This window comes from Arthrobacter sp. P1_B11 (assembly GCF_056406715.1).
In genome coordinates, this window is sequence record NZ_JBFTZQ010000021.1 from 1 (window position 1) to 56,910 (window position 56,910).

Annotated in this window: 50 protein-coding genes, 1 tRNA gene and 2 pseudogenes (1 of these 53 only partly in view); 30 read left to right on the forward strand and 23 right to left on the reverse strand. The window is 65.1% G+C overall.

Going from position 1 to position 56,910, the window contains the following annotated elements; translation table 11 throughout:
- The coding region (locus AC1D14_RS15740) for an aldehyde dehydrogenase family protein (protein WP_476968739.1) at positions 1-512 on the reverse strand (512 nt) is incomplete at its 3' end.
- Positions 513-829: 317 nt separating this feature from the next.
- Between AC1D14_RS15740 and AC1D14_RS15745 the strand changes: the two genes are divergently transcribed.
- Positions 830-2,305: an APC family permease gene (locus AC1D14_RS15745; protein WP_230119228.1), complete on the forward strand. Its 1,476-nt coding sequence runs from the start codon at positions 830-832 to the stop codon at positions 2,303-2,305.
- Here AC1D14_RS15745 and AC1D14_RS15750 read toward each other — a convergent pair.
- Positions 2,282-2,953 carry an AmiS/UreI family transporter gene (locus AC1D14_RS15750; protein WP_230119229.1) on the reverse strand — a complete coding sequence of 224 codons (672 nt, stop codon included), beginning with the start codon at positions 2,951-2,953 and terminating at the stop codon, positions 2,282-2,284. The genes AC1D14_RS15745 and AC1D14_RS15750 overlap by 24 nt on opposite strands.
- 192 nt (positions 2,954-3,145) lie before the next feature.
- Between AC1D14_RS15750 and gdhA the strand changes: the two genes are divergently transcribed.
- Positions 3,146-4,483 carry an NADP-specific glutamate dehydrogenase gene (gdhA, locus tag AC1D14_RS15755; RefSeq protein ID WP_476968740.1) on the forward strand — a complete coding sequence of 446 codons (1,338 nt, stop codon included), beginning with the start codon at positions 3,146-3,148 and terminating at the stop codon, positions 4,481-4,483.
- 70 nt (positions 4,484-4,553) lie between these two features.
- On the opposite strand, the gene AC1D14_RS15760 is transcribed toward gdhA, so the two are convergent.
- Together AC1D14_RS15760 and AC1D14_RS15765 are read right to left on the reverse strand one after the other, a co-directional pair.
- Positions 4,554-5,513, reverse strand: a complete 960-nt coding sequence (locus AC1D14_RS15760; protein ID WP_230119231.1) for an AraC-like ligand-binding domain-containing protein — start codon at positions 5,511-5,513, stop codon at positions 4,554-4,556.
- Between the two features lie 127 nt (positions 5,514-5,640).
- Entirely contained in the window at positions 5,641-6,237 is a 597-nt protein-coding gene (locus tag AC1D14_RS15765) for a TetR/AcrR family transcriptional regulator (RefSeq protein WP_230119232.1), read from the reverse strand.
- 122 nt (positions 6,238-6,359) lie between these two features.
- On the opposite strand from AC1D14_RS15765, the gene AC1D14_RS15770 reads away from it, so the two are divergent.
- The gene (locus AC1D14_RS15770; RefSeq protein WP_476968741.1) at positions 6,360-8,276 is read left to right on the forward strand and encodes a primary-amine oxidase; all 1,917 of its coding nucleotides are present in this window, start codon (positions 6,360-6,362) and stop codon (positions 8,274-8,276) included.
- A 10-nt stretch (positions 8,277-8,286) separates the two neighbouring features.
- Positions 8,287-8,754 carry a hypothetical protein gene (locus tag AC1D14_RS15775; protein WP_230119234.1) on the forward strand — a complete coding sequence of 156 codons (468 nt, stop codon included), beginning with the start codon at positions 8,287-8,289 and terminating at the stop codon, positions 8,752-8,754.
- Here AC1D14_RS15775 and AC1D14_RS15780 read toward each other — a convergent pair.
- Positions 8,751-9,302, reverse strand: coding sequence for a flavin reductase family protein (locus tag AC1D14_RS15780; RefSeq protein ID WP_476968742.1), 552 nt, complete (start codon positions 9,300-9,302; stop codon positions 8,751-8,753). The two genes, AC1D14_RS15775 and AC1D14_RS15780, sit on opposite strands and share 4 nt — an antisense overlap.
- Before the next feature lie 113 nt (positions 9,303-9,415).
- Between AC1D14_RS15780 and AC1D14_RS15785 the strand changes: the two genes are divergently transcribed.
- The 5 genes from AC1D14_RS15785 (at position 9,416) to pstB (ending at position 14,091) form a co-directional block, all read left to right on the forward strand.
- Entirely contained in the window at positions 9,416-9,655 is a 240-nt protein-coding gene (locus AC1D14_RS15785; protein ID WP_476968743.1) for a hypothetical protein, read from the forward strand.
- A 306-nt stretch (positions 9,656-9,961) separates the two neighbouring features.
- Complete coding sequence (gene pstS / locus AC1D14_RS15790; RefSeq protein ID WP_230119237.1) at positions 9,962-11,080, forward strand: phosphate ABC transporter substrate-binding protein PstS; 1,119 nt, start codon at positions 9,962-9,964, stop codon at positions 11,078-11,080.
- A 121-nt stretch (positions 11,081-11,201) separates the two neighbouring features.
- Complete coding sequence (gene pstC, locus AC1D14_RS15795) at positions 11,202-12,134, forward strand: phosphate ABC transporter permease subunit PstC (RefSeq protein ID WP_476968744.1); 933 nt, start codon at positions 11,202-11,204, stop codon at positions 12,132-12,134.
- Positions 12,135-13,244 carry a phosphate ABC transporter permease PstA gene (gene pstA, locus AC1D14_RS15800; protein WP_476968745.1) on the forward strand — a complete coding sequence of 370 codons (1,110 nt, stop codon included), beginning with the start codon at positions 12,135-12,137 and terminating at the stop codon, positions 13,242-13,244. It begins immediately after the preceding gene.
- 67 nt (positions 13,245-13,311) lie between these two features.
- A complete protein-coding gene (gene pstB, locus AC1D14_RS15805) occupies positions 13,312-14,091 on the forward strand; it encodes a phosphate ABC transporter ATP-binding protein PstB (RefSeq protein ID WP_476968746.1) in 780 nt (259 codons plus the stop codon).
- Between the two features lie 109 nt (positions 14,092-14,200).
- On the opposite strand, the gene AC1D14_RS15810 is transcribed toward pstB, so the two are convergent.
- The 3 genes from AC1D14_RS15810 to AC1D14_RS15820 form a co-directional block, all read right to left on the reverse strand.
- Positions 14,201-15,217, reverse strand: a complete 1,017-nt coding sequence (locus tag AC1D14_RS15810; RefSeq protein WP_476968747.1) for an inorganic phosphate transporter — start codon at positions 15,215-15,217, stop codon at positions 14,201-14,203.
- A gap of 1 nt (position 15,218) precedes the next feature.
- Positions 15,219-15,836 carry a DUF47 domain-containing protein gene (locus tag AC1D14_RS15815; RefSeq protein ID WP_476968748.1) on the reverse strand — a complete coding sequence of 206 codons (618 nt, stop codon included), beginning with the start codon at positions 15,834-15,836 and terminating at the stop codon, positions 15,219-15,221.
- Positions 15,837-16,091: 255 nt separating this feature from the next.
- Entirely contained in the window at positions 16,092-16,751 is a 660-nt protein-coding gene (locus AC1D14_RS15820) for a hypothetical protein (protein WP_230119242.1), read from the reverse strand.
- 222 nt (positions 16,752-16,973) lie between these two features.
- On the opposite strand from AC1D14_RS15820, the gene AC1D14_RS15825 reads away from it, so the two are divergent.
- From AC1D14_RS15825 to AC1D14_RS15835, 3 genes are all read left to right on the forward strand, one after another.
- Positions 16,974-17,046, forward strand: a tRNA-Lys gene (locus AC1D14_RS15825).
- A gap of 142 nt (positions 17,047-17,188) precedes the next feature.
- Entirely contained in the window at positions 17,189-18,199 is a 1,011-nt protein-coding gene (locus AC1D14_RS15830; protein ID WP_230119243.1) for a LacI family DNA-binding transcriptional regulator, read from the forward strand.
- Between the two features lie 127 nt (positions 18,200-18,326).
- Positions 18,327-19,349 (forward strand): LacI family DNA-binding transcriptional regulator, encoded by a 1,023-nt coding sequence (locus AC1D14_RS15835; RefSeq protein ID WP_476968749.1) that lies wholly within the window; start codon positions 18,327-18,329, stop codon positions 19,347-19,349.
- A 212-nt stretch (positions 19,350-19,561) separates the two neighbouring features.
- Here AC1D14_RS15835 and AC1D14_RS15840 read toward each other — a convergent pair whose 3' ends face one another.
- The 5 genes from AC1D14_RS15840 to AC1D14_RS15860 all read right to left on the reverse strand — a co-directional run bounded on the left by AC1D14_RS15840 (position 19,562) and on the right by AC1D14_RS15860 (position 25,856).
- Positions 19,562-21,019: a family 43 glycosylhydrolase gene (locus AC1D14_RS15840; protein WP_476968750.1), complete on the reverse strand. Its 1,458-nt coding sequence runs from the start codon at positions 21,017-21,019 to the stop codon at positions 19,562-19,564.
- 170 nt (positions 21,020-21,189) lie between these two features.
- The gene (yjfF, locus tag AC1D14_RS15845; RefSeq protein WP_476968751.1) at positions 21,190-22,203 is read right to left on the reverse strand and encodes a galactofuranose ABC transporter, permease protein YjfF; all 1,014 of its coding nucleotides are present in this window, start codon (positions 22,201-22,203) and stop codon (positions 21,190-21,192) included.
- Positions 22,203-23,252 carry an ABC transporter permease gene (locus AC1D14_RS15850; protein ID WP_230119247.1) on the reverse strand — a complete coding sequence of 350 codons (1,050 nt, stop codon included), beginning with the start codon at positions 23,250-23,252 and terminating at the stop codon, positions 22,203-22,205. Before AC1D14_RS15850 ends, yjfF begins: the two co-directional genes overlap by 1 nt.
- Before the next feature lie 8 nt (positions 23,253-23,260).
- On the reverse strand, positions 23,261-24,787 hold the full coding sequence (locus tag AC1D14_RS15855) for a sugar ABC transporter ATP-binding protein (RefSeq protein ID WP_230119248.1): 1,527 nt from the start codon (positions 24,785-24,787) through the stop codon (positions 23,261-23,263).
- A 94-nt stretch (positions 24,788-24,881) separates the two neighbouring features.
- The gene (locus AC1D14_RS15860; protein WP_230119249.1) at positions 24,882-25,856 is read right to left on the reverse strand and encodes an ABC transporter substrate-binding protein; all 975 of its coding nucleotides are present in this window, start codon (positions 25,854-25,856) and stop codon (positions 24,882-24,884) included.
- A 438-nt stretch (positions 25,857-26,294) separates the two neighbouring features.
- On the opposite strand from AC1D14_RS15860, the gene AC1D14_RS15865 reads away from it, so the two are divergent.
- The 6 genes from AC1D14_RS15865 (at position 26,295) to araA (ending at position 36,073) form a co-directional block, all read left to right on the forward strand.
- Positions 26,295-28,835 (forward strand): alpha-L-arabinofuranosidase C-terminal domain-containing protein, encoded by a 2,541-nt coding sequence (locus tag AC1D14_RS15865; RefSeq protein WP_476968752.1) that lies wholly within the window; start codon positions 26,295-26,297, stop codon positions 28,833-28,835.
- Between the two features lie 127 nt (positions 28,836-28,962).
- Positions 28,963-29,427: a glycoside hydrolase family 127 protein gene (locus tag AC1D14_RS15870; protein ID WP_230119251.1), complete on the forward strand. Its 465-nt coding sequence runs from the start codon at positions 28,963-28,965 to the stop codon at positions 29,425-29,427.
- 141 nt (positions 29,428-29,568) lie between these two features.
- Positions 29,569-31,809 carry an immunoglobulin-like domain-containing protein gene (locus AC1D14_RS15875; RefSeq protein WP_230119252.1) on the forward strand — a complete coding sequence of 747 codons (2,241 nt, stop codon included), beginning with the start codon at positions 29,569-29,571 and terminating at the stop codon, positions 31,807-31,809.
- A 225-nt stretch (positions 31,810-32,034) separates the two neighbouring features.
- On the forward strand, positions 32,035-33,798 hold the full coding sequence (gene araB, locus AC1D14_RS15880; protein WP_230119253.1) for a ribulokinase: 1,764 nt from the start codon (positions 32,035-32,037) through the stop codon (positions 33,796-33,798).
- Complete coding sequence (locus AC1D14_RS15885; RefSeq protein ID WP_230119254.1) at positions 33,795-34,505, forward strand: L-ribulose-5-phosphate 4-epimerase; 711 nt, start codon at positions 33,795-33,797, stop codon at positions 34,503-34,505. Before araB ends, AC1D14_RS15885 begins: the two co-directional genes overlap by 4 nt.
- Positions 34,506-34,552: 47 nt before the next feature.
- Complete coding sequence (gene araA / locus AC1D14_RS15890; RefSeq protein WP_230119255.1) at positions 34,553-36,073, forward strand: L-arabinose isomerase; 1,521 nt, start codon at positions 34,553-34,555, stop codon at positions 36,071-36,073.
- Between the two features lie 31 nt (positions 36,074-36,104).
- On the opposite strand, the gene AC1D14_RS15895 is transcribed toward araA, so the two are convergent.
- Entirely contained in the window at positions 36,105-37,313 is a 1,209-nt protein-coding gene (locus tag AC1D14_RS15895; RefSeq protein ID WP_230119256.1) for a S1C family serine protease, read from the reverse strand.
- Between the two features lie 176 nt (positions 37,314-37,489).
- On the opposite strand from AC1D14_RS15895, the pseudogene AC1D14_RS15900 reads away from it, so the two are divergent.
- Positions 37,490-37,939 (forward strand): annotated as a pseudogene (locus AC1D14_RS15900) (alpha-L-arabinofuranosidase C-terminal domain-containing protein); the annotation flags it as partial.
- A 1-nt stretch (position 37,940) separates the two neighbouring features.
- Here the strand turns inward: AC1D14_RS15900 and AC1D14_RS15905 are convergent.
- Positions 37,941-39,293, reverse strand: coding sequence for a glutamyl-tRNA reductase (locus AC1D14_RS15905; protein ID WP_230119257.1), 1,353 nt, complete (start codon positions 39,291-39,293; stop codon positions 37,941-37,943).
- A gap of 204 nt (positions 39,294-39,497) precedes the next feature.
- Between AC1D14_RS15905 and AC1D14_RS15910 the strand changes: the two genes are divergently transcribed.
- The 10 genes from AC1D14_RS15910 to AC1D14_RS15955 all read left to right on the forward strand — a co-directional run bounded on the left by AC1D14_RS15910 (position 39,498) and on the right by AC1D14_RS15955 (position 47,849).
- The gene (locus AC1D14_RS15910) at positions 39,498-40,502 is read left to right on the forward strand and encodes a LacI family DNA-binding transcriptional regulator (RefSeq protein ID WP_230119258.1); all 1,005 of its coding nucleotides are present in this window, start codon (positions 39,498-39,500) and stop codon (positions 40,500-40,502) included.
- Between the two features lie 258 nt (positions 40,503-40,760).
- Positions 40,761-41,063, forward strand: coding sequence for an urease subunit gamma (locus AC1D14_RS15915; protein ID WP_230119259.1), 303 nt, complete (start codon positions 40,761-40,763; stop codon positions 41,061-41,063).
- 8 nt (positions 41,064-41,071) lie between these two features.
- Positions 41,072-41,410: an urease subunit beta gene (locus tag AC1D14_RS15920; RefSeq protein WP_230119260.1), complete on the forward strand. Its 339-nt coding sequence runs from the start codon at positions 41,072-41,074 to the stop codon at positions 41,408-41,410.
- The gene (ureC, locus tag AC1D14_RS15925; RefSeq protein WP_230119261.1) at positions 41,407-43,137 is read left to right on the forward strand and encodes an urease subunit alpha; all 1,731 of its coding nucleotides are present in this window, start codon (positions 41,407-41,409) and stop codon (positions 43,135-43,137) included. The genes AC1D14_RS15920 and ureC overlap by 4 nt, the downstream gene beginning before the upstream one ends.
- 67 nt (positions 43,138-43,204) lie before the next feature.
- Positions 43,205-43,687, forward strand: a complete 483-nt coding sequence (ureE, locus tag AC1D14_RS15930) for an urease accessory protein UreE (RefSeq protein ID WP_230119262.1) — start codon at positions 43,205-43,207, stop codon at positions 43,685-43,687.
- A 178-nt stretch (positions 43,688-43,865) separates the two neighbouring features.
- On the forward strand, positions 43,866-44,537 hold the full coding sequence (locus AC1D14_RS15935; protein WP_230119280.1) for an urease accessory protein UreF: 672 nt from the start codon (positions 43,866-43,868) through the stop codon (positions 44,535-44,537).
- A gap of 12 nt (positions 44,538-44,549) precedes the next feature.
- A complete protein-coding gene (ureG, locus tag AC1D14_RS15940) occupies positions 44,550-45,167 on the forward strand; it encodes an urease accessory protein UreG (RefSeq protein ID WP_230119263.1) in 618 nt (205 codons plus the stop codon).
- The gene (locus tag AC1D14_RS15945) at positions 45,164-46,081 is read left to right on the forward strand and encodes an urease accessory protein UreD (protein ID WP_230119264.1); all 918 of its coding nucleotides are present in this window, start codon (positions 45,164-45,166) and stop codon (positions 46,079-46,081) included. The genes ureG and AC1D14_RS15945 overlap by 4 nt, the downstream gene beginning before the upstream one ends.
- Positions 46,081-47,208: a HoxN/HupN/NixA family nickel/cobalt transporter gene (locus AC1D14_RS15950; protein ID WP_230119265.1), complete on the forward strand. Its 1,128-nt coding sequence runs from the start codon at positions 46,081-46,083 to the stop codon at positions 47,206-47,208. Before AC1D14_RS15945 ends, AC1D14_RS15950 begins: the two co-directional genes overlap by 1 nt.
- A 56-nt stretch (positions 47,209-47,264) precedes the next feature.
- Positions 47,265-47,849 (forward strand): HhH-GPD-type base excision DNA repair protein, encoded by a 585-nt coding sequence (locus AC1D14_RS15955; RefSeq protein WP_230119266.1) that lies wholly within the window; start codon positions 47,265-47,267, stop codon positions 47,847-47,849.
- A gap of 33 nt (positions 47,850-47,882) precedes the next feature.
- Here AC1D14_RS15955 and AC1D14_RS15960 read toward each other — a convergent pair whose 3' ends face one another.
- The 8 genes and pseudogenes from AC1D14_RS15960 to AC1D14_RS15995 all read right to left on the reverse strand — a co-directional run bounded on the left by AC1D14_RS15960 (position 47,883) and on the right by AC1D14_RS15995 (position 55,942).
- On the reverse strand, positions 47,883-48,491 hold the full coding sequence (locus tag AC1D14_RS15960; protein ID WP_230119267.1) for a TetR/AcrR family transcriptional regulator: 609 nt from the start codon (positions 48,489-48,491) through the stop codon (positions 47,883-47,885).
- Between the two features lie 105 nt (positions 48,492-48,596).
- The gene (locus AC1D14_RS15965; protein WP_230119268.1) at positions 48,597-50,795 is read right to left on the reverse strand and encodes an alpha-galactosidase; all 2,199 of its coding nucleotides are present in this window, start codon (positions 50,793-50,795) and stop codon (positions 48,597-48,599) included.
- A 149-nt stretch (positions 50,796-50,944) separates the two neighbouring features.
- Positions 50,945-51,117, reverse strand: a pseudogene (locus tag AC1D14_RS15970) (sugar ABC transporter substrate-binding protein); the annotation flags it as partial.
- Between the two features lie 53 nt (positions 51,118-51,170).
- The gene (gene mgrA / locus AC1D14_RS15975; protein WP_230119269.1) at positions 51,171-52,232 is read right to left on the reverse strand and encodes an L-glyceraldehyde 3-phosphate reductase; all 1,062 of its coding nucleotides are present in this window, start codon (positions 52,230-52,232) and stop codon (positions 51,171-51,173) included.
- Between the two features lie 142 nt (positions 52,233-52,374).
- Positions 52,375-52,596, reverse strand: a complete 222-nt coding sequence (locus tag AC1D14_RS15980) for a hypothetical protein (protein ID WP_230119270.1) — start codon at positions 52,594-52,596, stop codon at positions 52,375-52,377.
- Positions 52,597-52,672: 76 nt separating this feature from the next.
- Entirely contained in the window at positions 52,673-54,010 is a 1,338-nt protein-coding gene (locus AC1D14_RS15985) for an ABC transporter substrate-binding protein (protein ID WP_230119271.1), read from the reverse strand.
- Positions 54,011-54,082: 72 nt separating this feature from the next.
- On the reverse strand, positions 54,083-54,985 hold the full coding sequence (locus AC1D14_RS15990) for a carbohydrate ABC transporter permease (RefSeq protein ID WP_230119272.1): 903 nt from the start codon (positions 54,983-54,985) through the stop codon (positions 54,083-54,085).
- A gap of 12 nt (positions 54,986-54,997) precedes the next feature.
- The gene (locus tag AC1D14_RS15995) at positions 54,998-55,942 is read right to left on the reverse strand and encodes a carbohydrate ABC transporter permease (RefSeq protein WP_230119273.1); all 945 of its coding nucleotides are present in this window, start codon (positions 55,940-55,942) and stop codon (positions 54,998-55,000) included.
- 153 nt (positions 55,943-56,095) lie between these two features.
- On the opposite strand from AC1D14_RS15995, the gene AC1D14_RS16000 reads away from it, so the two are divergent.
- A protein-coding gene (locus tag AC1D14_RS16000) for a Gfo/Idh/MocA family protein (RefSeq protein ID WP_230119274.1) crosses the window boundary here: on the forward strand, positions 56,096-56,910 show its 5' portion. 418 nt of this gene lie beyond the right edge of the window; the window shows 815 of its 1,233 coding nt (coding positions 1-815); its start codon is at positions 56,096-56,098; its stop codon lies beyond the right edge, outside the window.

Here is a 56,910-nt window from a genome sequence, read left to right on the forward strand (position 1 = left end):
GGTTTGACCACCACGGCGTTGCCCATCCGCAGGGCGGGGGCGATCTGCCAGATGGTGATCATCATGGGCCAGTTCCACGGGCCGATCGCGCCGACGACGCCGATGGGCCGGTAGTGCAGTTCGGCGCGGGTTTCGCCGTCGTCCACGACGGTTTCCGCCTCCAGCGGCGTTCCGGCGGCGGCGCGCAGCCAGGCGGCGCAGGCGCCGACTTCGAAGCGGGCGTTGGGGCCGTTCAGCGGCTTGCCCTGCTCGCGGGAGAGCAGGCGGGCGAGTTCCTCGGCGGAGCGTTCGACGGCGTCGGCAGCCTTCAGGAGCGCGGAGCTCCGGGCGTCGTGGCCCAGCGCCGCCCACGCCGGCTGGGCGGCCGATGCGGCGGCAATAGCCTGCTCCAGATCCTGGACGCTGTGGACCGGCGCCTCACCGACTGCTTCTCCGGTGGCGGGGTCAAGGATGGTCCGGGTTTCGCCGGACTCCGGGGTGATCGAGGCCAGCAGGGCATCGTAGGTTTCCATGGGGTACTCCACTTCGAGTAGGTCAGGGACCGCAGGCCGGTGTGGCCTGTCAGCGCTGCTTCAAGCGTGCTCCGCCGCACGCCGCGGGTCTTGTCTATCCGCGAAGGGCTGTTGTGCGGGAGCGAACGGAACGGGATCATATGGGTGTGATTGCGCTCAGGAACAAGAACTGATCGCTGCAAGACAAGCCGCAGCCGGAGGCGACTGCCATGCTGGATTTCACGGTGCAGCCCTTGCCAGGCCCCGGCACCCATCCCAAGTTTTGCAGCACATTCCCCAGCACAATCCCAGCACTCATGACCGTTAAGAAGGATCCAATGAGTATTTCGAATCCCGAATCCCGGACCGCGGAACCCGGTTCCCGCCAGGAACACTCCACCGCCCTGCGCGCAGGCAGCATCGGAGTCCTGGGCATTCTGTTCTTTGTCCTGTCCGCGCAGGCCCCGCTGACCGGAATCGTCGGAGCAGCACCCCTGGCTGCAGCGCTCGGCAACGGTGCCGGCGCCCCCGGCGCGTACCTCGTCGTCGGCATTGTCATTGTGATCTTCGCCGTCGGTTTTGTGGCCATGAGCCGGAAGGTGCAGACCAACGGCGCCTTTTACGCCTACGTCACGGCAGCGTTCGGTCGCAAGGTCGGTGCGGGGGCGGCGTGGCTTGCACTGCTGGCCTACAGCACGGTGCAGGCGGCAATGTACGGGCTGTACGGTGCCGCGTTCTCCGGCCTGCTGGCATCGGCCGGGGTGACGCTTCCATGGTGGCTGCTCGCACTGGTCACCATGGCCGGCGTCCAGGTCCTGGGATCGAAGAACATCGAGCTGGGTGCCCGCGTGCTTGCGGTCCTGGTGGGCCTGGAAGTGGCCATCCTGTTGATGTTCGGATTCTCTGTCCTATTCCACGGCGGCGGCCCCGAGGGGCTGAACATCGGCGCCTCGTTCGCACCGGAAGCCATCGCCAGCGGGGCTCCGGGAGTCGCCATTATGTTCGCGGTGGCGTCCATGTTCGGCTTCGAATCCACGGCCATCTACTCCGCCGAGGCGAAGGACCCGCACCGGACCGTTGCCCGGGCCACTTATCTCTCTGTAGGCATCATCGCCGTCTTCTTCTCCTTCATCACCTGGATGCTGGTCAGTTTCTACGGCCCGTCACGCGTCGCCGATGCCGCAGGCGCCGCATTGGAGTCCGGCGACGCCACATCGTTCGTGATCGGCCCGATCGTGGAGATGTTCGGGCCATGGGCCGGGGTGACCGCCGGAGTCCTGCTGGTGACATCCCTGTTGGCCGGCATCATTGCGTTCCACAACGGCATCAACCGGTACCTTCACTCGCTGGCGCTCCGCGGCTCGATGCCCGCCGTCGTGGCCCGGACCAATAGGCACCGCGCCCCGGCCACCGCGGCCTGGATTCAGACCGCGGTTGCCGCCCTGCTCGTCGCGCCGTTTGCGCTGCTGGGAATGGACCCCGTCCTGACCCTTTTCTCGTGGTTCAGCGGCCTTGCCGTGGCAGCGCTGCTGGTGCTGTACATGCTGTGCTCACTCGCCGTCGTCGCCTATTTCCGCCGCGAACGGGTGACCGGACAGCACTGGCAGACACTGCTCGCCCCCGGGATCGCGTCCCTCCTCCTGGCCTGGGTGCTCTACCTGGTGGTCAGCAACTTCACGTCCCTCATCGGCGGAAGCGCCGAAACAGCCGTGGGGCTGCTGGTGGCCGTTCCCGTGATTTTCCTGGCCGGAGTGCTGGTGGAAGTCCGAGTGGAGAAGCGGGTCCGGATCCTAGAGCCTCAGCCCGCCGGGTAACGGGGGAGCGGGGGCGGCCGCGGCGTCGGCGCGCGCGGCGTCCCGGTGCCGCCCGCGCCACCCGACGCAGCCGGCCAGCAGCAAAAGCGCCACGATGAAGGCCGCCGCCCCCATCACCGCCTCGGGGTCGGTGGGCCAGTGCCCTGTGATGCCCATGAACGCCGGAACCGTGGCTGACGCCTGGCTGGTGAGGACGAGGGACCACCCAATGAGGGGCGTGAGGCGTTCGAACCCCAGCGCCAGTTGAAGGAAGCACAGCATCCACAGGTAGGTCCAGCAGAGCCAGAGAACGGCCAGAAGAGGATCCTCCCCGGACCAGGCCGCGGAGAGCAGGAGGCCGCATGCGCCCACCATCCCGCAGAACCAGCCGAGGCCTTTGGAGCCGAGCCCCAGCAGGAAATCCAGCCCCACATAGACGTACGTCAGGCCGAAGAGGAACATTCCGGCCGCGCCGAGCAGCAGGGGTGTTCCGCCGGCGTCACCACCGCGGCCGCCGGTAATCCCCAGGTACGTGATGCCCAGGATCAGCTGGATGCTGCCGATGACCAGGCTGAACACGGCGGCGTCCCTGCGGGGGAGCAGCTTCAGCGCTGCGAGCCCGTTGATCAGGAGCGCGGCCCCGGAGAGAAGCAGGCAAATATGGGCCATCAGAAGTCCCCCGCCGGGCCGCAACCCGAGGCCATTGTTTTCGTTTCATGGAAATTAGATGTCACAATACGGAGGCTAGTCGAAGACCGATTGGCCATGCGCGGCCCGCGCAGTCACAATTGGATATGTTGAAGTTTCAATAAAAGCGTATGCCGGAGACTTCCCGCGCCCGGTTCGACGTAAGGAATCACCATGGATGCACGGCTCGAGGCCATCAGGGATACCGTCCTGGCCAGAAACCCGGGCGAAGCCGAGTTCCACCAGGCGGTGACCGAGGTGTTTGAAAGCCTGGGCCCCGTCCATGACCGGCACCCCGAGTTCCTCGAAGCCGCCATCCTGGAACGGCTCTGCGAGCCCGAGCGGCAGATCATCTTCCGCGTGCCGTGGACCGACGATGCCGGCCGCGTACAGATAAACCGCGGTTTCCGCGTGGAGTTCAACTCCGCGCTTGGCCCCTACAAGGGCGGTCTGCGCTTCCACCCGTCCGTCTATCTCGGCATCGTGAAGTTCCTCGGCTTCGAGCAGATCTTCAAGAACGCCCTCACCGGCATGCCCATCGGCGGCGGCAAGGGCGGCTCCGATTTCGATCCCCGCGGCCGCAGTGATGCCGAAGTGATGCGGTTCTGCCAGTCGTTCATGACCGAGCTGTACCGCCACATCGGCGAGTACACCGACGTGCCGGCGGGCGACATCGGCGTCGGCGGCCGCGAAATCGGTTATCTCTTCGGTCAGTACAAGCGGATCACCAACCGCTATGAATCAGGCGTCCTGACGGGCAAGGGCATCTCCTGGGGAGGCTCGCTGGTCAGGCCCGAAGCCACCGGTTTCGGCACGGTGATCTTCACCGACGAGATGCTCAAGACCCGGGGAACGTCCTTCGACGGGCAGCGCGTGGTGGTATCCGGCTCCGGCAACGTGGCGATCAACGCGATCGCGAAAGCGCAGGCACTGGGCGCCGCAGTGGTGGCCTGCTCGGATTCCTCCGGCTACATCGTGGATGAGGCGGGAATAGACGTCGGCCTGCTCCGACAGGTCAAGGAAGTGGAACGCGGACGCCTCAAGGACTACGTGCTGCGCCGTTCCGGCGTTTCCTACGTGGAGGCCGGCTCGGTGTGGGACGTCGACGCCACAGTCGCACTGCCGTGCGCCACGCAGAACGAGCTCGACGGCGATGCTGCCGCGAGGCTGGTCCGCAACGGGCTGCTCGCCGTCGGTGAGGGTGCCAACATGCCCTCAACCCGTGAAGCCGTGGCGGTGTTCCAGGATGCTGGCGTGCTGTTCGGCCCCGGCAAGGCCGCCAACGCGGGCGGCGTGGCCACGTCGGCGTTGGAGATGCAGCAGAACGCGAGCCGTGACTCGTGGTCCTTCGACCATACGGAACAGCGCCTCACGGACATCATGGTGGGCATTCACCACCGCTGCGCCGCGACTGCGGACGAGTACGGACAACCCGGCAATTACGTGCTGGGCGCGAACATTGCAGGCTTCGTCAAAGTGGCTGATGCCATGCTGGCCCAGGGGCTGATCTAGGGCCTGGGCAGGGTCCCGTATGCGGTACTCGACCGCTGAACCCCGTCCGCCGGGCCGGGAGTTCGGTGGGTCAGGCGCCGCGCCGCCAGTCGCTGGGGGATTCGCCGAAGGCGTCCCGGAAGGTGCGGCTAAAATGCGCTGCGTCCAGGAATCCCCAGCGCGCTGCCACTGCGCCCACTGAGGTTCCGGAATGTAGCGGGTCCCTGAGGTCGCGGCGAACCCGTTCAAGCCGCCGGCTCCGGATCCAGCTGGCAACTGTTGTGCCCGACTCGTGGAAGACGTTGTGCAGGTGGCGCGTCGAAATGAAATGGGCCGCCGCAATGCTGGCCGGTGACAGCTGCGGATCCGCGAGGTTCGTGTCGATGTATTCGCGGACCGATGTCGCCAGCACCATCTGGGGCTTCATGCTGTCCGCGGCCAGGTCCAGTTCCGAATGGAGCATCGTTGACACGAGGTCAAGGGTATTGGCGGCCAGCCGGGAACCGCTGGGGCCGCTGAGCGCCTCGAGATTGCCGGCGAGCTGCGCGATGAACGGTCCCACAATACTGGTCAGCCCGTGCCCGGCGGCCAAGCGGACCGCGGAAAGCTGCCCCACGTAGTCCGGCGGCAGGGACAGCGAGTCGTGCGGGAACATGACCACCATCATCCGGGCCTGCTCTTCGAACGCGAGGGTGTAGGGGCGGTTGGTGTCGTAGATGGCCAGGTCCCCGGGGCGCAGCACGGCTTCGCGGTTGTCCTGGATGAGGAGGCCGGTCCCCTCCAGCTGGAGGTTGAGCTTGAAATAGCGCTGGTCCGACTGCGCCAGGAGGGCCGGTGTGCGGTGGACGCTGTGGGACGTGGACGACACCTCCACGATGCACATGCGGTCCAGAACCCTGGACCGCATGCGGCCGCGGAAGGAGTCGGGGCGGTCCGTCTCCGCGGTCAGCGGCACGAAGGACTGCGCCACGAGGTGTCGCCAGTGGTCAAACGACGCGGCCACGTTGGAGGTGAGGTCCTGGCCCACCGGGCGGACTGTTGTTGCAGACATTGGATGTTCCTGACGACGGACGGCCACCTGAATTTCGGTCCCCAGACTGTGTCCTGGAACACAGTCATTTCAGGTTAGCGCCGAAATTCCGCCGTGTCATCTTTTTTCGACGCATGTCGAAAAAAGATCAGTTCTTCGCCTCCAAGAGAGTCAGGAACGCCTCCAGCTGTTCGCTCAACCCCGGATCTACCTGCCCTTCGGGGGCCAGGGCGGCGGCGATCTGCGCGCCCAGCAGCATGTTCAGGAGGTGGCCGGCCACCGCCGCGTCGTCGACGGCGGCACTGACGGTTCCGTACTCCCGCGCCTGCGCCAGGTACTCCAGAATCGCCGCGTGCCACTGCTCCATGGACTCCCGGTGGATGGCGGCCTTTTCCGGATCGTTGATGGCTTTTTGCCAAAAGGGAATGACAATCCGCGCTTCACTGACGCGTTCGGAGTCCAGTGGCAGCACCTCAACACAGAAGGCCCGCAGCGCCGGGATGCCGGTCTTGCCTGCGGTCACTTCCCCGATGCGCTCATTGGTCCGGTTGAAGACGTGGCCGAAGGCGAACGTCAGCAGGGTGTCCTTGGTGGGGAAGTACGGTTTCAGGGCGCCGTTCGCGAACCCGGCCTCGAGTGCGATCTCCCTCATGGTGGCGCCTTCAATGCCCAGCCGGGCGATGATCCGCCAGGTCGCATCCACCAGCTCCAGACGCCGTTCATCATGGTCAACAATCTTTGGCACGCTGCCGCTCCCCGGAAATATGTGGCATCTGGCTATTGTGAGCCATCTTACGGACGGTTATTCTCTACAACTATAGAAAATAAAAATCCCGACCGAACCACGGTCCCGGACAAAGGTCGCTCATGACACTCGCACCAGCTGACACAGCCACCCAGTACCGCCTGGCAACGGGCACTGAAATCACCGACGTCCAGGGCATCCTCCGCGCCGGGGGACTTCTTGGCCCGGAGAAGCGCATAGCGTACCTCGGCCTGCTGGATCCGGCCCGGGGCGCGGCTCCGGATACCCAGGACCGGCGCTTCCGTGTCTTCGTCCATGATGTGTCCGGCGGACGACCCCTGGATGTCACGGTCTCCGCCACGAGCGGCACGGTGACCGCCGCCGTCGAACTCGACACCGCCGCCACGGGCGAACTGCCCGTCCTGGAAGAGGAGTTTGAAGTCGTTGAGGAACTGCTGGCATCTGACGAGCGCTGGCTGGCCGCGCTTGCGGCCAGGGGCCTTGACGTCGCCAAGGTCCGCGTCGCGCCGCTCTCCGCAGGCGTCTTTGAGTACCCCGATGAAAAAGGACGCCGCATCCTCCGCGGCCTGGCTTTCGTGCAGGAGTTTCCGGAGGACAGCGCCTGGGCGCACCCCGTTGACGGACTGGTTGCCTACGTGGACGTCGTCAGAAAAACCGTGACGCAGGTGCTGGACACCGGAGTGGTCCCCGTTCCGGCAGAGCACGGCAACTTCACCGACCCGGAGCTCACCGGACCGCTTCGCACGTCCCAGAAACCCATCAGCATCACGCAGCCGGAGGGACCCAGCTTTACCGTCGCGGGCGGAAACCATGTTGAGTGGGAAAAGTGGAGCGTCGATGTCGGCTTCGATGTCCGCGAGGGCGTGGTGCTGCACAACATTGCGTTCCAGGATGGCGACCGCAAGCGGCCCATCATCAACCGCGCATCCATTGCCGAGATGGTGGTTCCCTACGGCGACCCGTCGCCCATCCGGTCCTGGCAGAACTACTTCGACACCGGTGAATACCTGGTGGGCCAGTACGCCAATTCGCTCGAACTGGGCTGTGACTGCCTCGGCGACATCACCTACCTCAGCCCCGTGATCAGCGACGCGTTCGGCAACCCGCGCGAAATCCGCAACGGCATCTGCATGCACGAGGAGGACTGGGGCATCCTGGCCAAGCACAGCGACCTTTGGTCAGGCATCAACTACACCCGCCGGAACCGCCGACTGGTCATTTCCTTCTTCACCACCATCGGCAACTACGATTACGGCTTCTACTGGTACCTCTACCTCGACGGCACCATCGAGTTCGAGGCCAAGGCCACCGGCGTCGTTTTCACGAGCGCGTACCCGGAGGGCGGCTCGGACAATATCTCGCAGCTGGCGCCGGGCCTGGGCGCCCCCTTCCACCAGCACCTTTTCAGCGCCCGGCTGGACATGGCAATCGACGGGTTCACCAACAGGGTGGAAGAAGAGGATGTAGTCCGTCAGGCCATCGGGGAGGGCAACGAGCGGGGCAACGCCTTCTCGCGGAGGCGGACCCTGCTGGCCCGGGAGTCCGAAGCCGCCCGTGAAGCTGACGCCCGCAGCGGCCGGACCTGGGTCATTTCCAACCCGGGCTCAAGGAACCGCCTGGGGGAGCCCGTGGGCTACAAGCTCCACACCGAGGCTCAGCCGACCCTCCTGGCTGATCGCGACTCCTCCATCGCCAAGCGTGCGGCATTTGCCACGAAGGACCTGTGGGTGACCCGCTTCGCGGAAGACGAGCGGTACCCCACCGGCGACTTCGTGAACCAGCAGGCCGGAGGAGCGGGCCTGCCCGCCTACATTGCCCAGGATCGGGACATCGACGGCCAGGACATTGTTGTCTGGCACACCTTCGGACTTACCCATTTCCCGCGGCCCGAAGACTGGCCGATCATGCCCGTGGATACGGTGGGGTTCAAGCTGCGGCCGGAGGGCTTCTTCGACCGCAGCCCGGTCCTGGACGTTCCCGCTTCAGCCCAGGCAGCCGGCGGCCACTGCCATGGTTAGCAGCTAGCTCATGACACCGATTCAGGCATGGGGCCGGGCAGCCGGGCCCAGGCTCCACTCGCGGATGTGCGCCGCCGTGACGGCCGGCTCCTGCCTCCTCCACCTGTGGCTGGTCGCCGGCAACCACCATGCGCTGTGGCTGAACCTCTCGATGCTGGCCATGGTTGCCGTATGCCTGCCGTGTTCGGTGCACATCTGGCGACACGTCCGCGTCGGCACACTCCACCGCGTCATGGCCTCCGCCCTGGCGATGGCGCTCCTCCACGCTGTCCTGCTCCTCGCCGCGGGACCGGCCAGCCACAGCCACGGAACGGCGGCGGCCGTCGGAGCCGCCGGCATCGCCGGAACCGAGGCCTTTGCGGAAACTGCCGCAGCCCCCTCGGCTTCGCTGGGTGTCATCGCCCTGGAGATTACGACGGCGCTGCTCGCCGCCACCCTCGTCGCCCGGCTGCGCCGCGGTCAGGTCGCATGCGTTTAGGGTGCCAGGCGGTGGTACTGGGAGCCGAAATGGATGAGCGGATCCACGGCCTCGGCCGCTGCAGCATCACTGCCCATGGCCAGGACCTCGCCCACAACGAGCAGGTGCGTGGCGGCCGGATGGGTCGCAACAGTCCGCAGTTCGAAGTAGGCGAGCGCTCCGTTGAGGATCGCCGATCCGGTGGCGGGACCCCGGCGGTAGGGAACCTGGGCGAGCATCCCCTGTAGCGGAATCCCGGGACTGGCCAGCCAGTTCGCGGCGCCCTGATGCTTGCCGCACAGCAGGCTCAGTGCCCACGTTCCCGCCTCCGCCACCGCCTCGCCGATCCGGGACTCCGCATAGAGGCTGACCAGCAGGGTCGGCGGATCGTAGGAGACGGAGAGGAAGGCGCTCACCGTGGCTGCGTAATCGCGGTTCCGCAGGGACGTGGAAACGACGGCCACGCCGGCCGCGATGTCGGCGCTGAGCCTGCGGTACAGATCAATGTCCGCGTCCGACGGCGGCCCGCCGGCCAGGCGATGGGCGTCCAGGTCTCCGGGGGTCTCCATAACGCACATCGTGCCACGCGGCGGCCACGCCTGCACCCGTTCTCTGCAGGGAAGGCTGCTGATCACCAGAGCTGCATCTTTCACCGGCACGAGCACAGTGGGAGCATGCAACCATGAGCGAAAACACAGAACCCAGGCCGGAAAACCCCACTGCGGATCAGCCCAGCACTGAACGGCCAGGCACTGATCAGGCCGGTCCTGACGGCGAGGAAAAGAAGGCACCCGCCGAACGCCATGACGATCACAGCGCACCGTACACGCACCAAACGCGCACCGTGGGCCAGCGGCGCCGGGATTCAGAAGAGAAGCTCCAGCAGCACCAGAAGGACGCCCGCGACAAGCCGGAACACTGAGCCCGGGCCCACGCTCCGGGCCGGCACGCCACTGCTGTACCTGCCCTGCATCACAAAACCCCTTCCCAAATTTAGCCGTGGCGCAATGCGACGCCCGACCCACTACGACTGAGGCGCGTCCAGCGCAATGGGGACCCTGCATGTGTAAGCCAATATGCCGCCGTCGTTAATCCTCCGTTCACCTTGGACCCCAATACTCGTTACCTGGGACCCCTAACTTCAATGAAGGTACACAACGTACGCAGCTCCCAATCCGAACGTCTCCGGTTCGGATCGCATCAGAAACCCTGGAAGGGGTACACCCAAGTGAAGGCACTCCGCTTCGGCCGCCACGCGGCAATCGCTGTCATCGCCGCTGGCGCACTCGCGCTCACAGCCTGCGGTTCAGACAACGCCACGAATTCCCCGGCAGGCACCCAGTCCGCTGCCGGCACCAAGGTCACCGGCACCCTGACCGGCATCGGCTCCTCCGCGCAGGGCGCGGCCATGGACGTCTGGAAGACCAACTTCGCCACCGCAAACCAGGGCGCCACCGTGCAGTACTCCCCGGACGGTTCCGGCGCAGGCCGCAAGGCCATCATTGACGGCTCGGCGCAGTTCGCCGGTTCCGATGCCTACCTTAAGGACGAGGAGCTCACCAAGGCCAAGGACCAGTGCGGCCCGGACGGCGCCATCGAGGTCCCCGTCTACATCTCGCCGATCGCCATCGCCTTCAACGTGCCGGATGTTACGGACCTGAAGCTGGATGCCTCCACCGCGGCCAAGATCTTCCGCGGCGAGATCGCCAAGTGGAATGACCCGGCAATCGCCGCCATGAACCCGGACGCCAAGCTTCCGGACCTCAAGGTCACCCCGGTCAGCCGCTCTGACGACTCCGGCACCACCAAGAACTTCACCGAGTACCTCTCCGCTGCGGCTCCCGACGTCTGGAAAGACAAGGCTGACGGCGTGTGGCCCGCTTCGCTGAAGGGCGAGAACGCCAAGGGCACCTCCGGCGTCGTCAAGACCGTCACCGACACCCCCGGCGCTGTCACCTACGCCGATGACTCCGCTGTCGGCGGCAAGCTGGGCACCGCCGAGATGAAGGTCGGCTCCGAGTTCGTCAAGATCTCCCCGGAAGCCGCCTCCAAGGCTGTGGACCTCGGCAAGGCTGTCGAGGGCCGCGGGGCCAACGACGGTGCCATCAAGCTGGACCGCACCACCACGGAATCCGGCGCCTACCCGGTAGTCCTGGTTTCGTACCACATTCTCTGCAGCACCTACGCCAAGCAGGAAACCGTCGATCTGGTCAAGGCCTTCGAGAAGTACGTACTCTCCGAAGAGGGCCAGAAGGCCGCTGCCGAGTCCGCCAAGTCGGCTCCGCTGTCCTCCACCCTGGCCGAAAAGGCCGTCAAGTCGGTCGAGTCCATCAAGGTCAAGTCGTAAGGTTTGACCCAAACGGCCGAGTTCCCCGCCCCGCCGCAAGGCAGGGCGGGGAACTTAGCCGTGTAATTCGCAGCTTCGAAAAGTTCCGCACTCCCGCAACATCAACACCGAAGGGCCAGGTATGACCACCACCTCCCTGACCAACCCCCAGGGCGCAGGACGTGCCGGGGATAAAGTCTTCTCAGGGGCAACCTTGGCGGCAGGGTGCCTGATCCTCGCCGTGCTGTTTGGCGTTGCGCTGTTCCTCGTCATCCAGGCCATCCCGGCATTCACTGCCCCTGCGGAGGACATCCAGGGCGGCCAGGGCTTCTTCGCCTATATCTGGCCGATCGTCGTGGGCACCCTTATCGCCGCCATCATCGCCCTGGTCATCGCCACCCCCGTGGCCATCGGCGTCGCGCTCTTTATCTCGCACTATGCCCCGCGCAGGCTGGCCTCGGGCCTTGGCTATGTGGTGGACCTCCTGGCCGCCATTCCGTCGGTTATCTACGGCGCATGGGGTGCCGCCTTCCTGGCCAAGGAAATCGCGCCTGCCTACGAGTGGCTCGCGAAAAACCTCGGCTGGCTGCCCATCTTCCACGGACCGGCTTCCTCCACGGGCAAGACCATCCTGACGGCGGGAATCGTGCTGTCCGTCATGGTCCTGCCCATCATCACGTCGCTGACCCGCGAGATCTTCCTGCAAACCCCCAAACTGCACGAAGAGGCCGCCCTTGCTTTGGGCGCCACGCGCTGGGAAATGATCAAGATGGCAGTCCTGCCCTTCGCCCGCCCCGGCATCATCAGTGCGGTCATGCTGGGCCTCGGTCGCGCCCTCGGCGAGACCATGGCCGTTGCGCTGGTGCTCTCCTCTGGTGCTCTCACCGCCAGCCTGATCCAGTCCGGCAACCAGACCATCGCCGCCGAGATTGCGCTGAACTTCCCCGAAGCGGGAGGCCTGAAAGTCGCCACCCTGATCGCCGCCGGGCTGGTCCTGTTCGTGATCACCCTGGGCGTGAACATGGTTGCCCGCTGGATCATCACCCGGCACAAAGAATTCTCGGGAGCAAACTAAATGACCTCCACCCTGACCCCGGCCCGCAAGCGGTCCGCACTCACCAAGGGCCAGTTGCCAAAATTCGCCCCGTACGCCGTCCTGGCCGTAGCGCTGGTCCTCGGGGCGGCCATCCTCGCGCTGATCGGCTTCAACGCCTTCGGCTGGGGCATCGTCTCCGCCATCCTCTTCGCCGCTGGCCTGGTGGGCTGGAGCGCGGCCGTGGAAGGCTCCCGCAAAGCCAAGGACAAACTCGCCACATGCCTCGTGGTGGGCTCCTTCCTGATCGCGCTGCTCCCGCTCATCTCCGTCATCTGGACCGTCCTGGTCAACGGCATCCCGGGCATCATCACCCCCGGATTCCTCGGCACGTCGATGAACGGCGTCACCGGTGTCTATGACAACAAGGCCGCGGAGGGCGGCGCACCCGTCCTTGGCGGCATCTACCACGCGCTGCTCGGCACGGTGCAGATCACCCTGCTGGCCACGGTCATTTCCGTGCCGGTGGGCCTCCTCACCGCCATCTACCTCGTGGAGTACGGCAACGACCGTTCCGTGGCCCGCGCCATCACCTTCTTCGTAGATGTCATGACCGGCATCCCGTCCATCGTGGCAGGGCTCTTTGCCGCCGCCTTCTTCTTCGCCGTGGTAGGCCCCGGCACCAAAACCGGTGCCGTCGCCGCCGTCGCGCTTTCCGTGCTGATGATCCCCGTGGTGGTCCGCTCCAGCGAGGAAATGCTCAAGATCGTCCCCAACGAGCTCCGCGAGGCCGCCTACGCCCTCGGCGTCCGCAAATGGCGGACCATCCTCAAAGTGGTCATCCCGACGGCGATTTCCGGCATCGCGTCCGGCGTCACCCTGGCGATCGCCCGCGTGATCGGCGAGACCGCCCCCATCCTGGTGACTGCAGGATTCGCTACCAGCATCAACAACAATGTGTTCGGCGGCTGGATGGCCTCCCTGCCCACGTTCATCTATACGCAGATCCTGAACCCCACCTCGCCGTCCAACCCGGACCCCTCCTCGCAGCGGGCCTGGGGCGCCGCCCTGGTGCTCATCATCCTGGTGATGCTCCTGAACCTCGGCGCACGCCTGATTGCCAGGGTCTTCGCCCCGAAGACCGGCCGCTAGGCGGGCCGTTTCCCGCCGGGCCGCCGGGACCTAGACTTCAATCCATACCAGCAAGTTAAGGAACATCATGTCCAAGCGCATCGACGTCAAAGACCTGAACGTCTACTACGGCAACTTCCTGGCCGTCGAGGACGTCAGCATCAACATCGAAGCCAAGTCCGTCACGGCGTTCATCGGCCCCTCCGGCTGCGGCAAGTCCACCTTCCTGCGGACCCTCAACCGCATGCACGAGGTCCTTCCGGGTGCCCGCGTCGAGGGCGAAGTCCTGCTCGACGGCGACAACCTGTACGGCCCGGGCGTGGACCCCGTCACGGTTCGCTCCCAGATCGGCATGGTCTTCCAGCGGCCCAACCCGTTCCCCACCATGTCCATCCGGGACAACGTGCTGGCCGGCGTGAAGCTGAACAACCAGAAGATCTCCAAGGGCGAGGCTGATACCCTCGTGGAACGCTCGCTCCAGGGCGCCAACCTGTGGAACGAAGTCAAGGACCGGCTGGAAAAGCCCGGCTCGGGCCTGTCCGGCGGCCAGCAGCAGCGCCTGTGCATCGCCCGTGCCATCGCCGTGGAACCGCAGGTGATCCTCATGGATGAGCCGTGCTCCGCCCTGGATCCGATTTCGACCCTGGCCGTTGAGGACCTTATCAACGAGCTGAAGGACCAGTACACCGTGGTGATCGTGACCCACAACATGCAGCAGGCAGCGCGCGTGTCCGACCGGACGGCGTTCTTCAACATTGCCGGTACCGGCAAGCCGGGCAAGCTCATCGAGTTCGCCGAGACGAGCACCATCTTCAACAACCCCAGCAACAAGGCCACGGAAGACTACGTCTCCGGCCGCTTCGGATAAACCCCTTCGCGCAGCTAAGCGACTTCGCGGCGGCCACGCCGCCCGCTAAACACCCATCGGTTGTTCCGTGACTGGCCAAGTGAACAGTTACGGAGCAGCCGATGCGCGGTTAAGCCCCGGTGAGCGGAGAGAGCGCAAGCGCCAGCACGAATGCTCCGGCTGCCGTGGCAGCGGGGGTCAGGACCCACAGCGAGAGGATGTGCACCACTAGCCTCCGGTGCGTTCCGGACACGTGCTGGTTTTCCCCAGCACCGAGCACCCCTGACGTGACGGTGTGCGTGGTGGAGATGGGCCAGTGGAGCCCGATGGCTCCGATGAAGAGCAGGATGGCGCTGAAGCCCTGCGCAACCACCCCGCGGAGCGGATCTATCCGAATGAGCTTGTATCCCACCGTGTGGCAGATCCGCCAGCCCCCGAACAGCGTGCCGACGGCGATCATGACCGCCGAGAGCATCACTACCCAGAACGGGACCGAACCGCCGTCGCCGTACCCCGCCGCCAGGGTGGCCAGGAGGAGGACGGCGCTGACACGCTGACCGTCCTGGAGTCCGTGGCCGAACGCGACGGCGCCCGCAGCTATTGACTGGGCAGCGCGGAAACGCTGATTGACGACGCTCGGCTGCGCATACCGGGCTGCCCACGTGACAGGGAAGACCAGCAGGTAGGCGCCAATGAACGCGATGACCGGGGAGAGGGCCAGCGGGAGCACCACCTGGAACAGGAGAGACTGATCCACGCCGCTTACGGAGTTTCCACCCACCAGCACACTCGCGGTTCCGGCGCCGGCCAACCCGCCAACCAGCGCATGGGTGGAGGACGAGGGCACACCCCGCCACCAAAGGAGCAGGCCCCAGATGCAGGCGCTGGCCAGCCCTGCCACGAGGACAGTGAGACCGCTGTCGCCCTGCGGCAGAGTTACCCAGTTTTGGCTGATGGCCACCGCCAGGCCGGCACTCAGCAAGGCGCCCACGAAGTTGAAGACGGCCGCCAGCAGCACCGCGACAGTTGGCGTCAGAGCACGGGTCCGGACGGCCACGGCCACGGAGTTGGAGACGTCCCTGAAGCCGTTAATGAAGGCGAAAGCCGCGGCAAGAACCACCACAAGCCCGAAGATGAACGCCGTCACCTTATGATTCCTTGACGATGATGCTGCCTACCTGGGTGGCGATGCGCCGCATGTCCTTGGTGACATCCACCAGCTGGTTGGCGATGTCCCTGTTCCGGGCATACTGCGCGGACTTCATGTCCTTCAGCATGTCCGCCACCCAGACCCGGTGCGTCCGTTCAGCACGTTTGGCCAGCCGCACGATCTCGATCCAGTAGTCCTCAAGTTCGTCCAGGTCATTCAGCCGGCGCATGGCGTCCGCTGTGAGCTCGGCCTGGCGGCTGATGATCTCCAGCTGATCCGCCGCGCGCTTCGGAAGCCGGTCCAGCTTGTACAGCGCCACCAGTTCAGCGGCGGCGTCCAGCCTCTCCATGGCCTCATTGAGGCACAGGGACAGCCCGTACATGTCCTCGCGCGGGAGCGGGTTTACAAAACTGGTCCGCATGTGGGTCAGCAGGGCGAAGTGCAGTTCGGCGGACTTGGCCTCGTGGTTGTGCATGTCGTCCACGAGCCGGTCATGCTCGGTGGCCGGCGCACCCAGGATTTCCGCCATGGTGGCACTCGCGAAGACAATCTGCCGGGCCAGCTGCGAAAGGAGGTTCAGCCCCGCGGGCTCCTGGGGAAAAAGGCGCAGCTTCATGAGTACCGGTCTCCGGAGGATCGTCAGGGCGGGGAACCGCGGCCCGTATGACTTGACGCCGGCCCGCAGCTAGTCAGTACTTTACCGGCAGCTGCATCCGGGCATGAAAATGGTGCCGAACCGGATACGCCTCTCGGCGGTAGGCCGCTCTAGGCGGCTAAATGTTGAAGCCCGGGGGTTTCGCGGCTCGGCACCAGTTTCAGTGTTCTACTTTGGCGGGACCAAGTCAACATTGACAGATCCGGTCCGATGGGGTCAGTCCAGCTCGCCCAGCCGCCACGCATTGGCTGCATGTTCAAGATCCTCGGCGGTCTTCACCAGCAGGTGCGAATTCCGCGTCAGCTTGCGTGCGTGGCTCTCGTTGCTGTGGTCCGCACCGTCGGCCAGGGTGGCCTGTCCCAGCGCAACAACCCGGCAGAAGGCGGCCGAACGCTCCAGCGCGACATCGAAGTCGCCGTCGAATGCTCCGGACAAGATGGCATCAGCCATGGTCTTCATTTCGTCGGCCCCTGGCGGCTCAGCGGCTCCCGCCACGACGTTGGAGACCTGGGCCGTGTCCTTGCCTGCCTTGAAGTAGACCGAGATGCGTTCGGGGTCCTGGACCGTCGCCGCGCGTAGGGCGTACAGCCGCCACAGGGCGCCCGGCAGCGAGCGTGCAGGGCTTTCGGCCCACATCTCGGCGATGGCTTCGAGGCCCTGCTCGTCGGCCAGCTTCACGAGGCGGCTGGTGATGACGGGATCGTCGCTGTCGCGGCCGTGGCGCACCAGCGCCTGGGCCGCCAGGTGGGCCGCTTCGGAGACCCGTGCCGGATCCGCACCGCCCGCGAAAGGCTCAAAATCAATGGGCGCAAAAGGCTTCGGTTTGTGGTGCCGTTCCGCCCCGCCCGGACCGCTGGTTCCTGCTTTCTCGCTCATGGTCCCACGCTACTCCTGTGCCGGACGGTAATCGAGCGCGGGGTTTTGGCCCCCCGGGGGCAGCGTCGCGGCCGCCGGCGGGACAGAATTGAAAACGACGGCGGCGGCGGCAGGCCCGTCAGTAAGGCGCCGCGGACTGCGGTACAGTATTAAACGTCCAGAAATGGACTGGAACTGACACGCGTCTTGTGTGCCGCTGGCACGCGCTTCAACGGTCAGTTTGGGCCTTTAGCTCAGTTGGTAGAGCATCGGACTTTTAATCCGTGGGTCGTGGGTTCGAGCCCCACAGGGCCCACTCTTTTAGCGAAGAGTGGAAAGTCCCCGGTTCCCTGGCAACAGGAAACCGGGGACTTTTTGTTTGCCCTCTTTGTGCCTTCTTTCTGCCTTCGGCGGGTGCCTATTCGTGCTTGTGCCGCCGAGTCGCGCAGAATAAGCCCATGACGAAAAGCAACGCGCGGCTGCCGCGGCTTGAGGATGTGGCGGAACTCGCCGGGGTCTCGCACCAGACAGTGTCCCGCGTGATCAACAACCACCCCAACGTCAGCAAGGCCACGCGCGAGCGGGTCGAAGCGGCCGTTGCCGAACTGGGTTACCGGCGCAACACGGCGGCGCGGAGTCTGGTCACCCGACGCTCCCAGACCATCGGCGTCCTGGCCAGCGAGCTCTCCCAGTACGGTCCTGCCAATACGCTGCTGGGGGTTGAACAGGCGGCCCGGAACGCCGGCTACTTCGTCAGTATCGCGGCGCTGAAGTCCGTCAGCCGTGAATCCATTTTCGACGCCGTCAGGCACTTCATGGACCAGTCCGTCGACGGCATCGTGGTGAGCGTGCCCCACTCCGAAACCCTGCTCGCCCTCGCGGAACTGAAGCTCGGTGTACCGGTAGTGGCGGTCGGTTCGCTGGGAAACGACGCCGTGAGCGGCGCCATGGTGGACCAGACGCGGGGGGCCGAACTCGCCGTCGGGCATCTAATTGACCTGGGCCACCGGCGGATCGGGCACGTCGCCGGACCGCAGGACTGGATCGACGGTGTAGCGAGGGCCGAGGCCTGGAGCGCCGCCCTGCGTACCGCGGGCCTTGAGGACGATCTCCTGATGACTGGTGACTGGAGCGCCGGCAGCGGCTACGAGATCGGCAGGAAGCTCGCCGCGGAACGCACCGCCACCGCGATTTTCGTGGGGAACGACCAGATGGCGCTTGGCCTGCTGCGCGCCTTCAATGAGGCCGGAGTCCGCGTGCCCGAGGACGTCTCCGTGGTCGGCTTCGACGACCAGCCCGAGGCGGGCTACTTCACGCCGCCGCTCACCACGGTCCGCCAGGACTTCGAGGAGCTCGGCCGGCGCTGCATGGATCTGATGCTGACCGCTATCGGGGACGGCGACGGCGTAAGCGCCACGGTGGTGGAGCCCGAGTTGGTGGTGCGGCGCAGTACCTCTGCCCCCGCCTGATCGCCGCACTCCAGCCCAATCCGCCCGGCTGATCGCCCCCGTCTGATCCGCCCCGGCAGAAATTTCCGGCGTCCCAAATGCACCCGGGCTGGTAAGCTGATTGTTAGCGCTAACGTCGGGGGTGGGAATGTCACTGGGTTCAGAGATCAGGCGTCCCCCCGTGATGGAGGACGTGGCCAAACTGGCCGGCGTTTCACACCAGACTGTCTCGCGCGTCCTCAACGCCCATCCGAACGTCAGCACGGTAACCCGCGACCGGGTCGAAAAGGCCATCGCAGAGTTGGGCTATCGCCGCAACACGGCAGCGCGCAGCCTGGTCACGAGAAGGTCCCAGACCATCGGCGTTCTGGGCAGTGACATGTCCCATTACGGTCCGGCCAATACGCTCCTGGGGGTGCAGCAGGCAGCGCGGGACAAGGGCTATTTCGTCAGCATGGCCAGCCTTGACGAAGTCACTTCGGCCGCGATCAAGGACGCCCTCGAATACTTCATGATGCAGTCAGTGGACGGCATCGTCGTCATCGTGCCCCACGAGACAATGTTTGAATCGCTGAGCACCATCAGCATGGCTGCCCCGCTGGTGGCTGTGGGCTTCGGCGTTGGCGAGCGGCTGAGCGTCGCCGCGGTGAACCAGCGGATGGGTGCCAGCCTCGCCGTGCAGCACCTGGTGGACCTTGGCCATACAGCCATCGCGCATGTTTGCGGGCCGCCGGACTGGATCGACGCAGCCGCCCGCATTGACGGCTGGCGGCGTACTCTGGCCCAGGCAGGGCTGCCCGACTCCGTGCTGATCCGAGGCGACTGGAGCGCCGAAAGCGGTTACCGGGCCGGGCTTGAACTTGCGGCCGCCGGCAACGTCACCGCCGTTTTCGCGGCCAATGACCAGATGGCGCTTGGCGCCCTGCGTGCCTTTAGCGAGGCCGGCCTTCGCGTACCGCTGGACATCAGTGTTGTGGGTTACGACGACCAGCCTGAGGCCGCCTATTTGGTCCCGCCCCTGACCACTGTCAATCAGGGGTTCAAGGAACTCGGAGCCCGCTGCATGCAGATGCTTCTCTTCGATATGGCCAACGGCCATTCCGGTGCGTCGTCAGTCGTGAACCCAAGGCTTGTGGTTCGCTCCACCACTGCGTCACCGTCCGGACCGTGAGCGTCCGGCTGGATAGGCGCCGCCGATCCAGCTGATCAATTCCCGCCTTTGCTTCCCCAGCGTCAGGCCCGTCGCTCGATTTGCGTTGACGCAGGCCCGTCCCCCCGTTGCGTTGACGCTGGGTGGCAAACGCAGGGCCCGGCAGCGGGGAGCGTGCCGGGCCCTGCGGTGGAACCACCACATCACCAGTGATTCGTACCCTTACCGTGCGGTCAGGAGTCCAGAAGGAAAGTTGCGGCGGCCCTGTCGTTCTTGCCGACTTTGGCTACGGTCAGGACGCCTTGCCGGAGCAACAGATACGAACCGGGCAGGTCGACCGACTCGAATGAGGCTCCTGCCGGATCTGAAAGGCCACCCCGCCGGATGAACGCCGACGACGACCCCGCGGTGGAAGCGATCGCCACCGTTGAGCCCTGGATCCGAAGATAACGCCCCTTGGCCAGGACGGGTTCGATGACGACGGAGTTTTTCTTGGCGTAGCCGGGAGCAATCCGGAACTGGGACGCTCCCAGCGTCGGTGCCGACGAGGCGGTGACGGTTGTTCCGTCATGGACCAGGTAGGCGCCCGGGGCCGATGCGGGTTCCATTCTGACGGGCAGTTCGCCGTCCCCGACGGGGACGCCGAAATCGGGCGTTCCATCTGCGTTCCAGTACAGTCGCTGAACACGTGCATGCCTGTTGGGGTCAAAGAGCGGGTTGCCGATCGGGTCGCGGTAGGACCTGGCGTGGTAAACGAGAACGTCCTTGCCTGCTTCATCCACCGTGAAGGAGTTATGACCGGGCCCGTACTGCTTTGACCCGTCGGACGTAGCCAGAACCGGCGTCGGGGCCTTGGTCCAGGAGGCCGCGTTAAGCAGATCGGCGTCTTCATTCGCCGTCAGCAGGCCTATGCAGTAGTTGGCGTCCGTCGCACTGGCGGAGAAGGTGACGAAGATGCGGCCGTTCCGTTTGATCACGGCGGGCCCTTCGTTCACCTTGTATCCCCGGGTTTCCCAGGCCAGGGTTGGCACTGCGATGCGGATCGGAGCGCTGGAGAGAGTGGACGGTGATGACATGGAAGCGATGAAGAGGCTCGAATTCACGCCGGTGTCGCTTTGGGCCCAGATCAGGTACCGCGTGCCGGCGTGCTCGAACGTGGTGGCGTCCAGTGAGAAAGAGTCGGCGTGCGTGTACACCCGGACTGGCGGCTCCCACACCGCAGTGGTCGGGTCCGCGGCGGCGGTAGATATCACGTAGATCCGCACCCGGAAAACGTCGTCGCTGTCGCCGGCGGCGAAGTAAATGTGCCATTTCCCGTCAAAGTGATGCAGCTCCGGTGCCCAGATGTAGCCTCCCATTGTCCCGGTGACAGGCCGTGTCCAGACCACAGCTTCCGGGGAGCCGCCCAGTCCTGAGATGGAGGATGAAGAGCGGAGGACGATCCGGTCGTATTCGGGCACAGAGCCGGTGAAGTAGTACTTGCCATCCGTGTGCTTCATGAGCCACGGGTCCGCCCGTTGCGGAACGATGGGGTTGATGACCGGTGCTGAACCGGCGGGGGCGGCAGCCGCGGCTGGTGCAGTCACCAGAGCGCCGGCGCCGGCGCCGGCGAGCAGCACAGCGGCAGCTGTGGCAGTCCCGGTGCCGAGGAACGAGCGGCGTGAAAACTGCGTGTTGATGGGAACATTCATGCTGAAGGCATCCTTCCTGGGTCCCCTTCGCAGCGTGCGGGCGGCAGCACTAATCGGCAGCCCGCGCGGCGCAGCAGCGAAGGGGTGAAATGGTTATGGAGCTGATGAATTGGTGTGTGAACAAATCCGGACAGCCACGGAGGGCTGGAAATGGCGTGGGACTGCCGCAGTTAGGCTCTTCTGGCGAATAGCCGCTGGAGCAGGATGAAGACGAGGAGCAGGCCTCCGATGACGATCTTGGTCCACCAGGAACTGAGGGTTCCGTCGTAGGCGATGAAGGTCTGGACAATTCCGAGTACGAGCACGCCCACCACAGATCCCAGGACGTAGCCGGTTCCGCCGGTCAGCAGGGTGCCGCCGATGACAACTGCGGCGATGGCGTCGAGTTCCATGCCCTGGGCTGCGAGGCTGTAGCCGGAGAGGCTGTAGAAGGAGAACAGGATTCCGGCGATGGCGGAGCAGAGGCCGCTGAGTGCGTAGACCAGGATTTTGGTCCTTGTGACCGCCAGTCCCATGAGCATCGCGGAGTGTTCGTTGCCCCCGATCGCATACACGGTCCGCCCGAAGCGGGTGTGGTGCAGGACGAAGAAGGCTATGGCCACAATCGCGAGGGCGAGGAGAGCGCCGGGGGAGACGAAGAGGTCCCCCGGAAGCGGGATCTGGGCCTGGGCCATGTTCGTGAAGAATTCATCCGTGACCGGGATCGAGTCGAGGCTGATGACGTAGCAGAGGCCACGGGCGAGAAACATGCCGGCCAAGGTGACGATGAAGGGCTGGATGTCGAAGTATTGGATGATCAGCCCCATCAGCAGGCCCAGCCCGCCGCCGATAAGAAGCACCAGGATGATGACGGCGGCCGGATTCCAGCCGTGCTGGAGGAGGGTGGCGCTGACCATCATCGACAGTGCGACGACGGCTCCGACGGAGAGGTCGATGCCGCCGGTCAGGATCACGAACGTCATGCCGACGGCGAGCACGATCAGGAAGGTGTTGTCGATGAAGAGGTTTAGGAACACCTGGCCGGAGAGGAAGCTCGGGTACATCCCGGCGCCCACGGCGAACATGGCGATGAAGAGCCCGAGTGTTGCAAGGGTGGGCGCATAGCGGGCTCCTCCGCGAATGCGGCTGCGGGCGGGGGAGGGCTTCTTGACTGTCGGTGGCGTCAGCGTGGACAGGGGTGACATCAGACGGCGACCTTTTCCTTAGAGCCGAGTTCCTTCGAGTCGGGTTTCTTTGAGCCGGGCTTGGGGCCGGCTTTGAGGTTCCTGAGCAGGTTCCGTGCCTTTGGTGCCTGCAGCAGGCATACGGTGATGACGACGAGGGCTTTGAAGACCAGCGTCACTTCCGGCGGGATACCGAGGGTGTAAACGGTGGTGGTGAGGGTCTGGATGATGAAGGCTCCGACGACGGTTCCCACCAGCGTGTACCGGCCGCCGGCGAGTGAGGTGCCGCCGATGACCACGGCGAGGATGGCGTCCATTTCGATGTAGAGTCCGGCGTTGTTCGCGTCGGCGGCGGTGACGTTGGAGCTGATCATCAGGCCGGCGATTGCGGCGCAGGCGGCGCTGAAGACATAGACGATCCAGATGATGTTCCGTGCGCGGATACCGGCGAGCCGGCTGGCGACGGGATTGATGCCGACGGCTTCGATGAGGGTTCCCAGGGCCGTGCGCCGGGTGAGGACGGCGGCGAGCACAAAGACGGCGGCGGTGATCAGGATGGAGATCGGAAGGGTGAGGAGGTATCCGGCGCCGATGGACTTGTAGGAGTCGTTGGAGACGGAGATGATCTGGCCGCCGGTGATGAGCTGGGCGATGCCGCGTCCGGCGGTCATGAGGACCAGGGTTGCGATGATGGGCTGCACACCGATGGTGGAGACCAAGAAGCCGTTCCAGACCCCCAGTAGGAGCCCGGCGATTACTGCGATGAGAACGGCCGTGGCGGCCGTGACGGGAGAGGCCGGTTCCGGGGAGGCTACGATGTAGGCACAGGATGCTGCGCCGGCGATCGCCACGACGGCGCCGACCGAGAGGTCGATGCCCCGGGTGGCGATGACCAGGGTCATGCCAAGGGCGATAAGGATAGTGGGAGCGCCGTTGCGCATGATGTCGATGATGCTGCCGTAGAGGTGGCCGTCCTGCATTCTCAGGCTCAGGAAGTCCGGCCGGAAGATCTGGTTCAGCAGCAGTAGCAGGGTGAGGGCGATGACCGGCCAGGCAATGCGGTTTTTCATAAGGGATTTCATTGGGCACCTCCGGCGATGACCGTCATGACGTCTTCCACGGAGACGTCGTCATTCTTGATTTCGGCGACCATCGCCCTGTCCTTGATGACCGCGATGCGGTCACTGAGGCGAAGTACTTCTTCCAGTTCCGAGGAGATGAAGAGGATGGACATCCCCTCGTCCGCGAGCTTGTTGACCAGTTTCTGGATCTGGGTTTTCGCGCCGATGTCGATTCCCCTGGTCGGTTCATCGAGGATCAGCAGTTCGGGGGAGGTGACCAGCCAGCGTGCGAGGAGAACTTTTTGCTGGTTTCCGCCGCTGAGGTTGCGGATCAGCGCATCGGGGTTCGCGGGGCGGATGTCCAGGGTTGCGATGTATTCGGCTACCAGTTCATCCTGGACACGGCGGGGGATGCGGCGGGCCCAGCCTTTGCTGGCCTGCATGGCGAGCACCAGGTTGTCGCGCACGGACAGGTCTCCGATGAGGCCTTCCTCTTTGCGGTCCTCGGAGCAGAACCCGATGCGCTTGTCGATGGCGGTGCGGGGGGAGCGCAGTTTCTGGCTGTCTCCCTTGATCTTGAGAGAGCCTTCATCGGCCCTGTCGGCGCCGAAGATGAGCCGGGCAATCTCCGTCCTGCCCGCTCCGAGCAGACCCGCGAGCCCGACGACTTCACCGGGGTAGATGGATAGGTCGACGTTGGAGACCGATCCTTTCCGGCCCAGACCGCTGGTCTCAAGGAAGGGTGGCAGCCCGGCAGCTGAACCGGCCCGCGTCCGGGCCGGGGCGTGGTCCAGTTCGGCGAGGGCTTCCATGTCCTTGCCGATCATCCTGGAGATGAGTTCCATCCGGGAGAGGTCGCGGGTCATGTACTCGCCCACGAGTTTGCCGTTGCGGAGCACGGTCATGCGGTCGGAGATCTCGTAGACCTGCTCGAGGAAGTGGGAGACGAACAGGATGGCCACTCCGCGGTCACGGAGGTCCCGGATGACACGGAAAAGCTGGTTGACCTCATCGGCATCGAGGCTCGATGTTGGTTCATCCAGGATGAGGACCTTGGCGTTGATCTCCACGGACCTGGCAATGGCGATGAGCTGCTGGACCGCTATCGAGTGGGAGGACAACAGGGATCCGGGGTCAACATGGCCCAGATGCAGCTCTGCGAGGACCTCCCTGGTCCGGGAACGGACGCCCTTCCAGTCGATGGTGCCGCGGCGGCGCGGCTCCCGTCCGAGCAGCACGTTTTCTTCAACCGTCAGGTTGGTGCACAGATTGACTTCCTGGTAGACGGTGCTGATGCCGGCCGCCTGGGATTCGGCGGGAGTCGAGAATTGCTGGGGCGCGCCAAGCACCGTTATCGTGCCGGAATCAATGGTGTACACGCCGGTCAAGGCCTTGATCAGGGTGGACTTGCCTGCACCGTTCTCTCCCATGAGGGCGTGCACTTCACCCTGGAACAGGCGGAAGTCGACTCCGTCGAGCGCCTTAACTCCTGGAAATCCAATAGCTATGTCGGTCATCTCGACGACCGGAACGATTTCGTTCATCCTCGCATCTTTTCTGTGCTAGTTCTGCCGAGCGGCGGGCTGCCGTGCGGCGGCGGTGATCCGCCGCCGCACGGTCGTTCAGGGGTGCCCGGACTTAGTAAGGGCGGCTGGCGAGAACCTGCTTCGCCTGCTCCTGGGTGAAGGTCGTTTCCTTGGTCACGACACGCTCCGGAACGCTCTCACCGGCGACAACCTTCTTCGCCAGATCCATGAGCTGGTCACCGAGCATCGGGCTGCATTCGACGATGTAGTTGATCTTGCCGTTGCTCAGGGCCGTCATGCCGTCCTTCACCGCGTCAATGGTGATGATCTTGATGTCCTTGCCCGGGACCTTGCCGGCTGCTTCGATGGCTTCGATGGCGCCTAGGCCCTCATCGTCGTTATGGGCGAAGACAACATCGATCTTCGGGTTGTTCTTCAGGAAGGCCTCCATGACCTGCTTGCCGCCGCTGCGGGTGAAGTCCCCGCTCTGGGAGGCAATGATCTTGAGCTTCGGGTCAGCCTGGATGGCATCGGCGAAACCCTTCTTCCGGTCATTGGCCGGCGCGGATCCGGTCGTGCCCTGGATTTCGACGATGTTCACGGCGCCGGAGGCGGACTTGGAATCGTTGACGAGCCAGTCTCCGGCCTTCTTGCCCTCTTCGACGAAATCAGAACCGATGAACGTCTTGTACAGGGACTTATCGGACGAATCCACCGCGCGGTCGGTGAGAATTACGGGGATTTTCGCGGTCTTGGCTTCCTTCAGCACGGTATCCCACCCCGACTCCACTACGGGGGAGAAGGCGATGACGCTGACCTTCTGCTGAATGTAGGAGCGGATCGCCTTGATCTGGTTCTCCTGCTTCTGCTGCGCGTCGGAGAACTTCAGGTCGATCCCGGCCGTCTTGGCGGACTCCTGAACAGACTTGGTGTTGGCCGTACGCCAGCCGCTTTCGGCACCGACCTGGGCAAAACCCATGGTGACCTTGTCACTGCCCGCGTTGCCGGCAGCACTGCCGGTTCCGCCGCAGGCGGTCAGGGTAAGCATCGATGCGGCGGCAACCGCAATAAGGGACTTCTTAAACACAACATCCTCCCGGAAGCGTTAGTTACATGCAGGCGGGAGAATCTCGAACACCGCCATTGCTGCAAGTGAGCCGATGAGCTCTGCGACTCATTGTGAACGCTAACAAAGAACGCCGTCAAGTAGTCCGGGTCACAATTCGGTGACTTGGCTGCCTCCTCGGCCGGCCGCGCGTCCGGTGGGGGACGAGGGTGAATCCCGGGAGGGGTCCGGGGGGCAGTTCATCCGACAGCAATACTTGTCAAGCCTCTTTACAACACCGCGAAGATGTCCAATACTTTTCCCGACGCGCATTTTGTTAGCGTTAACAGCTTCTGTCACCCATTCACCGGCGGCCACGCCCGAGGGCGGTATTGCACCCTGCAACCGTCGGCGGCCGCCCCGCCTGAGCTGCGCCGGCTAGCCGGCGGACCGTTCAATGGAGAAAGGCCATCTCTTCCCATGCCATCAAGTTCATCAAGCCCCGCAAAGCGGGCCTGCACCCTGGCGCTAGCCGGATCACTGGCAGCAGCGATGCTGTCACTGGCCCCGGCATTGGGCGCCAACGCAGAGTCCGCAAACCGAACAATCAACGTCAACGCCGCTGAGGCCGGGCCCAAGATCGATCCGGCCATGTACGGGGCATTCTTCGAGGACATCAACCAGGGCGCCGACGGCGGCATCTATGCCGAGCTCGTGCAGAACCGGTCGTTTGAATTCAATTCGGGGGACAACCGCACGTTTACGCCGATGACCGCCTGGGAGGTCCTGAAGCGTGGCAGCGACGGAACTGCCGCCGTCGTCAATGACGACAACCGGCTGAACCAAAACAACAGGAACTACCTGAAAATCGAAGCTACCTCTGCCGGCGCAGGCGCCGGCGCCGGAGTCGGGGTCCGCAACAGCGGCTGGAACGCGGGGCAGAAGCTCGAGGCGCACAAGAAGTACACCTACTCAGTCTGGGCGCGCACGTCCAACCCGGCCGGAACAAACCTGGCTGTAACGTTGGAGACCCCCGAAGGTGCCCGGCTCGATCTCGCGTCGATCAAAGTCAAAGGTGACAAGTGGGCCAAATACGATGTGACGCTGTCGCCCAAATCGTCCACCGGGGCCGGCCGGCTGGCGACAGTGGTGCAAGGGACCGGCACCGTCAGGCTCGACATGGTCTCGCTCTTCCCGAAGGACACCTGGAACGGCAGGGAAAACGGCCTTCGCAGGGACCTCGCCGAAAAGATTGCGGACCTGAAGCCGGGATTCCTGCGCTTCCCCGGCGGCTGCATCGTCAACACGGGGAGTTACGACACGTATTCGGCGCCCAATTACACCCGGGCCCGCACCTACCAGTGGAAAGACACCATCGGTCCGGTGGAACAGCGGCCCGCGAACCGTAACTTCTGGGGCTATAACCAGACGTACGGACTCGGCTACATGGAGTACTTCCAGTGGGCCGAGGATATGGGTGCGGCCCCGGTGCCGGTCGTGCCGGTCGGCGTCACGGGCTGCGGCGATAACAACAGTGCTCCGGACCAGGCAACCCTTGACCGGTACATCCAGGACACCCTGGACCTGCTCGAATTCGCCAACGGTGACGCCAGTACCACGTGGGGCGCCAAACGCATTGCCTACGGCCATCCGGCGCCCTACAACCTGGACCGCCTTGAGGTTGGCAACGAAGAGTACAAGCCTGAATTCAAGGAATACTTCGTCCAGTTCCAAGACGCTATCCGCGCGAAGTATCCGAGCATCAAGATCATCAGCAACACCGGCCCGGACGACCAAGGCGCAATCTTCGACGACCTGTCCAAGTTCAACACCGATCGAAAAGTCGACATGGTCGACGAGCACTACTACAACGATCCGTCCTGGTTCCTGAACAACAATCACCGCTACGACTCCTATGACCGCAACAGCTACAAGGTCTGGCTCGGCGAATACGCATCGTTGGGCAATAAGCCGGCCAACGCACTCGCCGAAGCGTCCTACATGACCGGCCTGGAACGCAACGCAGACGTTGTGAAGATGGCCTCGTACGCGCCTCTGATCGCGAATGAGGCCAACACCCAATGGAGCCCGGACATGTTGTTCTTCAACGGAACCTCTGTGCGGACCACCCCCAACTACGAGGTCCAGAAGCTGTTCATGACAAACGTCGGCACCCAGGTGGTGCCCAGCGCGCAGAAGAACCCGGCCTCAACCGTGGTGCCGATTGCAGGGAAGATCGGGCTGTCCACCTGGGCCACCTCCGCCAAATACGACAATGTGAAGGTGACCGGCAGCGACGGGGCCGCGCTGTTCAGCGACGACTTCTCGGGCACGGCCGCCGCCTGGACGGGCAACGGCACCGGCTCCTGGTCGATCCAGGACGGCGCCTACGTCCAGTCAAGCACCACGGCACAGAACACCATGGTCACGGCCGGCAGCCCGGAGTGGAGCAACTACACGCTCAGCACGAAGGCCACAAAGCTGGCCGGTTCCGAGGGGTTCCTCGTCTCCTTCGGCGTCAAGGACACCGGAAACTACTTCTGGTGGAACCTCGGCGGCTGGAACAACTCGAAGTCCGTCGTCGAGAAGGCCGTCAACGGTGCCAAGACCACTGTCATTGAAAAGAACACCGTGATCCAGACCGGCCACGAGTACGACATCCGCATCGAAGTCACCGGGCGCACCGCGAAACTCTACCTGGACAACGTTCTGTGGGGAACGGTGGACGACACCACCGCCGATCCCGTCTACTCGGTGGTCACGAAGGATGAAAAGTCGGGCGACACCATCGTCAAGGTCGTCAACACTTCAACCGACAAAGCGCCGGTAGACATCAACGTGACCGGCGCCGCCAACATCGCAGCCACTGCTGCGGTGACGACACTCACCGAGACTGCCGACGGGCAGACCCTAGCCCCTGCTGCCAGCACTTTCAGCGGTGCAGGTCCGAAGTTCACCTACACCTTCGAGCCCAATTCCGTCACGTTCATCCGCCTGGCTGACGGCAGCTCACGCAAATAAGAGGGGTAACCCGGTCTTGAACCAGGAGGGGCCGGGCCAGCCCGGCCCGGCCCCTCCGCAGCGTTCAAAAAAACGACACCCGGGCCACCTGGCAATTTCCTCCGCGCGGCAACGTATCGGAGATCCAATGACGAATCACGTATCCAGGCGTAATGTCCTCAGGCTCGGAGCGGCTGCGGCGGCGCTTCCGTGGCTTCCATCGCTTGCAGCGGCAACCACGACGGCCGCTGCGCAAGGGCCCATGGCGACCGCCAACGGCCTTGCCTCGGCCATTACCGTGCGTCCCTTCAATCTGTCCGATGTCACCCTCGGCCCCGGAGTGTTTGCCCGGAAGCGCGAGCTGATCCTCAAGTTCGCCCGGGGCTACGACGAGCGGCGCTACATCAACGTATTCCGGGCCAACGCCGGCCTCCAGCCCATTGCCGGCGTAACCCCCTTGCCTGCCGGCGGGGACGGCCTCGACGGAGAAGCAAACGGAAATCTCAGGGGCCATTTCACCGGCCACCACATGTCCTTGCTGGCCCAGGCCTATGCCAGCACAGCTGAGGACGTGTTCGGGACGGATCGACTTTGCCCAGCGAAGCGTCGGTGAGGCGGCCCTGCGGGACCTTCTCGTCAGCGGCGCGCAAGCGCTCATCATCAGGCTGACCTCCTGAACCGGTCCGCCCTGGCCCGCATTAGTTCCCATCCCGTCAACCGCGGCCTCGCGGCCGCCCTAACGAAAGCATCCTTCATGCCCCTAATGATTCCCAGAGCCCGCACAGGGCCGGCCGTCCTCACGGCGGCCGCCCTTGTGCTTGGCGGCCTCGCCGCAGGCGCTCCCGCCCAAGCCGCCATTGACGACGGCCTCGTCCTCAAATACAACCTGACCGAACCGGCCAGCTCCGTCGCCGAAGACACCTCCGGACATGGCCGCAACGGCGTGATCAGCGGCGATGCCACCAGCCTGGGCAGCGAAGGGCTGCAGCTCGGCGGCACGGACGCCCATGTCCGCCTGCCGAACGACGTTATGCGCGGGCTCGACTCCATCACCGTCTCCACCGACGTGAGGATCGCGCCCGACCAGGCTGCCCCCTACTTCATTTGGGGGCTGGGCAACACCACCAACGGCGCAGGCAACGGCTACCTCTTCACCACCGGCAACTCCTACCGGACCTCCATCGCCAGCGGCAACTGGTCAACGGAGCAGACCACCAGCGCCAACCGGGATCTGGCACGCGGCGCGTGGAAAACCATTACCTATACCCTCAGCGGCGGAACGGCCGTTCTCTACGAAGATGGTACGGAAGTTGCGCGCAAGACCGGCGTCACCATCACCCCGGGAAGCATCGGGGGAGGAACGACGACGGCGAATTACCTTGGCAGGTCCGTCTACACCGGAGACAAGTACCTGAAGGGGCAGGTCCGCGACTTCCGCATCTACAACCGTGCCCTCTCGGCAGCCGAAGTACGCGAGCTCGGCTACGTGTCCCCGGAACAGCGGGTGGCCCTCGATCTGCAAAATCTGTCGCTCGGAGACACCAGTGCTGTGACGGCCGACCTGAAGCTGCCCACTGCCGGACCCAACGGCTCGGCTTACACCTGGACCTCCTCCGATCCGGCCTCCGTGTCACCCCAGGGAATTGTGGCCCGCCCGGCCAACGGAACCGGCAACGCCACTGTGACCCTGACCGCCACGGCCACCTCCGGCGCGGCATCGGCGTCGAAGTCGTTCTCCGTCACGGTGCCCGAAGACATCAGCGACGACCAGAAAGTCAGCGAGGCCGCCGCAGGACTGAACGTGTGGGATGCCGACGCGATCCGCGGGAACATCACCCTACCCGCGGCGGGGTTGCTCGGAACCAAGGTGGAGTGGAAGTCGAACCACGACGCCGTCATCACTGCCACCGGCGAAGTCAACCGGCCCGCCTACGGCAGCCGGGCGGCAAGCGTTGATCTGCAGGCAACCGTCACTCTCGGCAAGGCGAAGTCCAAGAAGAAGTTCCGTGTCACGGTCCTTCCGCTGCCCAAGACAGAGGCCAAAGAGGGCTACGCCTTCGCGTACTTCACCGGCAACGACATCGCCGGGGAGAACATCTCCATGGCTGCCAGCCGGGGAAATGACGCACTGAAGTGGGACGAACTCAATGGCGGAAAGCCGGTGGTGAAGTCCAGTCTTGGCACAAAGGGCCTGCGCGACCCGTTCGTCATCCGCTCGCCGGAAGGCGACAAGTTCTACATGATCGCCACGGACCTCTCCATCGGCAGTGGAACCTCGTGGGACGCCTCCCAGCGCCAGGGCAGCCAGTACCTGGAAGTCTGGGAGTCAACGGACCTTGTGAACTGGTCCGGGCAGCGGCACGTCAAAGTCTCCCCGGACACCGCGGGAAACACCTGGGCGCCTGAAGCCCATTACGACGAGAAAATCGGAGCCTACGTCGTCTACTGGGCCTCCAAAATCTATGCCGACAACGACCCGGGCCACGCGGGCGGCACCCACAACAAGATGATGTACTCCACCACGCGGGACTTCCGGACCTTCAGCGAGGCCAAAGTCTGGAACGACCCGGGTGACTCCGTCATCGACTCCACTGTTATCAAGGAGGGCGACACCTACTACCGCTTCACCAAGGACGAGGCCCGTGTCTCCGGGTGCCTCGACATCATGCAGGAGAAGTCCACGGATCTGCTGGCCGTCGATCTGCCCGAAACGAACCCGCGCAACTGGTCCCTGATGGCCAACTGCATCGGCAAGAACGCCGGGACCGGCGGCGTTGAAGGGCCGACCGTCTTCAAATCGAACACTGAGGAGAAGTACTACCTGTTCGTGGATGAGTTTGGCGGCCGCGGCTACATCCCGCTGGAGAGCACCAGCCTGGAGAACCCCAACTGGAAGCTCTCGACCAACTACGAGCTGCCGCGGGCTCCGCGCCACGGCACCGTCCTGCCCGTAACCAAATCGGAGTTGGACCGGCTGCACAGCCAGCTGGGTTAAGGCCCCGCGTCTCAGCGCGCCGCATCGCAGCGTCTGACGTTTAGCAGGACAGGGGGCTCCGCCATGCCGGCGGGGTCCCCTGTGCTGTTTTTGCAACACAGGACCTGGAAATTGGTCACGGCCAATGCTTGACGCGCGATATGTTAGCGTTCACAATCTAAGAGAATCATTTACGTTTTCGACACCGGGCACAGGGGCCAGTACCTCCCGGATGGAGGTTTTAGCATGCAATCTGTTGATGACACCGGTTTCACTGCCGGCAGCGAAAACTATGTGATCGGGGTGGATTACGGCACCTTGTCGGGCCGTGCCGTGGTGGTGCGGGTTCGCGACGGCAAGGAGCTGGGCAGCGGCGTGTTCGACTACCCGCACGCGGTGGTCACGGAGGCGCTTCCGGCGGACGTGGCGGACGACGGCGTAGCCCGGCTTCCCGGGGAGTGGGCGCTTCAGGTGCCGAACGATTACCGGGATGTGCTCCGGCACGCTGTGCCGGCGGCGATCGAGGATGCGGGGATTGACCCGTCCGCGGTGGTCGGGATCGCGACGGACTTTACAGCGTGCACGATGGTGCCGGTCAAGGCTGACGGCACGCCGCTGAACGAGCTGCCGGGCTTCGCGAACCGGCCGCACGCCTACGTCAAGCTCTGGCGTCACCATGCGGCACAGGGCCAGGCGGACCGCATCAATGCGCTGGCGGCGGAGTTGGGCGAGACATGGCTTCCGCGCTACGGCGGGCTGATCTCGTCCGAGTGGGAGTTCGCCAAGGGCCTGCAGCTGCTGGAAGAGGATCCGGAAGCGTACGCGGAGATGGACCACTGGGTGGAGGCGGCGGACTGGATCGTCTGGCAGCTGTGCGGCAACTATGTCCGCAACGCCTGCACGGCCGGCTACAAGGGCATCTACCAGGACGGCAATTACCCGTCCGAGAAGTTCCTGGCCGCCCTGAATCCGCAGTTCAGGGACTTCGTGTCCGCCAAGCTGGAGCACACCATCGGCCGCCTCGGCGACGCCGCCGGCTTCCTCACCGCCGAGGCCGCTGCCTGGACCGGACTGCCTGAGGGCATCGCGGTGGCCGTCGGCAATGTGGATGCCCACGTCACTGCACCGGCCGCCAAAGCGGTGGAGCCGGGCCAGCTCGTGGCCATCATGGGCACGTCCACGTGCCACGTCATGAACGGGGACGTGCTGCGCGAAGTGCCCGGCATGTGCGGGGTGGTGGACGGCGGCATCGTGGAAGGACTCTGGGGTTACGAGGCCGGCCAGTCCGGTGTGGGCGACATCTTCGGCTGGTTCACCAAGTACGGCGTCCCGCCGGAATACCACCAGGCTGCTGCGGCGGCGGATCTGGGCATCCACGAATACCTGACCGAACTGGCCTCCAAGCAGGCGATCGGCGAGCATGGCCTGATCGCCCTGGACTGGCATTCGGGGAACCGGTCCGTGCTCGTGGACCACGAACTGTCCGGTGTGGTGGTGGGCCAGACGCTGGCGACCCGCCCGGAGGACCTCTACCGGGCGCTGCTGGAGGCCACGGCCTTCGGCACCCGCACCATTGTTGATGCCTTCCGCGACTCGGGCGTGCCGGTGAAGGAATTCATCGTGGCCGGCGGGCTGCTAAAGAACAAACTCTTGATGCAGATCTACGCCGACATCACCGGGCTGCAGCTCTCCACCATCGGCTCCGCCCAGGGCCCGGCCCTCGGCTCTGCCATCCACGCGGCCGTCGCCGCGGGCAAGTACGCGGACATCCGGGCAGCCGCGGCGGCCATGGGCTCGGCACCCGGAGGCGTTTACACTCCCATTCCGGAGAACGTCGCGGCCTACGAGGAACTCTTCCGGGAATACCGCACTCTGCACGACTACTTCGGCCGGGGAACCAACGAGGTCATGCACCGGCTCAAGGCCCTCCAGCGGAAGGCCGCCAGCCAGCGCAACGACGCCAAGTCCATGCAGGCACGGGCCCTCCTCACCGAAGGAGTCCCCGCGTGAGCGCCCTGCTGGATACCCTGGCCCGCGTCCGGGCCGAGGTCTGCGCACTCCACGCCGAACTCACCCGCTACGAACTGGTGGTCTGGACCGCCGGCAACGTCTCCGGCCGCGTCCCGGGCTATGACCTCATGGTCATCAAGCCCTCCGGGGTCTCCTATGATGACCTGACCCCGGAGCTCATGGTGGTCACGGACCTGTACGGCACTCCTGTCACCAGCCTGTCTGCCGACGCCAACGGCGAACCGGCGCAATGGGAGAACCCTGCCCTCACGCCGTCCTCGGACACGGCTGCGCACGCCTACGTCTACCGGCACATGCCGGAGGTCGGGGGAGTGGTGCACACCCACTCCACCTACGCCACGGCCTGGGCGGCGCGGGGAGAATCCATCCCGTGCGTGCTGACCATGATGGGTGATGAATTCGGCGGCACCATCCCGGTGGGCCCCTTCGCGCTGATCGGCGACGATTCGATCGGCCGCGGCATCGTCGAAACCCTGCAGGCCTCCCATTCGCCCGCGGTCCTGATGCAGAACCACGGCCCGTTCACCATCGGCAAGGACGCCCGGTCCGCGGTCAAGGCCGCCGTCATGTGCGAGGAAGTGGCCCGCACGGTCCACATCTCACGGCAGCTGGGCGAGCCGCTTCCCATCGACCCGGGCCAGATCGAATCCCTCTACGCCCGCTACCAGAACGTCTACGGCCGCTAGGCCCCTTAACCTGGCCGCCAGGCCCCTCAACTTTTCAGGAGAAACACATGTCCGACGCCAACACCACCTCCCTCGAGTCCTACGAGGTCTGGTTCCTCACCGGCAGCCAGCACCTCTACGGCGAAGACGTGCTGAAGCAGGTCGCCGCCCAGTCCCAGGAGATCGCCGCCGCGCTGAACGAGTCCTCCGAGGTCCCGGTCAAGCTGGTCTGGAAGCCTGTGCTGACGGATTCGGATGCCATCCGCCGCACAGCGCTCGAAGCGAACTCTGATGATTCGGTGATCGGCGTGACCGCGTGGATGCACACCTTCTCCCCGGCCAAGATGTGGATCCAGGGCCTGGACCTGCTCCGCAAACCCCTCCTGCACCTGCACACCCAGGCCAACGTGGAACTGCCGTGGGCGGACATTGACTTCGACTTCATGAACCTGAACCAGGCCGCGCACGGCGACCGCGAGTTCGGCTACATCCAGTCCCGCCTCGGCATCCCGCGCAAAACCGTCGTCGGGCACGTGTCCAACCCGGAGGTCGCCCGCCAGGTCGGGGTCTGGCAGCGCGCTTCGGCCGGCTGGGCCGCCGTCCGGACCCTGAAGCTGACCCGCTTCGGTGACAACATGCGCAACGTCGCCGTCACCGAAGGTGACAAGACCGAAGCCGAGCTGCGCTTCGGCGTTTCGGTCAACACGTGGTCCGTCAACGAGCTCGCCGACGCCGTACACGGCGCCGCAGAGGCCGACGTCGACGCCCTGGTCGCCGAGTACGAGCGCCGTTATGACGTGGTTCCGGAACTAAAGGCCGGCGGCGCCCGCCACGAGTCCCTGCGCTACAGCGCCCGCATTGAACTGGGACTGCGGTCCTTCCTGGAGGCCAACGGCTCCGCCGCTTTCACCACCTCCTTCGAGGACCTCGGCGAACTGCGCCAGCTGCCCGGCATGGCCGTGCAGCGGCTCATGGCCGACGGCTACGGCTTCGGCGCCGAGGGCGACTGGAAGACCGCCATCCTGGTCCGCGCCGCCAAGGTCATGGGAGCGGGACTGCCCGGCGGCGCCTCGCTCATGGAGGACTACACCTACCACCTCACCCCTGGCCAGGAGAAGATTCTCGGCGCGCACATGCTCGAGGTCTGCCCCTCCCTGACCGCCACGAAGCCGCGCGTGGAGATCCACCCGCTCGGCATCGGCGGCAAGGAAGACCCCGTCCGCATGGTCTTCGACACCGACGCCGGCCCCGGCGTCGTCGTGGCCCTCTCCGACATGCGCGACCGTTTCCGCCTCGTGGCGAACGCCGTCGACGTCGTGGACCTCGACGAGCCGCTGCCCAACCTGCCCGTCGCCCGCGCCCTCTGGTCACCGAAGCCGGACTTCGCCACCTCCGCCGCCGCGTGGCTGACCGCCGGCGCGGCGCACCACACGGTCCTCTCCACCGCCGTCGGCATGGACGTCTTCGAGGACTTCGCCGAAATAGCCCAAACCGAGCTGCTGACCATCGACGACGGCACCACCATCAAACAGTTCAAGAAGGAACTCGCCTGGAACGCCGCCTACTACAAACTCGCCGGCGGACTCTAGCCCCTCCTGCAGCCTGATTGCGTGCCCGGCCTTACGGGGCCGGGCGCGCAACAAGCTGAACTTTGACCTCCTGCCTGTCCGACCCCCGGCGGAATTCAACCGTCACGGTCTGCCCTGGACTCTTGCTCCTCAGTGCGGCGAGCAGGTCCTCGGGAGACGCGAGCTGGTCGCCGTCGAGCCTGACGAGCACGTCACCCGGGCGGATGCCAGCCTTGGCTGCCGGCCCACCCTCCTGGACCGAGAGCGCCAGCGCGCCCCGGGTGTCCGGCAGGCCCAGCCGGTCGGCGATCTGCTGGGTGATGTCCCCCAGCCCCAGGCCAATGAAGGAGTGATCGGCGGTGCCGTCCTCCCGGAGTTGGTCTGCCACCTTCACCACGGTGGCGGCCGGGATTGCGAAGCCAAGCGCCACCGCCCCGGACGACGGCGGAATGTACGCCTCGCTGATGCCGACCACCTCGCTCCTGCTGTTCACCACGGCGCCGCCGGAGTTGCCGGGGCTAATCGCGGCATCGGTCTGGATCAGGTCCACGAGGGACTGGCTGCTTGACGCCGATCCCGGAATCTCCCGGTGGAGGCCCGAGATGATCCCCGCCGTCGCCGTGTTTTCGAATCCCAGCGGCGAGCCAATAACCACTGCCAGCTCGCCGATCCGGGGCAGTTCTGACTGGAACTTGGCGGCGGGGAGGCCTGTCCGCTTTGCCTCCACCAGTGCTAGATCCGAGATCGCGTCAGTTGCCCGTACGTTTCCGGCCACGCGCTGGCCATCGGCGAAGCCCACTTCCACTGTGCTGTTGCCTCTCACCACGTGCTCGTTGGTGAGTATCAGACCCTCCTGCGAATACACCACGCCGCTTCCCAGTCCGCCGTCGGTGAAGACTGTCACCACGGAAGGCTGGATGTTGCTGACGATCGTGGGAATGTCGGCCGCCCCTTGTGCGGTTGCCTGGCCGGTGCCACCCTTACCCGGCGTTGAACTGCCCGTCGTCGAACTGCCCGGGGTCGAACTGACCGGCGTTGAACTGGCCGACGGCCCGCCTGCAACAGCGCCTCCCGAAGCGCTCCCCGAAGCGCTCTCAGATGCGCTGCCTGAGGGGGCGCCTGAAGACTGCGTGGACGACGGCGGCGCCGGATTTGGCCCGGGCCCGGTGCAGCCGCACGCAACGGTTGCGACGACGGCCGCCACGCCGAGGATGCCCGCCGCGCGGGACGCGCTGTGGGGTGTCGCTAGCCCGAGGTTCATCGAACTTCCTCTCGCTGCCGGACCTGTTCGAAAGCTGATTAAAAGCTAATCCCGGCAGGGAGCGGCTGCCAGAGTGGATTAGTTTGCCATTTCCGTCCGGGCTCTTGACGCGCGGTCAAGCAACCCCAAAACTGGTTTCTATAACGTTGTAAAACGAATGCATCAGAAGTGAGGACATCGCCCCGATCATGACCGAGCCCGGCGGCCGCGCCTGGAAGCAGACCATATTCCACCCGTTCGCCCTGACCTCGCGGCATGCCGCAGGCACGGTACTGCAGCTCGCCGTCGAATCCCCACTGTTGAGCGGCGGCAAGACGGCGGACTTCGCCGCGCTCTCCGCTGTGGCGACCTTTGACGCCAAGGCCGGCGAAGCGGTGGTTTTCGCCGTCAACCGTTCGTCGGCCGAGGACCTGACCCTCGACGCCTCGGTGGCCGGGCTGGGCAACGTGCGCCTCATCGAGGCGGTCACCTACGACAATAAGGACCCGTACTGGCACGCCACTGCGGACGACTCCACGTCCGTGCTGCCGGGGGAGAACGTCAGTGCAAAGCTCGACGACGGCCGCCTCACCGCTGTCGTGCCGGCGGTGTCCTGGTCAATGATCCGCTTGGCTGTGGAGTCCTGAACTAACCCGCCGCCGGCATGATGCGGACCGGCTCCTGCCGGTCCGCATCATCGGGTTCCACTTTCAGTCCGTAGAGGGCCTCGAGGGCGGCAGTGTAGTCGTCCTGCCGGCCCGCGGCGGCGAGTTCACGCGCCCTGGCCGTGGGCACGTGCAGGAGCTGCCGGACCACCCGCCGCAGCGCGAACTCCACGGCCTCGGCGGTGGCAGTGCAGCCATGCTGGTTCTTCACCCGAGCCATTTCGCTGGCCAGCACCTGCTGCATGTGTCCGCGCAGGGCCACGATGGCCGGATCCATCACCCGCGCCTGCCGCTCCTCCTCGTACCTCAGCGCAGCCTGCCGGACCAGCTCCGCTGCCCGCCGGACACCGTCCGAGTGTTCGCGCGGTGCGGCAAGCCGCACCTCATCGAGCGTGATCAGCTCGATTCCGGGCAGCTCGCCGGTGGCCGGTTCAAAGTCCCGGTTAAGGGCAAGATCGACGACGACGAGACGCTCGTTCGTGCCCTGCCGGAAGAGCCTGAAATCCTCGGTGCCCAGGCGGGTTCCGCGCCCGCTGCAGCCGATAACCACGTCCGCGCCCTGCAGCGCGGCTGTCAGTTGGGACCGTGTCAGTGCCGCAGCGCCGCGGGGCGCGGCAAAGGCCTCAGCGCGTCCGGACCAGGAGAACACAGACACTTTGGCGCATTTTCCGGCCGCCAGCAGCGCCAGGGTGGTCCCGGCGTAGGCCCCCGTGCCGATGACAACCACCGACAAGCCGGATGGGCAGCTTTTTGCCAGCCTTGCGGTGGCCAGGTCCAAGGCCACGGAAACCATCGAGCGCCCGGCGTCTCCCAGCGTTGTCAGGGCCCCGACGTCGCGCGCGGCCCGGGAAGCGGCCTGGAAGAGACGGATGAGGGCGCCGCTGGCAGATTCCGATTCCTGGGCGGACGTGAGTGCCCGGCGCAGTTGGCCCGCGATTTCGCGTTCGCCCACCACCGCAGAGTCCAGGCCCGCTCCTACCGAAAAAAGATGCTCGGTCAGTGCCGCGCCGGCCAGGAAATCCAAGGACTGCGCCAGCTCTTCTTCGGGGATGCCGGAGCAGCGGCTGATCGCTGACTGCACGCGCCGGCGTGCAGCAGACGGCTCCGTGCCGGACGAAATCTCGAAATAGACCTCGAAGCGGTTGCAGGTGGACAGCACTACAGCCCCCGCTACGTGGGCGGGTTCCACAACAGCTGCAGGGGTGATCCGCCGCGGGCCGGAGCCCAGCCGTGCCAGGAAATCCAACCCCGTTCCGCGATGCGAGGCAACCAAGGCAAACAGCCGCCCGTCCGGGGCAGTCCGGCCCCCGACGGGCCCCTCAAGACTTTGCGACACGTCTGCCCCTCTTCCTCAACATTCCTCCGCGACGAGGAGTCCCACCACGAAACCCTGTGGCCAGGCGCCGTTGCCCGGCCACAGAGCTTGGAGACCTTGAAACAGGGTGGGCCCCCCACCTTGGGAAATACCTGCGGGCGGGGCGGTCCGCCGGACTTTCTGCAACGATGTATCCAGACGTATCGCCGTGAGAAGGAGCCTTGGATGGCTGTGACCATGAATGATGTTGCACGTGCAGCGGGGGTTTCCCTGAAGACGGTGTCCAACGTCCTTAATGACTATGAGTTCATCAGGCCCGCAACCAGGCAGAAGGTGCTGGATGCCATCGCCGAGCTTGGCTATGAGGCCAACCTGACGGCCCGGAGCCTCCGGTCAGGAAAATCGCGCATGCTTGGCCTGGTTCTGTCCGACCTTTCAGCGCCGTACTACGCGGAGCTCGCCTCGCGTCTCATGACCGTGGCCTCCGCCCGGGGCTATCGCGTGCTGATTGAGCAGTCGGCCGCTCTCGAGGCCAATGAGCTCAGCGCCCTGCAGGGGCCCTTCCGGCAGCTGACGGACGGACTGCTGTTCACTCCGCTGGCGCTGGAGCCGGACACGGTGGCTGGCCGGCGCGGAAGCAAGCCACTCGTGATGCTCGGCGAGCACATCGACGACGCCCGGTTCGACCTTGTCACGATGAAAAACGTGGGGGCTGCCCAGGCAATCACCGCCCACCTGCTGGCGGGAGGCCGCCGTCGGATAGCAGTGATCGGAGCGGCAGTGGAGGACCACACCGGAAGCCCCGGCCTGCGCCTGACCGGCTACCGGGCGGCGCTCGCCGCCGCCGGGGTGGACTTTGATCCCGCCCTGGTAGTGCAGTCCGAGTGGCGCCGCGACGCCGGCGCGGCGGCGGTGGGCGAGCTGCTGGACAGCGAAATAGGGTTCGACGCCGTCTTCGGCCTGAACGACGCGTTGGCGCTGGGCGCCATGCATGAGCTCCTCGTCCGCGGTGTGAAGGTGCCGCAGGACGTCGCCGTGGCCGGCTTCGACGACATTGATGAGGCCCGGTTCGCGTCGCCGTCTCTCACCACGGTGTCACCGGGCATGGAGGAGATCGCCGAGCGCTCGGTCGGGCTGCTGATCGACCGGATCGAAGGGACGGAGACAGCGGATAGGGGTGTCCACATTGAAGCCGGGTTCGAGCTGAGGATCCGCGCCTCGGCACCCTAGGGGAGGTGCCGGACAGCCCGCGCCTGCGGCCCGGTGACTGGACCCGCCGCGAAACCGGAATCGGAAATCTCGCGGAAATGTCCACGGCTTACGCTGGTCACGCACCGCCGCACGGGTGCATTGTTGCTTAGGTTCATTGTTGCTTAGGTTCACGGTTGCTCAGGCAGTGTTGTGCAGGCGCTGTCGTGTAGGCACAGTTACTGGGGAGCATTTGCCGGGGCGCGCCGCGGTGGTGCCCGTCGTAGAAGGGATTCCGTAATGCACCTGTTGCCCCGCGAGCAGGAGAAGCTCATGATCGTGGTCGCCGCCGACCTCGCGCGTCGCCGCCAGTCGCGCGGACTCAAGCTGAACTTCCCCGAGGCGGTCGCCATCATCAGCTATGAACTGATCGAAGGGGCGCGGGACGGGCGCACCGTGGCCGAGCTCATGAGTTACGGCACCACGCTGCTGGGCCGCGACGACGTCATGGAGGGCGTGCCGGAGATGATCCACGACGTCCAGATCGAAGCCACGTTTCCGGACGGCACCAAGCTCGTCACAGTCCACGATCCCATCCGATAGGGAGCCCCATGATTCCGGGAGAGTATGTCCTGCGGAGAGAACCGCTCACCGTCAATGCGGGACGCGAGGCGGTCGACGTCGCGGTTGTTAATACGGGTGACCGCCCTGTGCAGGTGGGCTCGCACTACCACTTTGCCGAAGCCAACAGCGCCCTGGAGTTTGACCGCCAGGCAGCCTACGGGCGCCGGCTCGACATCCCGGCCGGGACCGCGGCACGGTTCGAGCCCGGCGACAGCAAGACAGTCAGGCTGATCGAGCTTGCCGGCAGCCGCGAGGTGTTCGGGCTGAGTAACGCGGTCAACGGAAGCCTGGGGCCGGCACAGTCAACGGCTGGGGGAGCACAGTGAGTTTCGAGATGTCCCGCAAGCAGTATGCGGACCTGTACGGCCCGACGACGGGCGACGCCATCCGCCTGGCCGACACCGAGCTCTTCCTCGAGATCGAGAAGGACCTCACCAGCTACGGCGAGGAAGTGGTGTTCGGCGGCGGCAAGGTGATCCGCGACGGCATGGGCCAGAACGGCCAGGTGGTGCGGGATGAGGACGTCCCGGACACCGTGATCACCAACGTGGTGGTGCTGGATTACACCGGCATCTACAAGGCGGACGTCGCTCTCAAGGACGGGCATATCTTCAGGATCGGCAAGGCCGGGAACCCGCAGATCGCCGACGGCGTGGACATCGTGATCGGCGCCAGTACGGAGATCATCGCGGGGGAGCGCAAGATCCTCACCGCCGGCGGAGTAGACACGCATATCCACTTCATCTCCGCGGACCAGGTCCCCACGGCGCTGTGCAGCGGCGTGACCACCATGGTGGGTGGCGGCACCGGCCCGGCGGAAGGCACCAAGGCCACCACCGTGACGCCCGGCAAATGGCACATTCAGAGGATGCTGCAGGCGGCCGAGGGCCTCCCCATCAACATCGGCCTCTTGGGCAAGGGGCACGCATCGGCGGTCGAACCGCTGGCCGAACAGATCCGTGCCGGGGCCATCGGCCTGAAGGTCCACGAGGACTGGGGCTCCACCACCTCCTCGATCGACACCTCCCTGAAAGTTGCGGACGACTACGACGTCCAGGTGGCGATCCACACCGACACCCTCAATGAGTGCGGCTTCGTGGAGGACACCATCCGGGCCATCGACGGCCGCGTCATCCACACTTTCCACACCGAGGGCGCCGGCGGCGGCCACGCCCCCGACATCATCAAGATCGCCGGCCTGCCCAACGTCCTGCCCGCCTCCACCAACCCCACGCTGCCGTACACCCGGAACACCATCGAAGAGCACCTGGACATGCTCATGGTGTGCCACCACCTCAACCCGGACATCCCGGAAGACGTGGCGTTCGCGGATTCCCGCATCCGCGCCGAAACCATCGCCGCCGAGGACGTCCTGCAGGACATGGGGATCTTCGCCATAACCTCCTCCGACTCCCAGGCCATGGGCCGTGTGGGTGAGGTGATCACCCGCACCTGGCAGGTGGCGGACAAGATGAAGAAGCAGCGCGGAGTGCTGAGGGACCCCGCCGGCGGCACGCACGGATCCGCAGAAAGCGACAACTTCCGGCTCAAGCGCTACGTGGCGAAATACACCATTAACGCGGCGATCGCCCAGGGCATGGCGGACTCCATCGGCTCGGTGGAGGAGGGCAAGTTCGCGGACCTGGTGCTCTGGGATCCGGCGTTCTTCGGAGTGAAGCCGGAGCTCGTGCTCAAGGGCGGGCAGATCGCCTACGCGCTGATGGGCGACGCCAACGCCTCCATCCCCACCCCGCAGCCGCGCACGATGCGGCCCATGTTCGCCACCTTCGGCAAGGCGCTGCAGCAGTCCTCCATCACGTTCTTGTCCCAGGCCGCCATCGACGCCGGTGTGCCGCAGGAGCTCGGACTGGAGAAGGTCATCCGGCCTGTCTCGGGGATCCGTTCGCTCACCAAGGCCGACCTCAAGTACAACGATGCGACCCCGGACATCGAGGTGGATCCCGAGACGTACAAGGTGAAAGTCGACGGCGAGGACGTCACGTGCGAACCTTCGGATGTGTTGCCGATGGCCCAGCGCTACTTCCTCTTCTAGGCGCTACCGGTTCAAAGCACTACCGCTGTCAAAGCACTACCGCTGTCAAAGCACTACGGAGAACGACATGATCATCGAGAAGATCCTGGGCAACCTGCACGACCAGGCCCCGGGTACGGATCCGTACTTCGGGCTGCACACGGAGAAGGTGGTGCTGCCCAGCGCCCAGCTGGTCAAGCGCATCCAGCGCGTCATCACCGACCACGGCAAGGAACTGGGCATCCGGCTTCCCGCAGGTTCTGCGGACCTCCGCGACGGGGACGTCCTCTTCGTAGCCGAATCCAACATGATCGTGGTGTCAGTGCTCCCCACCGATGTACTGGTGATCGCGCCACGGACCGTCCACGAAATGGGCGTCGTGGCGCACTCCCTTGGCAACCGGCACCTGCAGGCGCAGTTCTTCGACGCGGCCTCCGAGTATGCGGCCGAGGTCATGGTGTGCCAGTACGACCACACCGTGGAGGACTACCTCAAACACGTCGGAGTCCCCTACGACCGCCAGGAACGCGTCATGCCCGTACCCTTCCGCCATGCCGAACACTCGCACTGAGATCGAGTCCGCCGCTCGAGCGGGCTCCGCCGGTCGAGCGGACTCCGCCGCTCGAGCGGACTCCGCCGGTCGAGCGGGCTCCGCCGGTCGAGCTTGTCGAGACCAGGTTTCGCTCCCCAACCGCTCCCTAACCCCGCAAGCCCGGCCAGGGAACCCTGCGGTCGTGGCCCCAGGCGCAATCAGCGGGGGCTATCAGCTCGCCCTGCAGCAGCTCACAGACTCCGCGTTGCCCACTGGGGCGTTTGCGCACTCTCTTGGCTTTGAGACCTATATTGAGCGCGGGCTGGTGCATGACGAGGAGTCTTTCGGGGTGTGGTTGTCAGCGTTCATCGGGCAGCAGCTGACGTACTCTGACGGGCTGGCCATCCGGTTCCTTTATGAGGGCGGCCCGGTTGAGGAGCTGGATTCCCTGCTCACGGCTCAGCTCCTGCCGCGGCAGCTCCGCGAGGCCAGCATCAAGATGGGCACCCGGCTGCTGGAGATCGGCTCCGAAGTCTTTCCGTCTCCCGAGCTCGTGGCGTACCGGGAGTTGGTGACCGCAGGCCGGGCCGCCGGCCATCAGCCGCTGGCGTTCGCCGTCGTCGCCCGTTCCCTGGGCGTCCCGCTTCCCGAAGCGCTCGCCGCCTACCTGTTCGCCGCGGTCACCTCGCTGACCCAGAATGCGGTGCGAGCCATTCCGCTCGGGCAGAACGCCGGCCAACGGCTGCTGCGGAAAGCGTCCGACGGCGTCGCTGCCGCCGTCGGGCACGTCAGCCACCTTTCGCCGGACGACTTTGGGGCAGTCAGCCCCGGGCTGGAAATTTCGCAGATGCGGCACGAGCGCCAACGTGCCCGCATGTTCATGAGCTAGTAGGAGGACACAATGTCTGAACCCATCAAGATCGGCATCGGCGGCCCGGTTGGCGCCGGCAAGACCCAGCTGGTGGAGCGTCTCACCCGCCACATGAGTCGCGAAATTTCCATGGCCGCGATCACCAACGACATCTACACCATCGAGGACGCCAAGATCCTGGCCGCCAACGGAATCCTTCCGGAGGACCGGATCATCGGAGTCGAAACCGGCGGCTGCCCGCACACCGCCATCCGCGAAGACACCTCCATGAACACCGCAGCCATCGAGGAGCTCAAAAAGCGCCACCCGGACCTCCAGGTCATCTTCGTCGAGTCCGGCGGCGACAACCTTTCCGCCACGTTCAGCCCCGAACTGGTGGACTTCTCGATCTACATCATCGACGTGGCGCAGGGCGAAAAGATCCCCCGCAAGGCCGGGCAGGGCATGATCAAGTCCGACCTCTTCATCATCAACAAAACCGACCTCGCCCCGCACGTCGGCGCCGACCTCACTGTCATGGAGCGGGACTCTCGCGAGTTCAGAGGTGCCAAGCCGTTCTGCTTCACCAACCTGAAAACGGATGAAGGGCTGGACGCCGTCATCGAATGGGTCCGCAGGGACGTCCTGATGCTCGACCTGGCGCAATGAGCGCGACGGCGCGTGGTTCGGCCCCGCTGGTCGAGCCGGTGGGGAGCGAGACCCGGGGATTTGGACAGGCTCAATCAGCGGCCATGGGGGAGCTCGCCTTGCGCATCGAGCAGCGCGCGGGAAAGTCCGTGGCCTCGCATCAGTACCATCGGGGCGCCTTGCGGGTTTTGCGGCCGCACTATCTGGATGAGTCGGGGCAGGTTTGTTATGTGCTCGTGAATCCTGGAGGCGCCTATCTTGGGGCTGATCTTTATGTCATTAACGTGGAGGTGGGCGATGGGGCGAAGCTGCTGCTGACCACCCAGTCCGCCACCAAGATTTACCGGACTCCGGGGTCGTTTGCCGAGCAGCGGATGACCGTCCGGCTGGGGGAGGGGGCGCAGCTGGAGCTCGCTCCTGACCAGGTCATTGCGTACCGGGAGGCCAGCTACCGGCAGAATGCGCACATTACGGTCCGGCCGTCGTCGAGTCTGGTGATGGCCGAGGTGGTCACGCCGGGATGGTCCCCGGACGGGGCGTCGTTCCGCTACGAGGAACTGCGGCTGCGCACCGAGATCCACGTCGCAGGCACGCCAGGCACCGACCTTCTGGCGCTGGACAACCTGCTGATCCGGCCGCCCTGCAGCGACGTCACCGGCATGGGGTTCATGGAGGGCTACAGCCACCTGGGTTCGCTCGTGGTGGTGGACGCCCGCGTGGACCAAGCGCTCGCCGACGAACTCCATGCCCTAACGGCCGGCCACGACGCCTACACCGGGGTGTCCCTCACGGTGTCCGTTGGCGGAACTGTGGGCCTGGTCCTGCGGTCGCTGTCCAACAGCACAGAGGAACTCGCCACGCTGCTGGGTGACTGCACGGCGCTGCTGCGGAAACGCTGGTACGGGCAGGCGCGCCTGAACCTGAGGAAGTACTGATGACCACACTGACCCAGTTCGCCGCGCTCTACCGCGAGCGGGAGCGGCTGCCGGTCCGGACGAGGCTGATGATCACCTTCGGTGCGGTGGCCGCACTCCACCTTGCCGCCGTCGTGCTTCTCCTTGTCGGAAGTCTTGGGGTCGGAAGTCTTGGGGTCGGAAGTCTGGGGGCCGGAAGTCTTGGGGCGGGAAGCCTCGGCGCCGGAACAGCGACGGCGGGACAGCCGCTGGCGTTGAGCCTGGTGCTCACTGCCTACCTGGCGGGCATCAAACACAGTTACGACTGGGACCACATCGCCGCGATCGACAATTCGACGCGCAAGTTCGTGGCCCAGCGGAAGGACCCGGTGAGCGTCGGGTTCGCGTTCAGCCTGGGCCACAGCTCGGTGGTGATCCTGGCCGGCATCCTGGTGGTGGGCGGCGCAGCGATGGTGGGCCAGTTCATGGAGGATGGCACCACCGGGAACCTGGTGCTGGGGCTGGTCGGCAGCGGCGTCTCCGGGCTGTTCCTGCTGGCCATGGGACTTTTCAACGGTTCCGCGTTTGTGCGGGCCGCACAGGCCTACCGGAGTGTTCAGGGTGGCGGGGAAGTGCGGGTCGAGGATCTCGAGGCGAAGGGGTTCGTTGCACGGCTGCTGGCCAAACCCTTGTCCCGTGTCCAGCGGCCGCGGAACATCTACGTGATCGGATTCCTTTTCGGGCTGGGCTTCGATACTGCCACCACCATCGGACTGCTGGTCATGACGACGGCGGCATCCCTGGCCGGAGTTTCCCCGCTGGCCCTCCTGGCGCTCCCGCTGGCGTTCACCGCCGCCATGACGCTGTGCGACACCACGAACGGCGTCGCAATGATGCACATGTACAGGTCGGCCATCCACAATCCGTTGCGGAAACTGGGATTCAACGCCGTGATCGCGGGTATTTCGGCGGTGTCCGCCCTGTTCGTCTCCGTCATCACGCTGGGCGGATTCTTCAACGCTGCCTTTGGCCTCGATGACCCGCTGACCACCTGGCTGGGAAAAATCGACCTGGGCGACGCCGGACTGCTCCTCATCGCTTTGCTCCTGGCCGCATGGGGTGTGGCCACGGTGCACGGACGGCTAAAGGGCCGCTCCCCGGCCGCGTAACCTGAACACAGGCGCACCCTATGACGCTGACCGGGGCGGGTGCAAGGATAGGACGCATGGAACTGCACATCACAGGGGACCCCGCTGCCGATAAATTGCTCAGCGATGACGCGTTTGCGCTGCTCACCGGCATGCTGCTTGACCAACAGGTGACCATGGAGTCGGCGTTCGCCGGTCCCGAAAAGATCCGGACGCGCATCGGATCCATGGAGCCCGCTGCGATCGCCGGGTACGACCCCCGGGGCTTCGTGGAGATGTTCAAGGAGCGGCCGGCAGTGCACCGCTTCCCGGGATCCATGGCCGGACGTGTGCAGGCCCTCGCCGAGACTGTGCACCGCGATTGGAACGGGGACGCCGCAACCATCTGGACGCAGGGTGACCCCGACGGCCAGGAGGTGCTGCGCCGGCTCAAAGCCTTGCCCGGATTCGGCGAGCAAAAGGCCAAGATCTTCCTTGCGCTCCTTGGCAAGCAGTGCGGACTCCAGGCGGAAGGCTGGCGCGAGGCCGCCGGCCACTACGGCCAGAAGGATGCGTTCCTGTCTGTTGCCGACATTGTGGATCCGGAGTCGCTGAGCAAGGTGCGCGCCAGCAAGCAGGCTGCCAAGGCCGCTGCCAAGGCCGCGAAAACCGCCGGGGACTGACGCTTCGTCCTGTACGGCGCCGCCAAGGCGGCGTCAGGCAGCCAGCCTGGCCCGGAGCCCGCCGATAATTACATCCAGGCCGAAGTCGAAGGCGTGCCCGCCCCGTTCCTCCGATGGTCCTGCGTTGCCGAGCGCGCGCTTGAGTGTGGGATAGCCCTCCGCCGGCGGGTCCCAGACAACTTCCGGAGCCGCCAGGTCCAGGGCTGCGCCCAAGGCAAAACTGTCGATCGTGGAGATGGCCGCCACCACGTCCCGTCCCCGGAACCCCGCACTCTCCAGGGCCAGCGCGAGGTCCTCGTAGAGGCCGATGACATCCGGATCCGTGATCGTCTGAAGGACCAACAGCGGGGCCAGCCGGGGGTGGCGGACGAACGCGTCCCGGTAGGTACGGATCAGGACCCGGAGGGCAGCCTCCCAGTCGCTGTGGTCCACCGGCGGATACGGCTCCTCGGTGATGATCCGGTGGCGCAGGAGCTCCAGGATCTCGTCCCTGCCGCTGACGTGGTTATAGATGGAGGATTGGCTGACGCCGATCTTCTTCGCCAGTTTCGGGAAGCTGAAATCGCCGCTCTCATCCACCAGTTCCAGGGCGGCTGTGGTGAGGGCCTCCACGGATATCAGCGGGAGGAGCGGGCGCCCCATGTGTTCTCCTGACTGCAGCTCTTGAAGGTCAAGCCCAGCCTAGTCGGCGGGGCCCCGCGACGTGCGGAGAGCGGCGGAAACGGCGGGGCAGCACCTTTCCCGTTGCTACAGTGCGGTGAATTTCAGCAGCAGTGCGTGTTCGGGGTTGAGGGCGGGCATGGGCAGTCCCACCTCGGCGAGGAAACGCCCGCTGGCCACTGCGCCGTCCGCCATCCAGGCCGGGGGCTGGACCTGCGTGAACGTGTGCGAATAGTCGGCGTCACCCGGAGCCGGGAAGACGGCCTCCACCCGGTACTCCCGGTCCGGCTCCAGACCGGGGATGGAGATCCGGCCGGGCTGTTCAGCGAACGCGGTGCGTGTGCTGACCAGGGCGAACAGCGCCGCCGTCGAACCTTCACCCATGTCTGCGCCGCCGTCGGCCACCACGCCGTGGAGCATGAGCGAGTCATCAGCGACGTCGGCGCGGATCATCCGGCCACTGTGGATCAGGCCGCGGTGTTCCTTGTACAGGCCGATGAAGCGTTTGAGCTCCTCCCGCTCGGCGCCCTGAACGCTGCGGACATCCCATTCCATGCCGAAGTGGGCGAACAGGGCGGTGATGGCGCGGAAGGACAGGTCGTGCGTGCGCGCCGTGGTATGCGAGGTTGTGGGCCCAATGTGTCCGCCCACCAGCTCCGGCGGAACCACCACGCCGGTCCAGCGCTGGATGGTCTGGCGTTCCAGCGCATCGTTGCAGTCCGAGCCCCAGATACGGTCTGTGCGTTCCAGTATCCCTAGGTCCACGCGTGCTCCGCCGGAGGAGCAGCTCTCAATTTCGACGCCCGGATAGGCCTTGCGGAGTTCGTCGAACAGACGGTAGGCGGCCAGGGTCTGCTCGTGGACCGAGGAGCGTCCGCCGTGCCCGTGTTCGAGCAGGTCGCGGTTTTGGTCCCATTTGAGGTAGCTGACGTTGTTTTCACTCAGAAGGGCGTCAATGCGGTCGTAGATGTACTGCCACGCCTCCGGGTTTACGAGGTCGATGACGTGCTGCTGCCGCCATTCAAGTGGCAGGCGGCCGCCGTCCTTGTAGCTCTGGGCGGACGGGCCAACAATCCATTCGGGGTGCGCACGGACAATATCGGAGTCGAGGTTGACCATTTCCGGTTCCACCCAGAGGCCGAACTCCATGCCGCGGGAGGTAACGGCGTTGATCAGTGGCGTGAGGCCGTCGGGCCAGAGTGATTCGTCGACGTACCAGTCGCCCAGGCCGGCGCGGTCGTCGCGGCGTCCGCGGAACCAGCCGTCGTCGAGAACAAAACGCTCAACACCAAGCTCCGCGGCGGAGTCAGCCAGTTCCATCAGGGTGGCCAGGTTGTGGTCGAAGTAGACCGCTTCCCAGACGTTCAGCACGACCGGACGAGGCTTGCCGGTGGGCAGGCCGGTGGCTGCGGCGGGCAAAACGTGATGGGGGCGGGACCGGAACCAGTTGTAGAACGCCTCGCTGATGCCGTCCAGGCCGCGGTCCGAGTAAGCGGCGAACAAGGTGGGGGTGGTGTAGCTGCCGCCCGGCTCAAGGACGACCTCGGCGGGGCCCAGGAGCTCCGAACCGCCGATCATGGTGCGGCCGTCCCCGATGCTGTCCGCGAACTGCTCGTGGTTGCCACTCCAGGCCAAATGAGTGGCCCAGACCTGCCCGTGCCGGTTGCCGAAACCGGCGGTTCCGGCGGCGAAGAGTAGGGAGGAGTCGTGCCCGGTGCGGCCGTGCCGGCCCGTGCGGACCCAGGTGCCCTGCTGGATGGGGCGGCGCTGCGGGTGGCGTTCCCGGCACCAGCGCCCGGTCAGGTCAAGGATTTCGACGGCTTCGGGCGCCACAGGGAGGACGGTGGCCAGTTCGTCGAGCTGATAGGGCGTGGTGCCATCGTTGGTGAGGGTGTGGCGCAACTCCAGCAGGCCGCCGTCGTGCAGTGTCAGGGCGGAGGAGACTGTGAGGCCGGCCTCAGGATCGGACTGGACGATCACCGCGGAGGTCCCCTCGGCAGCGGCGCTCACTACGCGGAGGCGGGCTGAGAAGTCCAAGCCGGAGACGCCGTCGGCGATGCGGTGGCCGCGCAGGGCGGGACGGCCCCGCCAGCCGGCTGAAGCCTGCGGCAGGAGGCCAGTCGGTACAGTGGCGTCGACGGACGACGGCGGGATGGCCGCCGTGAGGATGGCGAGGTCCGGCAGCGTGCTGCCAAGGTCCGCGCCCCAGTGGATGACCTCAGCCTCCCCGCTGTCGAAGCTGATCACTAGGGTGGTTCCGGCGGAACGGAGGTGGAGGGGATCCATGAAATGCTGTCCTTCTGTGTGGGAGTAGGGGGTCGAGTACTGCGGGGGAATTAGACGCCCGCGGCACGCAAGCAATAGAGCTGGTGGCCTACTTGAAGAGGGCGTTGACCTTCTCGTTGGCCTCAATCAAGGTGCTGGGGCGTCCTTCGTGGGAAAACTACGCCCTTGGAGGCTTCGACGTCCTGGCAGCCAGCCGGGGCGAGGTACTCGACCCACTTGGCGGAAGCAGCCGGGTTCTTGGTGCGGGCCCAGATCGAGTTGGCAAGTCCGTTGAACGCTTGCCCTCGGGGCCTTCCGGGGTAGGGGCGATGCCGGCCGGCACTGATGATGGTGAGGCGGGTGCCGAGGCCACGGGTCAGGTCCCAGCCGGACACTTTAGCTCCACCTGCCGACAGCGGAACTCTTCTCCGCCCGGGGGTTGATATCGGATTCGACGGCGAACTCGTCGATCGCCGTCAACTCCTCCTGCGTGAACGCCAGGTTGTTGATGGCGGACAGCGTGTCCTCGAGCTGCTGGACGCTGGAAGCACCCACCAGCGCGGACGTGACGGGCGAGCCCTTGGGCTGGTCGCGGAGGATCCAGGCGATGGCCATCTGCGCCAGTGATTGCCCGCGGCCGGCGGCGATCGTGTTGAGCCCTCGGACGCGGTTCAGTTTGTCCTCGGTCAGCGCGGATTCGGACAGGAACCGTTCCTTGGCCGCGCGCGAATCGGCCGGGATGCCGTTCAGGTAGCGGTCCGTCAGCATTCCCTGCGCCAGCGGGGAGAACGCAATGGAGCCGGCACCAACCTGGTCCAGCGCCTCGTACAGGTTGGGGGCGCCGTTCTCGGTCCAGCGGTTCAGCATGGAGTAGCTGGGCTGGTGGATCAGCAGCGGGGTGCCCAGTTCTTTCAGGATCAGCGCCGCCTCGAGGGTCTGTTCCGGGGTGTAGGACGAGATGCCGGCGTAGAGCGCCTTGCCGGAGCGCACGGCCTGGTCCAGGGCGCCCATGGTCTCTTCCATCGGGGTTTCCGGGTCCGGGCGGTGGCTGTAGAAGATGTCCACGTAGTCCAGGCCCATCCGGCCCAGCGACTGGTCGAGGCTGGCCAGCAGGTATTTGCGGGAGCCGAAGTTGCCGTAGGGGCCCGGCCACATGTCGTAGCCGGCCTTGGTCGAGATGATGAGTTCGTCGCGGTACGGGGCGAAGTCGTCCTTGAAGTGACGGCCGAAGTTGGTCTCTGCCGAGCCGTCCGGGGGTCCGTAGTTGTTGGCGAGGTCGAAGTGGGTGACGCCGAGGTCGAAGGCGCGGCGGAGGATGGCGCGCTGTTCATCGAAGCGCTTGTCGTCGCCGAAGTTGTGCCACAGGCCCAGGGAGATGGCGGGAAGTTTGAGGCCGCTGAGTCCGACACGGCGGTAGGGCATGGACTCGTAGCGGTTTCCCGCAGCGGGGTAAGTCATAGGTTCATCCTGTCGGGACCGCTCACGTGCAGGTCCGGGGTCACGGGGTTCTCTGTTGGTTGAGGTGGTTTTCGGCTGCTATTCATCGTGGGATGAGTGGTTCCTGGTCACGGTTTCCAGGGGAAGCTGTTCCCATCGCGGGTTACCATTCCTGCTTTTCCTGGATGGATCCGTACGGGATATCCGGGTGGAGCTGGACCGTGAAGTCCCGGGGGGAGTGCCGGGCAACGAGGATCCCTTTGCCGCCGCAGAGCGGGGCCCGCTCGGCGAGGATGTTCACGGCTTTGTCCAGTTGGTCCTCTAGTTGGCTGCGTTTCTGGACGCGAATGTGGAGGAGGTCTTCATTTGATGCATCGGTGTACATGATGGTCCTGTAGATCGTCGTCGCGCGGGCGGAGGGGCGCAACCGAAAGGGCCCGCCCCTCCGTGGCGTCGAATGGTTATTTGAAGAGGGCGTTGACCTTTTCGTTGGCCTGGGTGAGGGAACTGGCCGGGGCCTTGCCGGAGACCACTGCGTCCATGGCGGGATTCATGATGCCGTCAACTTTGGCAGCCTTGTCCGCGATCGGGAAGAGGAACGTCGTTTCATCCTCCACCTGTTGGGTGAAGGCGGTGACGTCGACGCCCTTGGCTTTGAAAGCCGCGGCAGCCTTGGCGGTGGAGGACTTGATGGCGGGAAAGACGACTCCCTTGGACGCGACGACGTCCTGGCAGGCTGAGGAGGCGAGGTATTCGACCCACTTGGTGGCTCCTGCGGGGTTCTTGGTGCCGGCCCAGATGGAGTCGGCCAGGCCGTTGAACATGGACGCGCGCTTGCCGTCCGGTCCCGTCGGGGTGGGTGCGATGCCGGTCTGGATGCCCTTGTAGCCGGTGTACTGGCCGGTCGTCCAGTCGCCCTGGCTGTTGATGGCGGCCTTGCCGGCGCCAAAGTTGTCCTGCATGCTGGCGCCTACCGTTGTTTCAAGTTTGGGCATGTAGCCCTTGTCCGCCAGCCCGGCCCACCAGGCGATGGTGTCCTGGAACTTAGGGTCGTCGTAGTTGAACTTGGTGCCCCAGGGGTTCTTGTCCGTGTGGGTCCAGCCGGTGGTGGCCGTCAGGAAGCTCCACTGGGTCTGGCCCTGGCCCGAGCCCGAGGACTCCAAACCCAGGCCGTAGACGGCCACATTGTTCTTATCGAAGCCGGCTTCGTCTCCGCGTTTACCGTTCTTGTCAACGGTCAGGTGGGCGATGGTCTTCTCGTAGCTGCCACCATCCTTGGGGTTCCAATCCAGCTTGGCCATCTGCTCGGCCGTGATGCCGGCGGCGTCGGTCATGGCCTTGTTGTAGAAGAGGCCCACGGTGTCCCAGTCCTTGGGAAGGCCGTAGCGCTTGCCGTCCTGGCCCACCCAGAGATCGGCCAGGCCCTTGTTGTAGATCGAGAGATCGACGTGGTCCTTGGCCACGGCGTCGTCGAGGGCCAGCAGCTGCTTCTTGGAGGCAAACTCCGGGTACTTGGACAGGTGGTCGGCGAAGACGTCCGGGGCGTTTCCGGCGACGAATCCGTTGGTCAGGGTGGTCCAGTAGTCACCCCAGCCGCGCTGGGTGATCTTGACCTTGATGTCCGGGTTGGCCTTGGTGAAATCCGCCGCGCAATGCTGGTAAGCGGGCAACTGATTGGCATCCCACAGCCAATAGTTGATTTCGCCCTTGGCCTCGGTGGAGGTGGATCCGCCGCTGCAGGCGGAGAGGGAGATGGCGATGGCTGCGGCGGCAGCGACGGCGCCTAGGGTTTTTTTCATGATGGACCTTTCGAAGAGGGCATGAGGTGCCCGGAGTGGACTTTGGTGGGGGTGAGCGGTTGGATTGGCGGTCTATTTGATGCCGGAGAATCCGATGGAGTTGACCACCTTTTTGCCAAAGGCGAGGAACAGGATGAGGATGGGCACTGCCGCAACGATGGTGGCGGCCATGAGTCCGGACCAGTCCGGGGCGCCCTGGGGGGACTGGGACTTGAAGACGCTGAGGCCCACGGTGAGGACGCGGATGCTCTCGTCGTTGCCGACCAGCAGTGGCCAGAAGTATTCGTTCCATTGGCCGATGAACGTCAGCAGCGCGAGGGTGGCCATGGGTGCGGCGGCGTTGGGCAGGACGATCTGGAAGAAGATACGCAGGCTCTTGGCCCCGTCGAGCATGGCTGCCTCCTCCACTTCGCGGGACATGCTGAGGAAGAACTGCCGCAGGAAGAAGATGGCGAACGCGGACATGAACAGGAAGGGCAGCGTCAGGCCGGCGAACGTGTTCAGCAGTCCCAGGTTCTTGATCATGAGGAAGTTGGGCAGCGCGGTGAAGATCCCCGGAATCATCATGGTGGCCAGGAACACGGAGAAGACCTTGTCACGCCCGGGCCAGCGGAGCCGGGCGAAGGCGTAGGCGGCAAGTGCGCTGAAAAAGACCTGGGCTGCGGTTGTCACGGTGGAAAAGAGTATCGAGTTGCGCAGGTACAGCCAGAAGTCGATGACTGCCCCGGAACCTCCTTCGGCGATGGCCTCCTCTGTGGTCTGCATTCCAAAGACACGCTTGAACGCGCCCCAGGAGAAGTCCGCCGGCAAAAGGTTCCCGGAGTTGGAGGCCAAGGAGTGGTTGCTGGAGAGGGCCGTCCGGAGCATCCAGAGGAACGGGAAGATGGTGACGATGAGCGCCAGGGCGATGAGGGCCCAAGCGCCGACGCGGCGCCAGTCGAGGGCTTTGCGGGTGGTGAGTGTTTGAGTGGTCATGGCTGGTGTTCCTTAGTCCAGGTCCGATTCGTTGCCTTTGAGGAACTTCATCTGGATGAAGGCCACGAGTGCAAGGATCACGAAGAGAATGACGGACAGGGCGGAGGCGTAGCCGAAGTCCGATTCGCCGAAGGCTTTTTGGTAGATGTACATCTGGATGACGCGGGTGGCGTTGACCGGGCCGCCGCCGGTGGTGACCGCGACGGTGTCGAAGACCTGGAACGATCCGATGACGGTGACCACCAGGACCAGTGCCAGGACCGGGCGCAGGAGCGGCATGGTGATGCTCCAGAACGTCCTGGTGGGCGAGGCGCCGTCCAGGGAGGCCACTTCGTAGACATGGTGGGGGATGGCCTGGAGGCCGGCGAAGATCAGCAGGGCGGTGTAGCCCATGTGGCGCCAGACGTTGACGAACGCGATGGTGGGGATGGCCCATTGCTCGCTGCCGAAGAAGGCGACGCGGGGCAGGCCCAGCCAGCTGATGATTTCGTTGACGATGCCGATCTGGTAGTCGAGCATCCAGAACCACAGCAGGGCGACGATCACGTTGGCCACCAGGAAGGGCAGCAGCAGTGCGCCGCGGACGAACGCGGACTTGGCCACGCGGTGCATCAGCAGCGCCAGGCCGAGGGCGATGACTATCTGGAAGACGATGTTGATTGCGACGTACTGGATGGTCACAGCCATCGCGTTCCAGAAGAGCTCATCCTTGAAGATCGCCGTGTAGTTGTCGACCCCGACCCATTTGGGCTCGCCGAGGATGCTGTACTCGGTGAAGCTCAGGTAGACGCCGCGGATGGTCGGGACCAGACAAAAGGCAACGAGGCCGATCATCGCCGGGAGGATGAACAGCAGTGCGATCCTGACGTCACGCAGTTTGGCCCTGCGACGGCCGCGGTTTGAACGCTGCGGCATCTTATGCGCTGCGGCGGGTGGGTCCTTGGTAATGGTGGTCATCTTTGATCCCTCTCCTGTGAGGCAGGTAACAATTGACCGCTACTCTACGCGCGTAGCTTGGAAAAACGCAACACCTTCCCTGAGAAACAGAGGTTTTTGGCTAATCAAAAAAGCACTATTGACGCGCGTAGATTTCATGGCCATACTTTTTTCATGACTTCTTCAATTGGAATCGTTGGTGCGGGACAGTTCGCAGGCGTATTCGCCAAGCTCTTCGCCGCCCACCCCGGAATCTCAGACATCTATCTCACCGACCTCATCACTGAGCGTGCAGAGGCCCAAAGCAGCAGCGCCGGCGCGTCAGGGACGTTCGACAGCTTCGAGGCAATGCTTGAAAGCGACGTCGACGCCGTAGCGATCTTCACCCAGCGCTGGACCCACGGACCCCTGGTGCTGCAGGCGCTGCGCGCCGGCAAGCACGTCTACTCCGCCGTGCCGATGGCGATCTCCGAAGAGGAGATCGCAGAAATTATCGAAGCGGTCCGCGAGACCGGGCTGACGTACATGATGGGTGAGACCAGCTACTACAACCCGGCAACCGTCTTTGCCCGCAAGAAGAATGCCGAGGGTGCCTTCGGTCGGATCTTCTACGCTGAGGGCGACTACGTCCACGACATGGACCTCGGCTTCTACGACGCCTACCAGTACAGCGGCGGCGAAAACTGGAAGCGCACCGCCAGCTACCCGCCCATGCTCTACCCCACCCACTCCGTGGGCGGGGTGCTCGGAGCAACCGGCTCCCACGCCGTCAGCGTCAGCTGCGTCGGGGTCCGGGATGAGCGCGGCGACGGCGTCTTTGACCGTGAGGTGAGCATGTTCGCCAACGACTTCTCCAACGCCAGCGCACTGTTCGAACTCGCCGGCGGCGGGTCCATGCGCATCAACGAGTTCCGCAGGGTGGGCTACCCTTCCCACCTGCGCGAGAGCCGCTTCCGCTACTTCGGCACCGAGGCAAGCATGGAACAGCT

Coding starts and splice junctions, on each gene's coding strand:
- AC1D14_RS15745 (WP_230119228.1), top strand. CDS start 830: ATGAGTATTTCGAATCCCGAATCCCGGACCGCGGAACCCGGTTCCCGC.
- AC1D14_RS15750 (WP_230119229.1), bottom strand. CDS start 2,953: ATGGCCCATATTTGCCTGCTTCTCTCCGGGGCCGCGCTCCTGATCAAC.
- gdhA (WP_476968740.1), top strand. CDS start 3,146: ATGGATGCACGGCTCGAGGCCATCAGGGATACCGTCCTGGCCAGAAAC.
- AC1D14_RS15760 (WP_230119231.1), bottom strand. CDS start 5,513: ATGTCTGCAACAACAGTCCGCCCGGTGGGCCAGGACCTCACCTCCAAC.
- AC1D14_RS15770 (WP_476968741.1), top strand. CDS start 6,360: ATGACACTCGCACCAGCTGACACAGCCACCCAGTACCGCCTGGCAACG.
- AC1D14_RS15775 (WP_230119234.1), top strand. CDS start 8,287: ATGACACCGATTCAGGCATGGGGCCGGGCAGCCGGGCCCAGGCTCCAC.
- AC1D14_RS15780 (WP_476968742.1), bottom strand. CDS start 9,302: ATGGAGACCCCCGGAGACCTGGACGCCCATCGCCTGGCCGGCGGGCCG.
- AC1D14_RS15785 (WP_476968743.1), top strand. CDS start 9,416: ATGAGCGAAAACACAGAACCCAGGCCGGAAAACCCCACTGCGGATCAG.
- pstC (WP_476968744.1), top strand. CDS start 11,202: ATGACCACCACCTCCCTGACCAACCCCCAGGGCGCAGGACGTGCCGGG.
- pstA (WP_476968745.1), top strand. CDS start 12,135: ATGACCTCCACCCTGACCCCGGCCCGCAAGCGGTCCGCACTCACCAAG.
- pstB (WP_476968746.1), top strand. CDS start 13,312: ATGTCCAAGCGCATCGACGTCAAAGACCTGAACGTCTACTACGGCAAC.
- AC1D14_RS15815 (WP_476968748.1), bottom strand. CDS start 15,836: ATGAAGCTGCGCCTTTTTCCCCAGGAGCCCGCGGGGCTGAACCTCCTT.
- AC1D14_RS15820 (WP_230119242.1), bottom strand. CDS start 16,751: ATGAGCGAGAAAGCAGGAACCAGCGGTCCGGGCGGGGCGGAACGGCAC.
- AC1D14_RS15830 (WP_230119243.1), top strand. CDS start 17,189: ATGACGAAAAGCAACGCGCGGCTGCCGCGGCTTGAGGATGTGGCGGAA.
- AC1D14_RS15835 (WP_476968749.1), top strand. CDS start 18,327: ATGTCACTGGGTTCAGAGATCAGGCGTCCCCCCGTGATGGAGGACGTG.
- AC1D14_RS15840 (WP_476968750.1), bottom strand. CDS start 21,019: ATGAATGTTCCCATCAACACGCAGTTTTCACGCCGCTCGTTCCTCGGC.
- yjfF (WP_476968751.1), bottom strand. CDS start 22,203: ATGTCACCCCTGTCCACGCTGACGCCACCGACAGTCAAGAAGCCCTCC.
- AC1D14_RS15850 (WP_230119247.1), bottom strand. CDS start 23,252: ATGAAAAACCGCATTGCCTGGCCGGTCATCGCCCTCACCCTGCTACTG.
- AC1D14_RS15855 (WP_230119248.1), bottom strand. CDS start 24,787: ATGAACGAAATCGTTCCGGTCGTCGAGATGACCGACATAGCTATTGGA.
- AC1D14_RS15865 (WP_476968752.1), top strand. CDS start 26,295: ATGCCATCAAGTTCATCAAGCCCCGCAAAGCGGGCCTGCACCCTGGCG.
- AC1D14_RS15870 (WP_230119251.1), top strand. CDS start 28,963: ATGACGAATCACGTATCCAGGCGTAATGTCCTCAGGCTCGGAGCGGCT.
- AC1D14_RS15875 (WP_230119252.1), top strand. CDS start 29,569: ATGCCCCTAATGATTCCCAGAGCCCGCACAGGGCCGGCCGTCCTCACG.
- araB (WP_230119253.1), top strand. CDS start 32,035: ATGCAATCTGTTGATGACACCGGTTTCACTGCCGGCAGCGAAAACTAT.
- araA (WP_230119255.1), top strand. CDS start 34,553: ATGTCCGACGCCAACACCACCTCCCTCGAGTCCTACGAGGTCTGGTTC.
- AC1D14_RS15895 (WP_230119256.1), bottom strand. CDS start 37,313: ATGAACCTCGGGCTAGCGACACCCCACAGCGCGTCCCGCGCGGCGGGC.
- AC1D14_RS15910 (WP_230119258.1), top strand. CDS start 39,498: ATGGCTGTGACCATGAATGATGTTGCACGTGCAGCGGGGGTTTCCCTG.
- AC1D14_RS15915 (WP_230119259.1), top strand. CDS start 40,761: ATGCACCTGTTGCCCCGCGAGCAGGAGAAGCTCATGATCGTGGTCGCC.
- AC1D14_RS15920 (WP_230119260.1), top strand. CDS start 41,072: ATGATTCCGGGAGAGTATGTCCTGCGGAGAGAACCGCTCACCGTCAAT.
- ureE (WP_230119262.1), top strand. CDS start 43,205: ATGATCATCGAGAAGATCCTGGGCAACCTGCACGACCAGGCCCCGGGT.
- ureG (WP_230119263.1), top strand. CDS start 44,550: ATGTCTGAACCCATCAAGATCGGCATCGGCGGCCCGGTTGGCGCCGGC.
- AC1D14_RS15945 (WP_230119264.1), top strand. CDS start 45,164: ATGAGCGCGACGGCGCGTGGTTCGGCCCCGCTGGTCGAGCCGGTGGGG.
- AC1D14_RS15950 (WP_230119265.1), top strand. CDS start 46,081: ATGACCACACTGACCCAGTTCGCCGCGCTCTACCGCGAGCGGGAGCGG.
- AC1D14_RS15955 (WP_230119266.1), top strand. CDS start 47,265: ATGGAACTGCACATCACAGGGGACCCCGCTGCCGATAAATTGCTCAGC.
- AC1D14_RS15960 (WP_230119267.1), bottom strand. CDS start 48,491: ATGGGGCGCCCGCTCCTCCCGCTGATATCCGTGGAGGCCCTCACCACA.
- AC1D14_RS15965 (WP_230119268.1), bottom strand. CDS start 50,795: ATGGATCCCCTCCACCTCCGTTCCGCCGGAACCACCCTAGTGATCAGC.
- mgrA (WP_230119269.1), bottom strand. CDS start 52,232: ATGACTTACCCCGCTGCGGGAAACCGCTACGAGTCCATGCCCTACCGC.
- AC1D14_RS15980 (WP_230119270.1), bottom strand. CDS start 52,596: ATGTACACCGATGCATCAAATGAAGACCTCCTCCACATTCGCGTCCAG.
- AC1D14_RS15985 (WP_230119271.1), bottom strand. CDS start 54,010: ATGAAAAAAACCCTAGGCGCCGTCGCTGCCGCCGCAGCCATCGCCATC.
- AC1D14_RS15990 (WP_230119272.1), bottom strand. CDS start 54,985: ATGACCACTCAAACACTCACCACCCGCAAAGCCCTCGACTGGCGCCGC.
- AC1D14_RS15995 (WP_230119273.1), bottom strand. CDS start 55,942: ATGACCACCATTACCAAGGACCCACCCGCCGCAGCGCATAAGATGCCG.